Origin of the sequence: Methylosinus sp. LW4 (assembly GCF_000379125.1) — a bacterium.
Lineage (GTDB): Bacteria > Pseudomonadota > Alphaproteobacteria > Rhizobiales > Beijerinckiaceae > Methylosinus.
Genome location: NZ_KB900626.1, coordinates 3,388,497 through 3,444,902, shown reverse-complemented (window position 1 = coordinate 3,444,902; position 56,406 = coordinate 3,388,497). Strand labels below are relative to the sequence as shown.

Genomic DNA, 56,406 nt, shown 5'->3' with positions numbered 1-56,406 from the left:
TGATGTTCTTGCGCGCCTGCTCCTTGTCGTCCGGCGCCACGGCGTCCTCGAGGTCGAGGAAGACCTGGTCGGACTTGGAGGTCGCGGCCTTCTCGAACATGCCGGGGGCGGAGCCCGGAACGGCCAGCTCGGAGCGATGGAGACGCGGCGTCGCCTGCTCGATCAAAGTGAAACTCATGATGACTCCCTTTCCCTGTGTAAGAGCTTATCCGGTGGCGCCGAGGCCGGCGGCGATGCAGCTGATCGACAGCAGCAGAGCCGACTTGTATTCCTCCTTCAGCGCTTCCTCTTCGGTGGTGCGGAACAGGCGCAGCAATTCCACCTGCTCGCGGTTGACCTCATTGATGGTGGCGAGGCGATGCGCGAGCCGCGCCTGATAGTCGGTGAAGCGCGCGCCGATCTCGCCGCCGCCGGTGATGCGCAGCACGCTCTCGCAAGTGAGGTGATATTCGGCCTCGATCGCCGAGAAGATCTTCTTGCGCACGGCATCGTCGGCGACCAGCGAGGCGTATTGCCGCGCAATGGAGAGATCGACCATCGCCAGCGTCTTCTCCACCTCGTCGAGAATGAGGCGGAAGAGGCGCGAATCCTCGAACATGCGATGCAGCAGCTGCAGGCCGCGCTCGCCGCGCACCTCGATGAAGCTGGTGAGGCCGGAGCCGACGCCATACCAGCCGGTGATGGCGTGGCGATTCTGCGCCCAGGCGAAGACCCAAGGAATGGCGCGCAGATCGGCGAGGCTGCGCGCGCCGAAACGCCGCGCCGGCCGCGAGCCGATATTGAGCAGCGAAATTTCCTCGAGCGGGCTCGCCGCCTGGAAATAGGCCACGAGATCGGGATCGGCGATGAACTTGCCATAGGCCGCGAGCGAGGCGCCGGAGAGCGCCTCCAGCGCATCGTCGAACTCCGCGCGCGGAACCAGCGCATCCTCGCGCTCGGACTTCAGCGCATGAGCGAAGACGCTGCTCGCCAGCAGCTCCAGCTGATAGGAGGCCGTGCCGCGATTGGCGTATTTGAAGGAGACGACCTCGCCCTGCTCCGTCACGCGGAAGCGGCCGCGAATGGAGCCCGCCGGCTGCGCGGCGATGGCGTGTCCCGTCGGCGCGCCGCCGCGGCTGACCGAACCGCCGCGGCCGTGGAAAAAGGCGATGGCGACGCCCAGCTCCTCGCCGAGGCGGGTGAGCTTGAATTGCGCTTTCGCGAGCTCCCAGTTGGACGACATGAAGCCGCCGTCCTTGTTGGAGTCGGAATAGCCGATCATCACCTCTTGCACATTGCCCTGCCAGCGCGTGCTGCGACGCACGACCGGCACGCGCAGCAGCTCGCGCATGATGATGGGCGCGGCGCGCAGATCGGGAATCGTCTCGAACAGAGGCACGATGGGCAATGTGCACAGCTCGAGGCCGGCGTCGTCGAGATAGAGCCCGCCATGCTTGGCCAGTACATAGGCGCCGAGGACATCGGCGACCGAATGCGTCATGGAGAGGATGAAGCTGCCGAAGGCTTCGCGATCCAGCCGCGAGCGCATGTCCGCGACCAGCGCGAACATGTCGAGCGTGTCCTGCGATTCCGGCGCGAGGCCGGTGAACGGAACGCCATTGCGCGGCTGCGCCAGCTCGGCGATGAGCCAGGCCTGCCACTCGGGCGAGTCGACCTCCGGCGCGTCCTTGCCGGTCTTGATGCGATGGATGTCCCGCAGCGCATTATTCGTGCGAGTCGTGTTCTCGCGCAGATCGAGACGCACGGTGCTGAAGCGGAAAATCTCCACCGCGCGCCGCACCGGCCGCACCAGATCATTGGCGAGCGAGGGGCTGCGGCTCTCGGTCAGCGCCTGCTCGAGAATGCGCAGATCGCGGATCAGCTCGTCGGCGTTGCCGTAGCGCGCCTTGCCGCGGCCTTCGCCCTTGGTGGCGAGGATCGTCTCGTCGAGCTTGCGCAGCACGCAGGTGAGATATTGGCGGAAGGCCTCGCCGTGATTGCGCGTCTTGATCCGGTCGGCGTCCTCGACCTGCGCCAGCTCCGCCTCGAGCGCGGCGCGGAACTCCGCCGGGATCGTCACCGAGCCTTCGCTGATCGACAATACGCGGGCGAGATCCAGAATGCGCTGGCGATAATAATCGAGGCTGGCGAGCGCGTTGACGATCATCGTCTCGCGCGTCACCGCATTGGTGACGAAAGGATTGCCGTCGCGGTCGCCGCCGATCCAGGAACCGAATTGGAAGAAGGGCGTGATGTCGAAGCGCTCATTGGGATAATGAGCGGCGAGCGCGCTCTCGAAGGAGGCGAGCATCTCCGGGGCGAGATCGAAGAGATTCTCGGCGAAGAAATGCAGGCCCCAGGCGACCTCGTGCTCGACGGTCGGCTTCTCGAGATGCAATTCGCCGGTGAGCCACAAAAGCTCGATCTGATCGCCGACCGCGCCGATGCGGCTGGCGCGCTCGCGATCGGTCCAGCGCGAGGATTCGAGATCCTTCAGCAGCAGATAGATCTTGCGGTTCTTCTCGAGGACGGTGACGCGCTTGGCCTCGGTCGGATGGGCGGTGATGACCGGGCGAATGCGCAGCGATTTGAGCTGCGCGCGAATCTCGTCGGCGGTGACGCCGGCCTTTGCCGCATCCGCCAGAACATGCGCGAAGGAGCCGAGCAATTCGTCGCGGCCCTTGGCGCGCTCTATGGTGCGGCGCCGGCGCATGGCCGAGGCCTGCTCGGCGATGGAGAGCAGCTGAAACCATATGCCCTGCGCCTGCAGCGCGCGCGCCATCAGCGCCGGAGGCAGGCCGGAGGAAGAGCCGAAGCCGCTCAGAACCGGGGCGATCTCCGGCTGGTGGCGCTTCACCACGCCCACGAGCTGGTCGAGCAGAAAGGCCGCCGCCTCTTTGACCGATCGCGTCGCCAGCGCCGAAGGGGCGGCGGACGAGGTCGATTCGGACAAGACCTTCTGGTCGGCGGTCATGCAGTCTCCCTGGCTATGGTGAGGCGGATGGGCGCCTCCCCCCGCGACGCGGGGAGAGGCGAGTGTCGTGTCACGCGCGCTTCAGCACGGCGGCGACGGCGGAGCCGAACTCGGCCGGGCTCGGCGCCACGGCGAGGCCGTAGGACTTCATGATCTCGGTCTTCTCCGCGGCGCTGTCGCCGGTCGCCGAGATGATGGCGCCGGCATGGCCCATGCGGCGGCCCTTGGGCGCGGTGAGGCCGGCGACGAAGCCGACCACGGGCTTGGAGAAATTCTCCTTGATCCAGGCCGCGGCCTCGGCCTCCTGCGGACCGCCGATCTCGCCGATGATGAGCACGGCTTCCGTCTCCGGGTCCTGATCGAACAGCACGAGATGATCGAGGAAGGACGAGCCGTTGATCGGATCGCCGCCGATGCCGACCGAGGTCGAGATGCCGAGACCGAGCTCCTTCAGCTGTGAGGCCGCCTCATAGCCGAGCGTGCCGGAGCGCGAGATGAGGCCGACATTGCCCTGCTTGTAGATATGGCCGGGCATGATGCCGAGCATGGCCTTGCCGGGGCTGATGATGCCGGCGCAATTCGGCCCGACCATGGTCGGACGCTTCTCGCGCGGATAGCGCAGGAAATAGCGCTTCACGCGCATCATGTCCTGCGCAGGAATGCCGTCGGTGATGGAGCAGATGAGGCGAATGCCGGCGTCCGCAGCCTCCATGATCGCGTCCGCCGCATAAGGCGGCGCCACGAAGGTGATGCTGGTGGTCGCGCCGGTCTGCTTCACCGCCTCGCGCACCGTGTCGAAGATCGGCACGCCATGCACGGTCTTGCCGCCCTTGCCCGGAGTGACGCCGGCGACGACATTGGTGCCGTAGTCGATCATCTCCTTGGCGTGGAAGCTGCCCTTGTCGCCGGTGATGCCCTGGACGAGGATGGGCGTTTTTTCGTCGATGAGAATGCTCATGGTTTCCTCCCGGCCTCGCCGCTCACTTCACGGAGCGCCAAGCGGCGACGGCCTTTTGGGCGGCGTCGGCCAGCGAATCGGCGGTGATGACATTGATGCCGCTCTCGTCGAGCAGCTTGCGGCCGGCCTCGACATTGGTGCCGGCGAGACGCACGACCAGCGGCGCCGTGATGTTGGTCGCCTTCACCGCGTCGATGACGCCCTGCGCGACCCAGTCGCAGCGATTGATGCCGGCGAAGATGTTGACGAGCACCACCTTCACATTGGCGTCGGAGAGCACGAGACGGAAGGCCGTCGCGACGCGCTCGGCCGAGGCGCCGCCGCCGACATCGAGGAAGTTGGCCGGATTGCCGCCGGCGTGCTTGATCATGTCCATCGTCGCCATCGCGAGGCCAGCGCCATTGACGATGCAGCCGATCTCGCCATCGAGGCCGATGTAGTTGAGCGAATGCTCGAGCGCCTGCGCCTCGCGCGGGTCGGACTGCGAGGGATCGTTCATGTCGACGATGTTGCGGCGACGGAAGAGAGCGTTGTCGTCGAAGGACATTTTCGCGTCGAGCGCGAGAACCTTGTCGTCCTTGGTGACGACCAGCGGATTGATCTCCAGCATGGTCGCGTCATTGTCGCGGAAGGCGCGATAGGCGCCGAGGATCGACTGAACCGCGCGCGACACCTGCTTGAGATTGAGGCCGAGCTGAAAGGCCAGCTCGCGCGCCTGGAAGGGCAGCAGGCCGACGGCCGGCTCGACGATGACCTGGAGAATAGCGTCGGGATCGGTCTTGGCGATCTCCTCGATCTCCATGCCGCCATGCTTGGAGGCGATGACGCGCACGCGCTCGAGCTTGCGGTCGAGAACGAAGCCGAGATAGAGCTCGCGCTCATAGGGGTCGGCGAGCTCGACATAAACGCGCTGCACCGGCTTGCCTTCCGGCCCGGTCTGCTTGGTGACGAGACGCTTGCCGAGCAATTCGCGCGCGGCCTGCTGAACCTCGTGATAGGTGCGGCACAGCTTGATGCCGCCCGCCTTGCCGCGCGCGCCGGCGTGAATCTGCGCCTTCACCACCCAATGCGAGCCGCCGAGCTCGGTGGCGGCGTAAACGGCCTGGTCGGGGCTGAAAGCGACGGTGCCGGGGGGCACCGCGACGCCGCAGCTCGCCAATAATTCCTTGGCTTGATACTCATGGACGTCCATGTTTCCTCTCCCCTTGCAGTTTTTGTCGCCGCCGCGAGCGGCGAAATTTTACGAGCCGAAACTCACGAGCCGATCTTGCCTCTCACGACCTTGTAGACGGCTTCGGTCTTGTCGGCGGCCGCGGCCAGCAGGGCCTCGACCTCGGCGATCTGCTTCTCGGCGAATTCGCGATCCTTGATCGCCTTCGCATTGATGTAGACGTTGAGCGCGGCGCTCCGCAATCCGGCATTGGCCGCGAGAACGGCGACGCCGGCGTCGCTGATAACGTTGAGATTGCCCTTGTCGGCGGCGGCCTCGGACAGGACGATCACCTCGAAGCAGGCCTTCACGGCGCGCAGCGGCGCGAGCGTGGCGTCCTTCAACGCCGCCTGAATGGCGGCCGATCGCGCGGCTTTCTCGTCATCGGTGGCGCGCGGCAGGCCATAGGCGCCCATCACCGAATTGAAGGCAACGACATCCTCGTCGATCGCCGCGGTCAGCTCGGCGCGGACGCGCTCCGCCTCGGCCCGCGCGGCTTTGAGGTCTTCCTCGACGGCTTCGTAATTCTTCTTGCCGATGGTGAGATTGGCGACCATCGACACCAGCGCCGCGCCGATCGCGCCCATCACCGCGGCGGCGCCGCCGCCGCCCGGAGTCGGCCGCTCGCTGGCGAGATCGTCGAGAAATTTGCCGATCGTTTCGTCCTTGGTCATTCTCGTCGATCCTCGGGTCAGGCGTTGGCCTTGGCTTGCGCGTAGATTTCCTCGGCGTCGAGCACCTTGTCGGACGCCTCGAACAGCTGGCCGATGCAGGCGCGATGCAGCTTCAGCTTCAAGCCGCCGACGCCGAGCGCGCCGATGACGATCTTGCCGTGACGCTCCTTGGCCTTGTCGGTCGCCTCGACGCCGCCGATGCCGAGCGGCGGCTGCGCATTGACGTCCGCGAGCAGCTCGATCGTCGGATCGTTCTGCCAATCCTTCTCTTCCAGCAGCTGCACGCCGATGGCGCCGGCTGCGAAGACGATATTGGTTCCCTTCACCGCCGCGGCGCGGGCGGCGTTATCGACGGCCTCGATCGCCGTGGGCGTGAAGCCGAAACGCTCCTGCAGCGCGGCGGCCGCAGCGTCGGCGCGCGACTTCTGGCGCGAGGTGATGGCGACCTCGGCGCCCTCCGAATGCAGGAAGGCCGCGGCGCGCAGGCCCACCGGGCCGGTGCCGGCGAGCACGATGGCCTTTTTGCCGGCGAGCGGCTTGGCCTTGGCGAGCAGCGCCACGCCGGCGGCGGCCGTCGTGTTGGAGCCGTTGGAGTCGAGCATCACGGAGACGCGGAAATTGGAGAAGAAGCGCTTGCGCACGGCTTTGAACAGCGTCTCGCCCGCGACCATATCGCCGCCGCCCACGAAGAGCGCGGTGAACTGCTTCTCCTTCGGGCCGCGCGTGTAGATCGCGCCGTCGACCAGCGCGCCGACATTGGCGGGCGTCACATTGGCGTAGCCGATGACATGATCCGCGCCGCCGTCATAAGCGACGACCGTGTCGAACACGCTGGGGACCGGATCGGTGTCGAGAAGGAAGAGGAGCTTCTGAGTCATTCGTTGTCATCCATTGACTGCGCGAGCGTCATTGCGAGCGAAGCGAAGCAATCCAGCAACGCGCCGGCGGCCCTAGATTGCTTCGTCGCTCCGCTTCTCGCAATGACGGCTCGACATTGTCTTGGTCCGGCGAAACGCCGTCACGCGGTCACGATGTTGCGCGGCGCGCCGGCGACGAAAGCGTCGACATTGTCGATCAGCTGATCGGCCAGCACCTGCATCGCCTCCTTGGAGGCCCAGGCGACATGCGGCGTGACGATGAGATTGGGAATCGTCGGATCGAGCAGAATATTGCCCTGCTTGGGCGGCTCGACGGTCAGCACGTCGAAGCCGGCGCCGGCGATGACGCCATTGCGCAGCGCATCGGCGAGCGCCTGCTCGTCGACGATGCCGCCGCGCGCGGTGTTGATGATGATCGAGGTCTTCTTCATCGAGGCGAGCTCTTTCGCGCCGATGAGATTCTTCGTCTGCGGCGTCAGCGGCAGATTGAGCGTCACGACATCGGCCTCGCGCAGAATCGTCGGAATGTCGACGATGCCGGGGCCGGGAACGACGTCATTGATGAGCAGCTTCATGCCCAGCGCCTCGGCGCGCGTCGCGATCGACTTGCCGAGCGCGCCATAGCCGATGATGCCGAGCGTCGAGCCGGCGATGTCGTAGATCGGATAGTCGAAATAGCAGAACTGGTTCGACTCCTGCCAACGGCCGCGGCGCACCGAATCCACATAGTTCACGAGATTGCGGCGCAGCGCGAAGATCAGCGCGATCACATGCTCGGGAAGCGTGTTGTAGGCGTAATTGCGGATATTGGAGACGGTGATTCCATTGGCCGTCGTATAGGCCTTGTCGATCACGTCGGTGCCGGTGGCGGCGACGGCGATCAGCTTCAAATCTGGAAGCTGCTTCAGCGCTTCCTCGCGCAGCGGCACCTTATTGGTGATGGCGATGGTCGCGCCTTTGAGGCGCTCGACCACATCGGCCGGAGAGGTCTGCGCATATTCCGTATAATCATGCGGGAAATTCGGCTTGCGCAAATCGGCGTCGAGCGTCTCGCGATCGAGAAAGACGATTTTGTGCGACATGTTTGCTGCTTCCCCCGAAGTCGCTCGGCCGTTTCGGCTCGACATTTTGCGACGTAATTCGTCGCGTCTCGTTTTGAAGAAGCGGCCTCGCCCGCAATGGGACGAGGCCGCGAATCATCAGGCCTGGAGGATCGGATTGGCGCGATAGACGGCCTGGGCCGCCGCGACGCCGCTGCCGGCCGTGACCGGAATGCCGACGTCGAGCATCGCCATTTCCGCGCCCGCGATGGCGCCGAGCAGCATCAGCTCGTTGAGGTCGCCGAGATGGCCGATGCGGAACACCTTGCCGGCGACCTTGTTGAGGCCGGCGCCGAGCGCGAGATTGTAGCGCTTATAGGCGATCTCGATGACCTTGGCGGCGTCGAAGCCTTCCGGCACCACGATGGCGGTCACCGTGTCGGAGTTCCACTTGGCTTCCTTGGCGCAGGGCTTGAGGCCCCAGGCCGCGACCGCGGCGCGCACGCCCTCGGCGAGATGGTGATGACGCGCATAGACCTGATCGAGGCCTTCCTCGAACAGAACATTGAGCGACTCGCGCAGGCCGTAGAGCAGCGGCAGCGCCGGCGTGTAGGGGAAATAGCCGGTGGCGTTCGCCTTCACATGATCCTGGAAGTCGAAATAGGCGCGATGCAGCTTGGCGGTCTCGCCGGCCTTCAGCGCCTTCTGGCTGACGCTGAGGAGGGCGAGGCCCGCCGGCAGCATGAAGCCCTTCTGCGAGCCGGAGACCGCGACGTCGACGCCCCACTCGTCCTGCTTGAAGTCGAGCGAGCCGACCGAGGACACGCCGTCGACGAACAGCAGCGCCGGATGCTTGGCGTTGTCGATCGCCTTGCGCACCGCGCCGATGTCCGAGGTCACGCCCGTGGCGGTCTCGTTATGCGTGGCGAAGACGGCCTTGATCTCGTGATTCTTGTCGGCCTTCAGCGTCTCTTCGATGCGGTCGGGATTGTTGCCGACGCCCCACTCCTCGTCCTGCTCGATCACATCGAGGCCGATGCGCTTGGCGAGGTCGATCCACAGATGGGTGAACTGGCCGAAACGCTGCGCGATGACCTTGTCGCCGGGCGACAGAGTGTTGGTGATCGCCGCTTCCCAGCCGCCGGTGCCCGAAGCCGGGAAGATGAAGGCCTGGCCGCTCTCGGTCTTGAAGACCTTCTTGAGCTGGGTGAACAGCGGCAGCGTCAGCTCGGGGAACTTCGGCGAACGATGGTCCTCGGAGACGACGTTCATCGCGCGCAGAATACGATCGGGAATATTGGTCGGGCCCGGAACGAACAGAAAATTGCGGCCCGGAATTCTGGAATTCGACATGTCTTGGGCTCCCTTCGAGCTCATCGGTTCGAGTTTGTTGTCGTTGGACGCTGGCGACGAGGCCCGGCGTCCGTTGCTTCTTCCCGCGGCGGCCGCGCTCAGAGCCGGCTCGTATCGCCCGAGCGAGAACGCTCGGGCGAGGAGCGCCCTAGAACAGGCCGGCGATCCGCCCGTCCGCGCCGACCTCGATATTATTGGCGGCGGGAACCTTGGGCAGGCCCGGCATGGTCATGATGTCGCCGCAGACGACGACGACGAATTCCGCGCCCGCCGACAGCCGCAGCTCGCGCACCGGAATCACGTGACCCGAGGGCGCGCCCTTGGCGTTGGCGTCGGTCGAGAAGCTGTATTGCGTCTTGGCGATGCAGACCGGCAGATGGCCGAAGCCCTCTTTCTCCAGCTCCGCGAAGCGCGTCTTCACCGACGGATCGAGCGAGATGTCCGAAGCGCCATAGAGCTCGCGGGCGATGGTGCGCACCTTCTCGACGAGCGGCAGATCGTCCGCGTAGAGCGGCTTGAACTGCGACGGCTTGGCCTCGATCGTCGAGACGACCTTATGGGCGAGTTCCGCCGCGCCGGGACCGCCGGAACCCCAATGATCGGCGAGCACGCAATCGACGCCCTCGGCCTCGGACAGCTTCTGCAGCAGCTCGATCTCCGCCTGCGTGTCGGTGCTGAAGCGGTTGACGGAGACGATCACCGGCACGCCGAACTTCTGCACATTGGCGATATGGCGCTTCAGATTGGCGAAGCCCTTCTCCAGCGCCGCGACATTCTCGACCTTCAGATCGTCCTTGGCGACGCCGCCATGCATCTTCAGCGCGCGAATTGTCGCGACGATGACAGTGACGTCCGGCTTGATGCCCGCCTTGCGGCATTTGATGTCGAAGAACTTCTCCGCGCCGAGATCGGCGCCGAAGCCGGCTTCCGTCACCACATAATCGGCGAGCTTCAGCGCCGCCTTGGTGGCGATCACCGAATTGCAGCCATGGGCGATATTGGCGAAAGGCCCGCCATGGATGAAGGCCGGGTTGTTCTCGAGCGTCTGCACCAGATTGGGCGCGATGGCGTCCTTCAGCAGCGCGGCCATGGAGCCCTGCGCCTTCAGCTCGGAGGCGCGAATGTTCTTCTTGTCGCGCGTCTGCGCGACGATGATGTCGCCGAGCCGGCGCTGAAGGTCCTCTAGGCTGGTGGCGAGGCAGAAGATCGCCATCACCTCGGAGGCGACGGTGATGTCGAAGCCGTCCTCGCGCGGGAAGCCATTGGCCACGCCGCCGAGCGAGGAGACGATCGAGCGCAGCGAGCGGTCGTTCATGTCCACGGCGCGGCGCCAGGAGATGCGGCGCGGATCGACGCCGAGCGAATTGCCCCAATAGACATGATTGTCGATGAGCGCGGAGAGCAGATTATTGGCCGCGCCGATGGCGTGGAAGTCGCCGGTGAAATGGAGGTTGATGTCCTCCATAGGCACGACTTGTGCATATCCGCCGCCGGCGGCGCCGCCCTTCACGCCGAAGCAGGGGCCGAGGCTCGGCTCGCGAAGGCACATGATGGCCTTCTTGCCGATGTGATTGAGCGCGTCGCCGAGGCCGACCGTGGTGGTCGTCTTGCCTTCGCCGGCGGGCGTCGGCGTGATGGCGGTGACGAGGATCAGCTTGCCGTCCGGGCGGTCCTGCAGGGAATTGAGATAATCGAGGGAGATTTTCGCCTTGTAATGTCCGTAAGGCAACACATGTTCGGCGGGGATGCCGAGCTTCTCGCGGGCGACGTCGACGATCGGACGCATGGACGCCGCTTGAGAGATCTCGATATCGGATTTGGGAGAAAGATGCTGGTTGCCTTTCCCGCTGGCCGGGATGGACGTATCGGACATTACAATTTCTCTCCCCTCGCAGAAAGCGTTTCGTCCGCCCTCGAAGATTTATCCGGGCCGAATGGCCATGCCTCGCGCAGTGGAAATCCCTGCGCGCGCCGCCAACGGCCGTCGGGCCAAGACCGAGAACCCCGGTCTTCGCCGTCATTGTTCCGCGAAACTAGAACCTTCCGATAGTTTCATCAAGAACCACGGCTGGCGGACATTCGGCCCTGCGACATCGTCTCCTGCCTGCAAGACGCCGATCGATATCCGCGGCCCCGTGGCTATGGAGAGATCGAAATTCCTCGTCAAGCGAAATTATCAGGCGATATCGCCCAGAGTTTCCGCGGAAAACGCGCGATTGCGGCGCTCTCCTCTTCGTTCGGAGACGCGCCCGGCGCGCTTCGCATATTCGAATAGCCGGGACCGATCGCCCACCCTTTACCTATCCGATCGGAGCGGATGATATCGATCTTCACGACGCGCATGACGTCGGCGGCTCTTCATTTCTACGGTTAAAAAGCAAGGGCTCGAGCGTGAAATCGTGCCGACCGCGCCGGCGGCCCCGATCGAAAGGAGCGTGGGAGCCTGCATTGGAGCGTCGCCACGGCCCACCCGTACCCCTTCGAGCGGGGGAGGGGAGGGTCGCAAGACGAATGGGATAGCGCCTACCCGCCCGTCACTCGGGAAAAAAAGTCAGGGCGAGGCCATTGATGCAATAGCGCAGGCCGGTGGGCGGCGGGCCGTCGGGAAAGACATGGCCGAGATGCGAGCCGCAGCGGCTGCAATGCACCTCGGTGCGGGTCATGCCGTGAGAGTGATCCACCGAAGTGGCGATGGCGCCGTCGAGCGGATCGAAGAAGCTGGGCCAGCCCGAGCCGCTCGAGAATTTCTGCCGCGTGGCGAAGAGCGGCTGATCGCAGCCGGCGCAGGAGAACACGCCAGGGCGCTTCTCATGCTCGAGCGCGCAGCTGCCCGGCGGCTCCGTGCCATGACGGCGCATGATGACATATTGATCGGGAGTGAGGCGCGCGCGCCACTCCTCCTCGGTGCGGGTGACGGGGAATTGATCTCCGCTGGTCATGGCGTCCTCCTCGAGAGCGTTCGGTTCGCCGCCGGCGACATGACGAAGCTTATCGGGACCGGGCGTCACGGAGAAGATCGTTTGCGCGCCAGTGGGGCGATTCCATGCGGAAAAGCGCGGCGCCCCGCGTGGACGCCCCGCCTTCTGCGCGCGGCTCGATCTATGATGTTTCCGCGCGGGGCGAGACAGAGACGCGCACGCCGCGACGTCTATCCCGCTTCGGCTTTCGGCGGCGAACATCGCCTCGATAGCGCCATGCGCTCGGCCTTCGATCTCGTCGAGCGGCGCGCGTCTTCAGTAGAAGGGCGAGTAGATCGCCTTGCTGGCCTCGGCGACGACATCGCCATTGTAGAGCCGCACCGTCAGCGAGCCGCCGAGCTGCTGCGCCGCCTCGGCGAGATAGCCCGTGGCGTAGGCCTTGGCGTTCTCGAGCGAATCGAACTCGTAGAATCCGCCGATTGTGTTGGTGTTGATCCCGCTGAGCCAAGTCTTGCTTTTTATGCCGGGATTTTTCTTCATCGCGACATCGATCTCCTTCCATGGGATTTGCTCGAAAGGAATCGACACCTGAATTTCCGCGTAGAGAAATATCTTCTCGCCCATGCCGGCCTCCGGGAGCCTCTCGCGCTCACGCGCATTCGGCGGCAATTAAAATCATAATCCTACTAGTCTAACAATGCTAATTTTCGTCACAGCGTCAGCATAGCAATATGACAGTTTTGTTTTATATGCGACAATTCGCCTGCCCAATTTTTATATCTTGATCTTTTCGATATGTTTTAGCAGCCTCTGCGCGACCCGATGCGGAGGCAGGCGTGACCGAGGCTTACTACTCGCAGAAAATCCACGGCCCTTTCGAGAAACAGGCGCTCGGCGATTTCGATCTGGTGAGCGGAGAGAAAATTCGCGACCTCGAGATCGCCTACGCCACTTTCGGAACGCTCTCGCCGTCGCGCGACAACGCCGTGCTGTTTCCCAGCTGGTATTCCGGCTCGTCGAAAATTCTCGAGCTCGCCTATGTCGGCCCCGGCCGCGCGCTCGATCCAGAAAAATATTTCATCATCCTGGTCAATCAGATCGGCGCCGGCCTCTCCAGCTCGCCGAGCGGCACGCGCGCGCCCTTCGGCGCCGCGCGCTTTCCCCAGGCGGAGATCGCCGACGACGTGCGCGCGCAGCATCGTCTGGTGACGGAGATTTTCGGAATCGAGCGTCTCGCCCTCGTGCTCGGCGGCTCCATGGGCGCGCAGCAGACCTATGAATGGGCCGTGCGTTTTCCCGAGGCCGTGCGGCGCGCCGCGCCCATCGCCGGCCTCGCGCGCGGCACGCCGCACAATCGTCTGCTGGTGCAGACATTCATCGATGCGATCGTCTCCGATCCCGCCTTCGAGGAGGGCTGGTACGAGCGCGCCTCTCGCGTCCATCGCGGCTTGCGCCGACACGCCCGCCTCTTCGCGGCCTCCGGCTTCTCGCCGGCGCTCTACAACACGCGCGGCTTTGCAGAGCTGGGCTTCACGACGACCGATGATTTCGTCACCGGCTTCGTCGAAAATCACTTCCTGCCGCAGGACCCCAACAATCTTCTTCTGCTGCTCCGCAAGTGGCGCGACGCCGACGTCTCGCGAAACGCCGATGGCGATCTTTCGGCCGCGCTCGGCCGAATTCGCGCCGACACATCGGTCATCGCCATCGACGAAGACGGCTTCTTCCCGCTCGCCGACATAGAGGCCGAGCAGAAGCTCATTCCCAATAGCCGATTGCGCCGCGTGTCGTCGCCCTGGGGCCATCTCGCCCTCTTCGGAGCGGACGGCGCCTACAATGCGGCGATCGATCGTCATCTCGCCGAGCTGCTCGCCGCCTGACGGCGCGCGAATTCCCTGTGCGAGCTAATGGAGGAGCATGCAATGTCGAACGTCACCGCAGAGGCCGTCGTCGTTCCCGCCGACCGTCCGCCGATCGATCCCTATCCGCTCAGCCCCTATGTCGCCTGGGCGGGAAATCGCAATCGCGACCCGATCCTCGACGTGTTCAAGGAGATTTTTCCAAAGAGCGGCAATGTGCTCGAGCTGGCCAGCGGCGCGGGCAATCACATCAATTATTTCGCGCCGCACTTCAAGGAGCTGTTCCTGCAGCCCTCCGATTACGACTCGGATGTCTTCGAGACGATCAAGGCCAAGCGCGCGGAAGCGGGAAACGCAAATGTCGCCGATCCGCTGAAGATCGATCTCACCAAATCCGAGACCTGGCCCGATCCGAAAGATCGGCTCTATGACGTGATCTTCGTCGTCAATCTGTTCCAGGTCGCGCCCGTCTCCATAGCGGACGGCATTGCGCAGCTCGCGGCGAAGCTGCTGACCAAGGACGGATTCGTCGCCATTTATGGCCCGTTCAAGGTGGAGGGCGGATATACGACCGCCTCCAATGAAGCCTTCGACAAGGAAATCCTCGCCGCCCAGGTCTCCGAATGGGGGCTGAAGGACGTGCGGGACCTCGAGAAGGCGGCGGCGCCGCATGGAATCGCGCTGAAGAAGATCCTCGATCTTCCGGCCAATAATTTCATCCTGATCTTCGGCCGCGCCTGACGGTTTCGAGCCTTCTCCCCGCCGCAAAACGCGCGGGGAGAAGCGCCTGCCACTCAGCTGGAATAGGTCTCCACCCGCGCAAAGAAATCGCGGATGCGCGGAACGATCTCGCGGCGGAAACGCGAGCCGTTGAAGACGCCATAATGGCCGACGCCCTCCTGCAGATAATGCTGCTTGCGGACGTCTGGAATATTGGCGCACAGCTCTTGCGCGGCATAGGTCTGGCCGACGCCGGAGATGTCGTCCTTCTCGCCTTCGACCGTCAGCAGAGCGGTGCGCTGTATGGCCGAAAGATCGATGATCTCGCCGCGATGACGCAGCAGGCCCTGCGGAATCTCGTGGCGGATGAACACTTTCTCGACCGTCTCGAGATAGAACTCGGCGGCGAGATCCATGACTGCGAGATATTCGTCGTAGAAGTCGCGATGCTTCTCGGCGGAATCGCCGTCGCCCTCGACGAGATGGTTGAACATATCGAAATGCGCGGCGACATGGCGCTCGAGATTCATCGCCATGAAGCCCGAGAGCTGCAGAAAGCCCGGATAGACCTTGCGCCCGAGCCCGGCATGAGGAAAGGGCACGGTATGGATGCAATTGCGGTGGAACCAATCGACGCCGCGCTCCACGGCGAGACGATTGACCGCGGTAGGGCTGCGGCGCGGATCGATCGGCCCGCCCATCAGCACCATGGATTCGGGGGCGTCGACGCCGCCCTCGCCATCCAGCGCCGCAATGGCGCAGACGAGCGGCACGGACGCCTGGCAGACGCCGAGCGTATGCAAGGGAACGCCGTCGTCGCGCTTCGACAGGAAGCGCAGCGCGTCGATGAGATAATCGACATAATCGTCGAGGCCGAAGACGCCTTTCTCGGTCGGCACGGAACGCGCGTCGGACCAATCGGTGATGTAGACGTCATGGCTCGGCAGAAAGGCCTCCACCGTGCCGCGCAGCAGAGTGGCGTAATGGCCGGACATCGGCGCGACGATCAGCAGCTTGGATTGGCGCGGCGCCTCGCCCTGGAAGACGCGCTGGAAATGCAGCAGCCGACAGAAAGGCCGCTCCCACACCACCTCCTCGACGATGGGCGTCGCCACGCCGTCGATCAGCGTCTCGGGAAGGTCGAAGATCGGCTTGCCGTAGCGGCGCGTCATGCGCTCGAACAATTCGGCCGCCGCCGCGACGCTGCGCCCTACCGACGTATGCGAGAAGGGATTGAACGGATTTTTGAAGGTCGTGAGAGTAGCGTCCGACATCGCCCGCGCCGGGGCGAAAGCCAAGTGCATCATCTCATAGAACTGGTACGATATCCGGTCCATCTCTCCACGCTCCCTTCATGCGCGGCCGCCGCTCATTCGAGCTGTGCTGCGACGCACAAAAAAGAAATTATAGCATAGTCAATGTCTCCTGAAATGAAATCTGGTGATGTTTTGCGCTTGGCGCCAAAAATTTTTCACAGCGCCCGCCTAAGCATCAGCTAATCTGCTCAATTACTAAGCATCGTCAGAGCGGCGCCTGCAAAAGCGCAGATCGCTGTCGCCGCGGCGCAGCTGAAAATCCGCAAGGCGCGGCGAATATCCGCCGGCGTCGCCTCGCTGCGCCCGGAACCGAGCCAGGCGCCCTTCACCTCATGCGCGCCATAGGCGCGCGGGCCGCCGAGCCGCAAATCCAGCGCGCCGGCCATCGCCGCCTCCGGCCAGCCGGCGTTGGGCGAGGCGTGCGCGCCCGCGTCGCGCAGAGAGGTCGAAATCGCGGCCCGGAGAGAGCCTCCCGTCATTGCTGCGCCTGTGGCGATGAGCGCCGCCGAGAGGCGCGCGGCCGGGAGATTGAGGAGATCGTCCAATCGGGCGCTCGCCCAACCGAACGCTTCGTGTCGCATCGTCCTATGGCCTATCATGCTGTCGGCCGTATTGACGCTTTTGTATATGAGCGCGCCGGGCAGTCCGAACAAGACGGTGGCGAGCGCCGGGCCGATGACTCCGTCCGAGAAATTCTCGGCGAGGCTTTCGATCGCCGCCCGGCTCACGCCCGCCTCGTCCAGCCGCGAGACGTCGCGGCCGACGATTTTTCCGACGCTGGCGCGGCCGCGCTCGAGCGAATGATCGAGCTCCTCGGCCACATCCTTCACATGCGAATAGAGGCTGCGCTGGGCGTAGAGGCTCGAGGTCAGCACGGCGAGCGGGACAATCCCGAAAGGCAGAGCGAGGCAGGCCGCCTGCAGCAGAAGTCCGATCGCGAAAGCGATGGCGACGATGATGAGAATCGCGAGGACGCCGGCGAGACGGCGCAGCGGCGGCGGCGCGCCATCGCGATTGAGCGAGCGATCCAGCGTCGCGATCAGCGCGCCGATCCAAGTGACCGGATGGCCGATCGCCGCGAAGAGCCATTGCGGATAGCCGATCGCCGCCTCGATCGACAGACCGAGCGCGGCGAGCGCCAGATTATCCGCGAGAGCAGCGAGCAAGGCTCAGCGGCCGTAAAGGCCGGTGAGGCTCGCCTTGGCGAGGACGTTCTGATTGACGATGAAGCCGACGAGCGAGGCCGTCGCGCCCTCCGGCGCCTCCACTTTCTCGACACTCAGCGCATAGACAGTGAAGACATAGCGATGCGGCGGATCGCCGACCGGCGGGCAAGGACCGCCCCAATGCGAGAAGCCGTAATCATTGCGAATGGGCTTCGCGCCCGCGGGCAGGCCGGCGCCGCCCGCCGCTCCGGCGCCTTGCGCCAGCGCGCGCGCCGAGGCGGGAATATCGACGACGAGCCAATGCCAGAAGCCGGCGCCGCCGGTCGGCGCGTCCGGGTCGTGGCAGAAGAGCGCGAAGCTCTTGGTTCCGGCCGGCGGCTCGCTCCAATTCAGCTGCGGCGAGACATTGTCGCCTGTCCCGCCGAAATCGTCGAAAACGAATTTGCGATCGATGGTCGCGCCCTCGGCGATATCCGGGCTGGACAGCGAGAAGCCGCCGCCCGCGGCCTCCGCCGGCGCGAGGAGAATGTGGAAATCGAGGAGATTGCGCGTCATTTCGGCCCCCTGTCTCGCTGCTCGGTATGGGAGGCTTCTTCTAGTCCAAAGCGCGCGCAGTGTCGCGCGGAGAGAATGCGGTTTATGTGTCGCCCATGACAGACGCGGATTCGACGACCCCCCCGCTGCGCCGCGGCTGGACCACCGGCGCCTGCGCCACGGCGGCGGCGCGGGCGGCCTTTGCCGCGCTCGTCTCCGGGCGCGAGCCGCCAGATCCGGTGGAGATCGGCCTGCCGGGGGGAAGGCGCGTCGCCTTCGCGCTCGCGCAATTCATCCGCGGCGAGGACTATGCCGAGGCCGGCGTGGTGAAGGATGCGGGCGACGATCCCGACGTCACCCATGGCGCGCTGATCCGCGCAAAGGTCCGCCGCGCGCCGGCGGGCGCAGGGGTGAGCTTTGCCGCCGGCCCCGGCGTCGGCGTGGTGACGCGCCCCGGCCTGCCGCTGCCGCCGGGCGAGCCGGCCATAAACCCCGTTCCTCGCGCCATGATGCGGCAGGCGATAGCGGAAGCCGCCGCCGAGCTCGGCGCGGCGCCGGACGCCCAAATCGAGATTTCCGTCGAGAATGGCGAAGAGCTCGCGCGCTCGACGCTCAACGGACGGCTCGGCATTATCGGCGGGCTCTCCATTCTCGGCACCACGGGAATCGTCGTGCCCTATTCCTGCTCCGCCTGGATCGACAGCATCCACCGCGGCGTCGACGTCGCGCTCGCCTGCGGCCTCGACCATATCGCCGCGACTACCGGCTCCACCTCGGAGGACGCCGTGCGCGAGCTCTACGGCCTGCCGGAGGAGGCGCTGATCGAGATGGGCGACTTCGCCGGCGGCCTGCTGAAATATTTGCGCAAGCATACGGTCCCGCGCGTGACCATCGCCGGCGGCTTCGCCAAGCTGACCAAGCTGGCGCAGGGGCGACTCGACCTTCACTCCAGCCGCTCCTCGATCGATCTTCCCGATCTCGCGGCGACCGCCCGCGCGGCCGGCGCCGGCGAGGCGCTCTGCGCGGCGATCGAAAAAGCCAATAGCGCGCTGGAGGCGCAGGCGACCGCCCGCGCGGCGGGCGTGGACCTCGCCGCCCCGATCGCGCAACGGGCATGGGACACGGCCGCCGCCGCGCTCGCCAATCCGGCGACCGCGCTCGAGATCATCGTCGTCGGCCGCGACGGCGCCATACTCGCAAGCTCAGGCTTCCGCCCAGCGATTCGCAGAGAGGACCCTCAAAAGTGAACAAGCCCGCCGCCGGCTTCTCGCGCGCCGACCTGACCAGAGGCGAGATGCTGCAGATCATGATCGGGCTCGGCCTCGCCATGCTGCTCTCGGCGCTGGACCAGACCATCGTCGCCACCGCTCTGCCGACGATCGGCCAGGATCTCGGCGATTTCGAGCATCTGCCCTGGATCGTCACCGCCTATCTCGTCGCCGCCACCGCGCTGACGCCGCTCTACGGCAAGCTCGCCGACATCCATGGCGTGCGCGTGATGCTGCTGATCGGCATTTTCACCTTCGTGCTCGGCTCGGTCGCCTGCGCCGTCTCGCCCAATCTCACTTGGCTCGCCATTGCGCGCGCGGCGCAGGGCGCGGGCGGCGGCGCGCTCATCGCGCTGGCGCAGACGATCATCGCCGATCTCGTCAGCCTGCGCGAGCGCGGCCGGGCGCTCGCCTATTTCTCGATCGTCTTCGCCGGCGCCAGCGTCGGCGGCCCGATCCTCGGCGGCGTCTTCGCCGAATATCTGCATTGGTCGCTGATCTTCTGGATCAATCTGCCGCTCGGCCTCGCGGCTTTCTTCATGACCTATTTCAAGCTGGCGCGGCTGCCGCTGCGCCGCCATCCGCATCGCGTCGATATCGGCGGCGCGACGCTGCTCATCATCGCCTCCGTCGCCTCGCTGCTCGCGCTCTCCTGGGGCGGCGTGCGCTATCCCTGGGGCTCGCCCCCCATTCTCGCGCTGATCGCCACGGCGCTCGCCGGCTGGGCGATCTTCGCCTGGCGCACCAAGACGGCCGAGGAGCCTTTGATCCCGCTCGCCGTGCTGGCCGATGACGTCATTCGCAACGCCATTCTCGCGGGCGGCTTCGGCCTCGGAACCTTCGTCGCGCTGACGATGTACATGCCCCTATATTTCGAGGGCGCGCTGCGCCTCTCCGCCGACCAGTCCGGCCTCGCGCTGATCCCGCTCACCGTGGCGACAGTGACCGGCGCCGCCACCTCGGGACGGCTGCTCAGCCGTCTGCGCCATTACAAGGCGCCGCCGCTGGCGGCTCTCGCGCTCGCTTTCGTCGCCCTGCTCATTGCCCGGCAATTTCTCGCCGATCTGCCGCTCGCCGCGCTGGATGCGCTGCTGGCGATCGTCGGCTTCGGCGTCGGAGCCATGCTGCCGGTGACGACCGTCTGCGTGCAGAGCGCGGCGCCGGGGCATAATCTCGGCACGGCGACGGCGGTGATGCAATTCTCGCGTCAGCTGGGGTCGGCGCTGATCGTGGCGATGATCGGCGCCATCGTCATCGGCGCCGGCCATGGCGCGCTCATCGCCGAAGCCGGCGCCGGCGTGGAAGCGCTGCGCGAGACCTTCCGCACGGCGTTTCTGGTGGGCGCGATATTCATCGCTCTGTGCTTCTTCTTCCTGGCGCGAATGGAAGAGAGAGATTTGCACCGGGAGAGGTAGCGGAGCCCACCGGCCGAGGGGCGCCTTCCGCCCCTCGGCCGGCGATCGACGTCAGCTGTTCCGGCGCGCGGCCGTGTGGATGATCGTGCCCACATGTTCGCCGCGCAGAGCGGCGGTGAGGCGGCCGGGGACGAGGCCGTTGACGATCTGCACATGATCGATATGGCGCGCGGTCGCCATCACCTCGAGCATGGCGCGGTCGAAGGGCAGCGTGCCCTTGTGATCGGCGAGCTCGGAGAAGCTCGTCTCGCGGATGAGCTGCGCCTTCTCGCCGTCCGGTCCGTTGGGATCGCTCGTGTAGAGGCCGTCCACATCCTCGACGATGGTGAGGCCGGCGGCGCCATAGGCGTCGGCGAGCAGAAAGGCGCCGGTGTCGGCCCGATGCGGCGGAATGCGCGAGCCCGGGAACTCGTGATGGTGATAGGGCGGAAAGGCGCTGCCCACCACGGCGCGGGTCGCGCTCAGGTGAATCGCCAGCTGATTGGCGATGGTCGGATGCTCGATATAGGAGACGCCCTCCGGCGCGAGCAGCGAGGCGAGGATATGGCCGTTCTGCCCGGCCTCGCTCGCGGCGAGCGGGGCCAGCGAGCCGACCGGCAGGCCGAGATCGAGCCCGACGCCATAAAGGTGGCGCGCGCGCACGCCGGCGCCGGTGAGGAAGAGCAGCCGATGCTCGGGCATCAGCTTTCGGATCTCCTCCACCAGCGGCAGGATCGCCTCGGCGCCGCGATCCATGATGGCGCGGCCGCCGATCTTCACCACCTGCAGCCAGGGCAACACGCGGATCGGACGCTTGCCGGCGACGGGCCGCGTCAGCTCGGAGTCGAGAAGGGTCTGCCGCGCGAGCGGAGAGGCGACATGCTTGATGTTGTAGGTATGGGTCATGATCCGTCTCAGCTCGCGGTGATGATGGTGCCGACATGCTCTCCAGAAAGAGCGCGGGTCAGATTGCCGGGGACGAGGCCGTTGACGATCTGCACCTCGCGGATGTGACGCGCGGATTTCAGCAGATCGAGCAGCGGGAACTCGAGGATCGAATCCTGCAGGCCCTGATCCTTCATCTCGTCGACTGTGATCTTGGGGATGAATTTCGCATTCTTGTCGGTCTTGGGATTGGCGGTGAAGAGGCCCTGCTCGTCCTTGACGAAGATCATCGCCTTGCAGCCGAATTGCTCGGCGATGAGGAAGCAGCCCGCATCGGTGCGATAGGGCGGAATGACGCCTTCGGCCGCCGGACGCATCCACAGATTATAAGGCGGCATGCCGCTGAACACGACGGCGTTGACCTCCTGCAGATAGAGCGGCACTGCCGAGAGGCCGGCGCCGTCCACGGCGGAAATGCCGTGCTTGGCGAGCAGCTGTCCGAGCATCGCCGCATTCTGATCGGCGACAGAGGCGCCGAGCTGCGAGAGCACGCCCGCCGGCAGGCCGACGCCCGCCGCTATGGAATAGAGATGGCGCGCGCGCGTGCCGGCGCCCGTGCCGATCAGCATCTGATGCGCCTTGCGCGCGGTGACGATCTCATCGACCAGCGGATAAACCGCCGAGCGACCGCGATCGATGATGCTCTGGCCACCGATCTTGATCACCGACGCGTCCGGCAGGATGCGAAAATCCTCGGCCTTGTCCGCCGCCGCGAGAAGTTCCACGTCGGTGAGCGAGCGCTGCATGAGGATCGCCTCTAGCTCCGCTGTCGTATGTGCCATCAGTGACGCCTTTCGTCGTTGTTTCTGCTGTCGTCGACCACATGCGTGTAGGTAGAACGCGTCGAAGAGACCCGCAATATGTGAAAAACATGCGCTATTGCCGGGACAGCCGCAATTTTCGACGCTCTTCTGCTCTGCCGGAAAAAACGACGAAAAACGCATATTTCGAGACAGTCAGCTAGTCGCGGCGCAGAGCGCGTCAAGCATGCGGCAAAGTCGCACGGCGCGCCGCGGAGCTGGCCCGGCGCGAAAGCCGTGGCAGTCACGAGAGCTTCATTGCGCCGCCATCGCGCTGAGATCGGGCTTCGCTAGCTTTGCCTGCCGCGACGCTCACGGCGAGCGCCGGCCTCGAGATTGGAAAAGTGCTTTTTCTTGGGAAACGCGAGGGCCACATGAACATACGCCTGCTTTTGAAGAGCGCCTGTCTCGCGACGACAGCGCTCACCGCGACGTCGATCGTGATCGCCGCCAAGGCCGAGTCCACACGGACGCCGATCAAGCATGTCATCATCGTCGTCGGCGAGAACCGCACCTTCGACAATCTCTTCGGCGGCTATCGTCCCGCCGCCGGCCAGAGCGTCGACAATCTGCTGAGCAAGGGCATCATCAAGGCCGACGGAACGCCCGGTCCGAATTTCTCCAAGGCGGCGCAGAACATCGGCTCCGATCTCTATCATTATGAGGTCGTGACGCCGTCGACCGGCGCCTACGCCACCCTGCCGCAGCCCTACACCACTTACGCCGCCGGCGTTCCGCAGGGCGTGCCGGATGCGCGCTTCCCCGCCGATCTGCCCAATGGTCCTTATCAGATCAGCAAATATGTCTCTTACGCCTCCTATACTGGCGACCCCGTGCATCGCTTCTTCCAGATGTGGCAGGAGTGGGACGGCGGCAAGCTCGACAAATTCGTCTGGGTCGAGAAGACCATCGGCACCGGCTCCAACGGCAATTCGCCGGCCGGCTTCGATCCCAAGGAGGGCGCGATCTCCATGGGCTTCTTCAACATGAACGCCTATACGGATGCGAATGGCGCCGCGCAGACCGGCGACGCGCCCTATTTCAAATCGCTCGCCGATTCTTACGCGATCAGCGACAATTACCATCAGGCGGTGATGGGCGGCACGGGCGCCAATTTCCAGGCGATCGTCACCGGCCATGCGGCTTTCTACACCGATCCCGCGCGTCTCGACGGCTCGCCCGCGACGCCGCCCGTCAATCAGATCGAAAATCCCGATCCGGTCAGCGGCACGAATAATTACTACACGCAGGACGGCTACAGCGGCGGCTCCTATGTGAACTGCCATGATCTGTCGCAGCCGGGCGTCGCCGCCGTCGATCAGCAGCTGCGCAGCCACGGAACCTATGAGCGCAAATGCGCGCCGGGGCATTACTACCTCGTCAACAACTACAACATGTATTGGAACCAGACGCCTTCCGCGACGCGCACGCTCGGCGCGACGAACTTCACCCTGCCGCCGCAGAAGGCCTCGACCATCGTCGATGTGCTGAACGCGCATAATGTGTCGTGGAAATATTACAGCGCCGATCGCGGCGACGACGCCACCGTCTTCGCCAATTCGGTCGATGGCGTGAATTTCCCCGTCACTGGCGGCGCGCCCTTCCACTCCTATTGCGGCATTTGCGATCCGCTCACCGGCTATCTGCAGGTGATGACGACGAGCGAATACGCCAAGCTGCAGAACTATGGCGCCTTCCTGAAGGATTTGACCGACAGCACGCTGCCGGCCGTCTCCTTCGTGCGTCCCTTCGAGGCCTTCGCCGCGCATCCGGCCGATTCGACCAGCAATCTCTATGAGCAATTCCTGAAGACGCTGATCGCGCGCGTGCAGAACTCCTCCGCCTGGGATTCGACGGCGATCTTCATCACCACGGATGAAGGCGGCGGCTATTACGACTCGGGCTATATTCAGCCGGTGGACTTCTTCGGCGACGGCACGCGCATACCGCTCATCGTGGTCTCGCCCTACGCCAAGAAGGGCTATGTCGACCACACCTATTACGACCATGTCTCGCTGCTGAAATTCATCGAGCGGAACTGGAAGCTGCCGACGGTCTCGCATCTCAGCCGCGACAATCTGCCGAACCCGATTCCCTCGCGCGAGAATCCCTATATTCCCGCCAATCGGCCGGCGATCGGCGATCTCGTCGATCTCTTCGTCTTCGCCGATCGCGATCACGACGACGATCACGATCATGATCACGGCCATCACGGCCGCGATCGCTGAGCGTCGCGCCGAGGCCGCGTCCGATGCGACGCGGTCTTTTCAACTCCCGCCTCGGAACTGAAACGAAAAAGGCCGCGCCTATCCGGGCGCGGCCGCGTCATTCGGCGAGGTCGCTTCGCTTCAGAAGCCGACGCCGACGAGCACGAAGCGGGGGCAGGCGATGCTCTCGCAACGTCGCGGGGCGGGACGCAGCGCCTCCGCCACGGGCGTCGGAAGCAGCGGCGCGCGCGCCTCCATGCGGCGGCGCGGCGGCGCCGGACGATGCGCGAGCGCGCCGGGCCGCCGAGCGATATGATGCAGCTTGCGATGCGCCGCAGCGGGCGCCGGCTGCGCGACGCGCTCGATCACCGGCGGAAGAGGCGCGATCTCGGCGACAGGCGCCGTCTCGGGTCCGCGAACGTCGAGCTGAGCCACAGCGGCGGGGGCCGTATCCGCAGAGGATTCGACGGGCGTCTCCAGCGCCAGCGCGGAAAAAGATACGCAGGTGGCGAAGATCGCCGCAGCAAGCCGCATGGCCCCATCCTTTCGTCTATGAAACGTCGCCTCGGACGTTCCCCGCCCGGACCTTTGGAAATTACGTTGAACGGCGCACACGCTCGAAACCGCGTCGATATTACGACGCCGAGAACCCTTCAAAAGCGTTCACGCTCTCGTATGAGCGGCCACACTAGACGATTTCGTCCGCCTTGGCCAGCGATCGGGCGAGGGGCGGCGGGCATGTCGAATTTCGCCGATGCGGCGATGGGCGACGGTCTCGGTAACGGAAATCAGCGCCACCGTAGCTTGAAAATGATCACGCCGGAGGCGTAGAAATTTTCATAGTTCGCCGCGAACGATCTGGCGAGACTGCCGTAAGGGTTTTTCTTTTGACGCCTCATTTTTTGCGCGTTTCGTTCGTCGCGACAGAGCTGCTGATTTCAGGCGCGACAGCCCGAGCCATGGACTGCGCCAAGGCGACGACGCTCGTCGAAAAAACCATCTGCGCCGATCCGCCGATCAAATGGCAGGACGATGTCATCTCGCGCAACTACTTCGCCGCGCTGAAATCCCTGCGAGAAAAGGGCGACAAGCCTGTGCACGACCAGATGCAGGAGGCGCAGCGAAGATGGCTCGCGGTACGTAATGCCTGCGGCTCGAAAGCGGCAGGAGGGCTCGACTACTGTATCGAGGAGACCACGAGTAAGCGACTGGGGCGTCTGCCGGCCCCGACCGCCGAAGCCGGAGCGGTTCCGCCGGCTGGCCTCAGAATCGGGACGGAAATCCTTGCCTGGGGCAAACCGAAAGACGGTCTGCGCACGCTCGACCATCGCGGACGTATCGTTCTGCAAGAGCCTCGCAACTCACTCGTCGACTCGCCATTCACAATTCACGACCGCTGGAAGGACGGCCAGACAGACGCAGTCTTGGTGGAGGAGGGCGCCGCCGATTACAATAATTGCTCGACATTCTATGTCGTTGAAAGCAGGAAGCCCGGCGCCGTCGCGCGTCACGAGCTTGGAAAGATCTGCGGCGAGCGTTCGAGCGACGACTACTCGGACAATGATCCAGACCCCTGGTCGACGCGCAATGCGGATGGTTTCGCCTTCATCTCGCCCGCGCGTCCATTCTCTAACGGCGAGGTCAGGCAGTGGCGCTCGAAAACGGGAGATTTGACCATGAGCGTCATCCAGTTTCTTCCGACGCCCGGCTCGACGATGCAGAGCCTTGCGGCGAGCCCGGAGCCGAAGGTCATAGAGCCGCTGCGTAACGCGGAATTTTTCGCCGCCGTGTCTCGCCTCGTGGCGCTCGACAGAAGACGCGTGGCCAACGCCTTGTGGGAACTGACAAACGGCGGTTATCGAAATCGGAGCCCCGATATGCCGCAACCGGAACTCTATGGTCTGGCGATGGACCAGAATACGGTCGCGTATTCGGGGTGCGGCGCGGTGTGGCGCGGAGGCGCCCACTTCGGTTGCGAGGAAGGCGACGCGCTCGCTGTGTGGGATCGCGCCGGAGGCGGATTCTACTTCGCGCTGAACAAGTTCGGCGATAACGGCCGCGACAGAGAAAGGGCGCAGGTCGAGCCCCCGCTCGCCTCTTGGCCGCCACCTGCCCGCGCCCGCTTCGAGAATTGGCGTAACGGCGGTCGCTGGACAGACGAGCGGCGGTGATCCTTATTGGGATTTCTTTTTCAGCTCCCGCCGCGCTCAACGCCCGCCGCGCGGCCGCGAATAGACGCCGGTGCGGCCGCCTTCGAAGCGTCGCGACAGGCCGCCGCGCGGCGTGACGGCGAGCTCGAGCCGATCGAATTTCATCGGATCGTCCATGCTCGCTTCGAACTTCGAGACGGCGAGCGTCACCACATCGCCCCGGCGCGACCAGCAGCCGGAGGCGATCTCGTCCAGCGCGCCATAGGCGAGCATATAGTCGAAGCGGCCGTCCGGGCGCAGCAGCAGCTCGGAGCCGGTCTCCATCACGCCGCTGAGATAATAATGGCCGACGAGCGACGGATCGCCGGCCTCGCAGCCCGCCGCCGCGGAGACAAACGGCGTCGCCGCGAGGGCGAGCCGAAGGGCCGCGCGCGCCGGGCGCAGGATCACTGCGCGTTCTTCATCGCGGAGGGCAGCATCGCCGGGTCTTCCTCGATCAGCTTCTCTATGCCGCGATCGTCGATCGGCTTGGCCGCCGCCGTGGCGACCGGCTGCGCCTTCAGCCCGGTCTGATCGGCGAGCCATTCCCGCCATTGCGCATGGCTGCCGTTGAACGTGTTCTGATCCACGGCGACGGAGATTCCGGGGACATGGCCGTCGGAGCGATATTGCCAGAAGGTCCATTTGCGGTCGCCGTAGCGCACGGCCGGATGATATTTGGTCGAGCGCACCCAGATCGGATATTCCGCCAGCGCGCCGGAATGCAGGATCGCCTGATAGAAATCCACCGAGCTGTAGATGATCGGCTTCTTGCCGTAGTGGCGCTCGAGATCTTCGAGCATGACGCGCATGTCGCGCAGCACTTCCTCGCGATAGAGCGTGCGCTTGCAAGTGCGGGAAGTGGGCGTCGCCTCCACGTCCAGCACGGGCGGCAGCGCGTCCGGCTCCGCCGGCACGACGGATTTGAAGAAGCCGGTCTCCTCATGCGGGGGGCGGCACCAATAGACGAAATGATAGGCGCCGCGCGGCACGCCGGCCGCCTTGGCCGCCGCCCAATTGCGCTGGAACTTGGAGTCGAGCGCGTCGCCGCCCTCGGTCGCCTTGATGAAAGCGAAGCCGACGCCGGATTCCTTCACCGCCTGCCAGTCGATATCGCCCTGATATTTGGAGACATCGACGCCATGCACGGAGAATTCGGCGCTGCGCGTCGCCGGATAGGCGTGCAGCTGCGACTCCGGCACCGCATAGGCGAGATAGGTCGGGTCCTTGCGCGTGTTGACCAGCGGCGCGCTGGTCGCAAAGCGCGGGCGCGCGCTATAGGACGGATCCACGGCGCTGCCGCAGCCGGAGAGGGCCGTGGAGAGGAGGACGGCGGCCGCGGCCGCGAAAATCTCGTTCGATCGCATTGCGCGAAAATATCCCGCAAGCCGGTAACGAAGCGTTAATTCCCCAAGGCCGGCGCGATTCGCCGCAGGCTCGGCCGCGCGACTCATCGAAGGCGGAACCATAACGTGGCTATGCTCAGAAAGGAACCATAGCCGACGACATCGGTGACGGTGGTGACGAAGGCGCTGGAGGCGACGGCCGGATCGACCTTCCAGCGCTCGAGCAGCATGGGCACCAGAATGCCGCCCAGCGCGCCGGCGGCGAGATTGGTGAACATGGCCAGCGCCATCACCGGGCCGAGGCCGATCGTCTGGAACCAATTGGCGGCGACGAGCCCGGTGATGAGGCCGAAAGCCGCGCCATTGAAGGCTCCTGTCGCGAGCTCGCGCATTATGATGCGCATGGCGTTGGAGCGCGAGAGCTCGCGCGTCGCCAGCGCGCGCACCGTCACCGTCATCGTCTGCGTCGCCGAATTGCCGCCCTGGCTGGCGACGATGGGCGCCAGCACGGCGAGCGCCACCATCTGCTGCAATTCCGTCTCGAAGGCCTTCAGAACGCTGGAGGCGATGAAGGCGGTGCAGAGATTGACGAGCAGCCAGACGAAGCGGCTCTTGACCACCCACCAGAAGCTGTCGGTCAGCTCCTCGTCGCGGCCGACGCCGCCGAGCGCCTTGATCTCGTCGGAGGCGGCCTCCTGAATGACGTCCACGACGTCGTCGATGGTGATGACGCCGACGAGCCGCTCCGCCTCGTCCACCACGGGAACCGACACGAGATTATAGCGCTCGAAGAGGCGCGCGACTTCCTCTGTGTCCTCGTCGAACTGCACGCGGCGGCGATCCGCCTGCATGATCTCCTCGACGCGCGTCTTGGGATGGGCGCGCACCAGCGCGTCGAGAAAAACCGTGCCGAGCAGCCGATAGGCGGGATCGACGACGAAGACCTCGAAGAAATTGTCCGGCAGCTCGTCCGGCTCGGTGGCGCGGAAGAAATCCAGCACCTCGCCCGCCGACCAGAAGGGCGGCACGGCGATCAGCGTCGTCTGCATCAGGCGCCCGGCCGTGCCCTCGGCGGCCTCCAGCGAGCGGCGCAGCACGATGCGCTCCTGCGCCGGCAACGCCTCGAGGACCTCCGCCTGCTCCTTGGGCTCCAGCGTTTCCAGAATGGCGACGGCGTCGTCGCTCTCGAGCTCGCGCATCGCCTCGGCGAGCGTCGCGACGGGCAGCTCCTCGAGGATGTCTTCTCTCGTCGACTCCCCGACCTCGGTCAGAGCGGCGAAATCGAACTCGTCGCCCATCAGCTCGACGAGGCGCGGGCGCTCCTCATGATCGAGCAATTCGATCAGCGCGCCGACATCCGCCTCATGGAGCGGGGAGACCAGCTCCTTCACATGGCCGGAATCGCCTTCGGCGATGGCTTCTTCCACCGCGGCGACGAAATCGGCGCGCGGCTCGCCGGTTTCCTCGTCGCGAAAATTTCCTTCCGCAGGCGCCGATTTTTCATGGTCTTGCGACATATGGGGGCCTGATCGATGCGCGAGGGAGGCGAGCGGCCGGCGAGACCGGGACAAGGGCTCCCATAACGCGCCACGCCGGGAAAGCAAACCGCCTATGCATGTACTTTCGACTCTTCGTCTCGCCGCGGCTCTGCTCGCGCTCACGCCCGCCGCCTTCTCGCCCGCAGCCGCCCAAGCGGCCGAATGCGGCGCGCAGGCGCTGGGCGTTTCGCGGACGATCGCGATCGACGGAAGCGAGGGATTGGCGCTCGGCCTGCAGACCTATCCGCGCACGCTGGCGCTGGCCGATCACGAGGTCGTCCTGACCTTCGACGACGGCCCCGCCCATGGCGCGACCGAGCGCGTGCTGGATGCGCTGAAAGAGGAATGTGCGCGGGCGACCTTCTTCCTCGTCGGCTCCCATGCGGCGGAATCGCCGGCGTTGGTCCGGCGCATCGTCGCCGAGGGCCACAACGCCGGACATCATTCCTACAGCCATCCCGCCCGCACGCTGCGGCTGATGAGCGAGGACGCCGCGCAGGCCGACATTGAAAAAGGCTTCCACGCCGTCGACGCCGCTGCGGGCTTTCCTGCCGGCGCGCCTTCGCCGCATTTCCCTTTCTTCCGCTTTCCCGGCTTCGCCGACACGCCGGAGCTGGTGCGCTGGCTCGGCGAGCGAAATATCACCGTCTTCGGCGCCGATCTCTGGGCCTCGGACTGGCAGGAGATGACCCCACGCGCCGAGCTGGATCTGGTGATGTCGCGGCTGCAGGCGGCCGGCAAGGGCGTCATCCTGTTCCACGATCCGCGGCCTTCCACCGCGGCGATGATGCCGGATTTTCTCCGCGAGCTGAAAGCGCGCGGCTTTCGCCTCGTTCACATCGTCCCCGGCGAAGGGCCGACGCCGATCGTCCACGCCAAGCCCGGCTGGACCTCGGCGACCGAAGGGATCATCGCCAAGACGCTCGGCCCCAAGGGCCTGCGCAGCGAGCCGCAGGAGGAAGGCCGGGGGGTGAAATCGCGGTAGCGATCAAATCCGCCCGCGGTCGCAGGCGTAGAAGCCCTTCGCGCCCCAGCAGGGGCCGGTCTGGTAGACGGCGCCGAGATCGCGATCCTTGAGCCGCGCGGTCCAGACGCGGCCCTGCCGCAGCTTGATCGTCAGCGGGCCTTCGTCGATCTCGAAGATGACCTCCTTCGGCTCACGCAGGATGCGGCACGATTTGGCGATCACGACGCGGCCCTGGAGCTTGACGAAGCAGCGCGCCTCATATTCCTCGAGCGCGCCCGTAGAAGGAGCGGAGCCCGTCTCGGAGGGCGGCGTCTCCGCCGGCTCCTCGGCCTCCGCGACCGGCGCCGGCGCTGCGGCCGGGCGCGGCGCGGGAGCTCGGACGGGAGCTCGGACAGGCGCTTGGGCAGGAACTTGGGCCGGCGCTTGGACAGGAGCCGGGACAGGAGCTTGGGCGGGAGCCGTGGTCCCCGTCTGCTCCGGGTCCGCGGACGGGACGAAAGGCGCGGCGAGCGGCGGCGCATTGTCGAAGGCGCTGCGCGGCTTGCCCGAAAATTCGCCGAGCGCGGAGGCCGGATAGCCGAGATCGCCCGCTACGCCCGGGGCGGCGGCGACGAGGCCAGCCGCCAGAAGGGCCCCGGGCAGCGCATGTCTCACGCTCATGCCCCTGTCTCCTCGCCTCATGTCCCACATTGCCGCGTCTCATTTTCTATCATGCTGGCGCCGAAGAGATTTTCTACGTGAGCGTGGCGGCGAAAAAGGGCGCGAGTTCGGCGCCGGAAGGGCCGCCCCGTGTCTGCGACGCGCAAGCTCGCGCGCGATGGAGCCCAAGACCGCCCGCAGACCGCCCGAGGACCGCATCCTCGCCGCATTGGCGAGAGAGGATGCGGCCGAACGGCGCCATGCGAGCCGGGCCCGCAGAAGCCGCGACGGATGAGCGGGTTCGATCATGGCCGACTGGAATGCGCTTCTCTATTCGACTTTCGAGACAGAACGCACGCGGCCCGCGCGCGAGCTGCTGGCTCGCATTCCGCTCGAGGCGCCGGGATTCATCATCGATCTCGGCTGCGGGCCGGGCAATAGCGCAGAACTGCTGGCCGGGCGTTTTCCCACAGCCCGTCTGCTCGGCGTCGATTCTTCGCCGGACATGATCGCCGCCGCCCGCGCGCGCCTCCCCGCCGCCGATTTCGCGCTGGCGGACATCGCCGATTTTCGTCCCGACGCGGCGCCCGATCTCCTCTTCGCCAACGCCTCGCTGCAATGGCTCCCCGATCATCGCGCGCTGCTTCCGCGCCTCGTCGCCACGCTCGCGCCCGGCGGCGTTCTCGCCATGCAAATGCCCGACAATCAGGACGAGCCGAGCCATCGGCTGATGCGGGAGGCCGCCGCCGCCGGCCCCTGGGCGCAGAAGATCGGCGACGCCTCGGCGGTTCGGACGAAAATCTTCTCCGCCGAGGCCTATTACGATCTTCTGCACGAAACCGGCTGCGAGACGGATGTTTGGCGCACGACCTACGCCCATCCGCTGGCGGGGGCGGACGCGATCGTGGAATGGGTGAGGGCGACGGGGCTGCGCCCATTTCTCGCGCCGCTGACGGAGGAGGAGGCGCGCGGCTTCGTCGCCGCCTATCGAGCGGCGCTCGCCGACGCCTATCCGCGCCGGGCGGATGGAAAGATTCTGCTGCTCTTTCCGCGGCTGTTCATCGTGGCGCGCCGCAAATGAGCCGCCGCGCGCGCGCCGCGGCTCAGGCGGAGGCTGCGGGCTTGGCCAGTTGCGCGGCGCGGGTCGCCTGCTCGCGGCTCGGCACCATGACCCAGGCCTCGCCGTCCAGCACCACCTTGCCGTCCACCAGGCACTCGCAGTGCAGGCGGGCGCGGCGGCCCTTCTCGATCAGCTCGACGATCTCGACGACGACGTGAATCACGTCGCCGATCTTGACCGGGGCGCGGAAATTCAGCGTCTGCGACAAATAGACCGCGCCCGGCCCCGGCAGATACATGCCGATGACGGTGGAGATCAGCGAGGCCGTGTAGAGCCCATGCACGATGCGCTCGCCGAAGCGCGTCTTGCTGGCGAAATGGTCCGACAAATGGATCGGATTGCGGTCGCCGGAGAGATCGGCGAAGGCGATCACGTCGTCGTCCATGACGGCCTTCATCAAGGTCTCGCGCATTCCGACGGCGAGGTCTTCGAAATAATAGGTCTTGAAGGGCGTCGACATGGATGCGGTCACCGGCCTTTGTCGCCCGGGCGGAAGAGGCCGCCGGGCCGTTTCTCCATCTACCACACCAGAAACGGCGCAAATGCAACCGGTTTGACTCCGGCCCCGGCCAGAAGCGCCCCCATTGCGGCCGCGTCCAGCCGGCGGTCCGGCGGCGGGTAGAGCTCGTCGCGATGCACGCCCTCGGTCAGGAACAGCGAGTCGAGGCCGGCGCGGGAAGCTCCCAGCAAATCCGTGGCCACGCCGTCGCCGATGGCGAGAACGCGGGCGGGAGCCTCGCCGGCGAGAGCGGCGATGCGGCCGATAGCGGCGGCGTAGATCGGCGGATAGGGCTTGCCGGCCATCACCACCTCGCCGCCGAGCGCGGCGTAGCGCTCGGCCAGAGCGCCGGCGCAATAGACCAGCTCGCCGGCGATGCCGACCACAATGTCGGGATTGGCGCAGAGCATGGGCAGGCCGCGCGCGCGCATGCGCTCCAGCGTTCCCGCATAATCGTCCGGCGTCTCGCGGCGCTCGTCGATGAGCCCGGTGCAGACGACATAATCGGCGGCCTCGAGCGGGACGCGGCGGAATTTTCCGCCGAGCAGCCGATCGGCGGCCTCGAAAAGCCCATTGTCGCGCGGCGGACCGAGGTGATGGCACGCCTCGCCGTCGCGCGCGACCATCTGCTCCAGCGTCAATTGCCCGGCGCTGACGAGATCGTCATAGGCGGCGCGCGGCAGGCCGAGGCCGTCGAGCTGCCGGCGGACCTCCTCGCTCGGCCGCGAGGCGTTGGTGACGAGCGCCACCTTGCCGCCGCGGGCGCGGAATTTTTCCAGCGCCTCGGCGGCGACGGGAAAATGCGAGCGCCCGTCGATGAGCACGCCCCAGACGTCGCAGAGGATCGCATCATAGCGATCGGCGAGCTGCGACAGGCCGGAAATCTGCGGAATCGTCATATCAGAACCGCGGCTGCGCGAAGGCGGCGGCATGGGCCTGCGGCGCGACCTGCGAGAACTGGCCCGTGGCCTCGTCCAACGCCAGCAGCCTGCCGTCCATCACGCCGAAATAGGCGCCGTGCAGCGAGAGATAATGGCGCTGCTCCAGCGTCGCGATCCAGGGGAAGCTGCGCAGATTGGCGACGCCCTGCTTGATCGATTCGAAGGCGAGCCGCTCGACATAATCCGGCGTGACGGGGTCTGGAATGGCGCCGGCGCGCTCGGCGGCCGGGGCCAGCAGCTTGATCCAGCTGCCGATGAAATCGCCGGCCGAGAGCGGCCGCGTATAGGGATCGGCCTGGCTCTCCGCATAGGCGCGCACGCCGCCGCATTGGGCGTGGCCGAGAATGACGAGATGCTGCACCTTCAGCGCCATCACCGCATATTCCAGCGCGGCGGAGGTGCCGTGATACTGATTGTCCGGCGCATAGGGCGGCACGAGATTGCCGACATTGCGAATGACGAACAGCTCGCCCGGCCCGGCGTCGAAGATCGCCTCCGGCGCGACGCGCGAATCGCAGCAGCCGATCACCATCGTCCGCGGCTTCTGGCCTTCCGCCGCCAGCTCGTGGAATCTCTGCTGCTCGCTGCGAAACCGCCCGGCGAGAAAGGTCTCGTAACCCTTCTCGAGATGGGCGGGGAGAATGTCGCCGGGCTGCTCTGTCGGGCCGGCTTCGGTCATATTCGCTCCCTGGACACGGCCGGGCGATGGCGCGCCGGCGGCGGCTCCTTTATTGTGGAGCGCGACCGACGAGGCAAGGGGAGAAAAAGAGAGCCATGATTTCGCGACCGCGACGCAGCGTGCTGGCCATGCCGGGCTCCAACGCCAGAGCGCTGGAGAAGGGCAAGACGCTCGCAGCCGATGTGCTGATGTTCGAGCTCGAGGATGGGGTCGCCGAGGCCGCCAAGGAGACGGCGCGCGAGCAGGTCGTCGCCGCGGTGAAGGGCGGCGGCTATGGCACCCGCGAGATCATCGTGCGCGTCAATGTCTTCGATTCGCCCTGGTACGCCGCCGATATCGCCGCCGTCGCCGCGGCGGGGCCCAACGCCATCGTCGTCCCCAAGGCCAATAGCCGCGAGGATATTCTGCGCGCCGCGCGCGATATGAAAGCCGCCGGCGCCCCCGCCCACACCACGCTCTGGGCGATGATCGAGACGCCGCGCGCGCTCTTCGACATTGAGAAAATCGCCAGCGCAGCCGAGGAGGCGCCGCTCTCGGCCATGATGCTGGGGCCGAACGACATCGCCAAATCGACGCGGGCGCGGCTGACGCCGGGCCGTCCGGCGCTGGTCGCCTGGCTCTCCGCCTCGGTGCTGGCGGCGCGTCTGCACAATGTCGATATCATCGACGGCATCTACAATGATTTCAATGATCTCGACGGGCTGCGCCGCGAGGCCGAGCAGGGCCGCGACCTCGGCATGGACGGCAAAATGCTGATCCATCCGGGCCAGATCGCCACGGTGAACGAGGTCTTCGCGCCCTCGCCGGCCGAGATCGAATTCGCGCGCAGAATCGTCGAGCTGTTCGACGCGCCGGAGAATGCGGCGATCGGCGTCGCCCATATCGACGGCCGCATGGTCGAGCGCCTGCATCTCGACGGCGCGCGGCGCACGCTGGCGCTCTACGCCGCGGCCTGAGCGGCGGCCTATCGGAGAGGCGGGGGCGACGCGCCCTCGCCTTCTCCTGTTTCGCTCGCCCGCGTTTTTCCGTCCAGCAGGCAGCTCACCGTCACATCGCCCATCACATTGATCGCCGTGCGGCAGCGATCCAAGAGCCAGTCGACCGTCAGCAGCAGCGCGATATAATCCGTCGGCAGCGCGACGGCGCGGAACACCATGGTCATGGTCACGAGACCGGCCTCTGGAATGCCGGCCGCGCCGACAGAGGCGACGATGGAGGTCAGCACCACCAGAAATTGCTGGCCGAGCGTCAAATGCAGCCCCAGCAATTGCGCGACGAAAAGCGCCGCCATCGCCTCATAGAGCGCCGTGCCGTCATTGTTGAAATTGGAGCCGACCAGCGCGCCCATGCTCGCCGATTGCTCGCGCAATCCGACGCGCTCGCGCAAGAGCTCATAGGTGAGCGGCATGGTCGCCGTGGAGCTGCCGGTCGAAAAAGCCATCAGCAGCGCATCGCGCATGCCGGCGACCACATGCAGCGGGCGCGCCCATGAGCCGAGCCTGATGCGCAGCAGATAATAGAGGAATTGCAGCGCCAGCGCGGTGACGACGGCGATGAAGAATCCGCCGAGCGCGAAAAAATCGCGAAAGCCCTTCACCCCGACGATGCTGGCGATGAGGCCGAAGACGGCGAGCGGCACGACATCGATGATCCAATGCAGAATGGCGATGAGGCTCGTCAGCGCCACATGCACCAGATCCTCCACCGTGCGTACCTCATGCGTGCGCAGCCCGCGCAGCGCGACGCCGAAAGCGACGGCGATGAAGATGACGCCCATCACCGCGCCATTGTCGCCGAAAGGTCCGAGAAGACTCTTGGGCACGCTGTCGAGAAATTGCGTCAGCGGATCGGCGCCGACAGCCGCGGCTTTCTCCGCGGGCGCGGCGGGCGCCGCCGTCGTCCAGGCGCCGGGCTGCAGCACATTCGCAACGGCGAGGCCGATGAGAATCGCGACGAGCGTATTGGTGAACAGCAGAGCGACGAGGCGCAGCGCCTGCCCGCCGCCGAGATGCGCGCGCATGAGCGCCTGCACGATGGCGAGCAGGATGAGCGGCGGCGCCAGCGCGCCGAGCAGACGCAGAACGAGCTTGGCCGGCGTCTCGAGAATATGCGCCGAATCGCCGAGCGCGAGGCCGGCGCCGACGCCGAGCGCCACCGCGACGATGATGCGAGAATAGAGCGGAATGGCGCGCCAATGCGCGATGAGGCCGGTCTCAATCGATCGCAATCTTTCGTCCTCCAATGATCGCCGACATGAAAATGACGCGAATTGTCAACCTTATAGGCCTAGTCCCGGCGTCTCGGGAGTCCCATGCTCGGCGCGTCCTACGCTCTCATCGTCAATGTCATGATCGCGGCGCTGTTCGCCGCGAGCTTTGTCTTCGTCGCGCTGGCCAATCCGGCCGACCGCCGGGCGCTGTGGTTCGCCGCGAGCTATATGCTCGGACTGTCGGCCCCGCTGAGCCTTTTCGTCATTCGTTTCGACGTCTGGCCCGATTTCTTCGGCGCGCTGAACTATGTGGGCTTTTGCGCGGGCCTATTCTTGATGGCGGCCTCGCTCGCCCGCTTCTACGGTCGCGGCCCGCGCTGGAGCGCCATCGCCATTCTCTATTGCGCCGCGCTGCTCAGCGGCGCGGCGATCGGCGAATGGCCGCAGGACAGTCTCGCCTTCAACCTCGTCTATCAGACGCCTTATGCTCTGGCGACCGCCTGCTGCGGCTGGATCATCCTGCTCGCGAGCCGACGCGGGGCGCTCGAAGTGGCGCTCGCCGGCCTCTATGGGCTGATCGCAGCGCATTTCATCGCAAAGCCATTTTTCGCGACCGCCTTCGGCGTCGGCCGCACGCCGAGCGAATATGTCGCCAGCTCCTATGCGATCGCCTCGCAATCGGCGACCGGCGTTCTGCTGATCGCAGCCGGGCTGCTCACCTTGCTCATTGTCGCGCAGGAGGCGATCGCCGAGGCGCGCCGGGCGGCGGAGACCGATCAGCTGACGGGGCTCCTGAACCGGCGCGGATTCGACCTCGCTTGCACGCCACGGCTCGCGAGCGCTCGAGCCAGGCGCGATCCGACGACCGTCGTTCTTCTCGACCTCGATCACTTCAAGCGGGTCAATGATCGATTCGGCCATGCGGTCGGCGACGAGGTCTTGCAATATTTCGCCGCCCTGCTGCGGCTGACGGCGCCGAAAGGCGCGCTCGCCGGCCGGATGGGAGGAGAGGAGTTCGTCGTTTTCCTGGCAGACGCGCCGCTCGCTCGAGGACGGCGCATCGCCGAGACGATCCGACAGGCGGCGGCGCTGAACGCCACGCCGCGCCTGCCACAGATCACCGTCAGCATAGGCGTCGCCGAAATCGCCGCGGACGAAACCTTCTCCCAAGCGATGAGCCGCGCGGATGAAGCGCTCTATCGCGCCAAGACGCTGGGCCGTGATCGCGTCTGTCTCGCCAGTCGGGCGGGCGTGACGGAGAGCCATAGCTAGACGAGAGCCGATCGTCGCGCCGCCCTTCGTCGCTCGCTATATTGTCGCCGCCCCATGTCGCATCGAAAGGCCGAGCCGGAATGATCCGCGAAATAGCCCTTTCCCTTCTCGCTCTCGCCGCTCTCGCCTCGCGCGTCTGCGCCGCCCCCGCCGCGGAGCCGAAGTCGCAATACAGCTCTCTCCAGAATTGCCCCGCGGTCGATCGGCTGAAGCTCGCGAGCCGCACGCTGGCGAGGGGCGACAGGACCGCGATTTTCCGCTGCGCCGGCGTCGGCGGCTTTTCCGTCTATGTCGTGGACGATGATCCGCGCAGCTTCCTCGTGCTCGAGCGCGGCAAGACGCTCTATTCGCTGGAGCGGCCCATGGCCTCGGCCTTCTCGCTCGGCAATTTTCCCAATGTCACGGGCGCGAAGCAGGCCGAGTGGCGGCTCGATCCCGCCGGCGCGCCAGCCGGGCTGATCGTGCGCGTCGCCTATCAGCGCGCCGACGGCGCCGCGGCCTCCACGCTCATGGTCTTCGATCTGCGCGGCGAGCCCGTTGTCATCGGCGCAGCGAAGACGAATGAGGAGGCGCGCGACCTGATCGACGGCATGCTCGTCGCCAGAACGCTGGAGGAAAAGCTGTCGCGCGAATGCACCGCCATCTATGTCTCGCTCTGCAAGGGATTTGCGCCCGGCCCGGAAATGCTCGGCGACTGCTTCGACGCGCGGCCCGAGATCGCCGACGAGATTCCGCAAAAATGCGTCGCCGACTTCCAGACCAATGTGGAGAATTATCACCAGGCCAAGGGCGGCCACTGACCGAGGCTGTCGGGCTCGTCGCGCATGAGCGCGACGAGATCACGCCGCCTTCTTCTTCTCCGCGATCGACACCAGCGTGCGCAATATGCGACGCGCGCCCTCGAGACGGCTCTTCATATCGGCGAAATCGCGGATGAAGACGATTCGCATGTCCGGCCGCACCTTGGCCTGCGTGCTCGGCTCCATCACATAGCGCGCGAGGCCGGCGGGATCGGCGAAATTGCCCTCGCGGAAGGCGACGATGACGCCCTTCGGCCCCGCCTCCAGCTTCTCCACATGCGCCCTGCGGCACAGCGCCTTGATGGCGACGATCTTGAGCAGCAGCTCCACTTCCGGCGGCGTCGGGCCGAAACGATCGATGAGCTCCGCCGCGAAGGATTCGATGTCCTGATCCGTCTCCAATGTCGAGAGACGCCGATAGAGCTGCAGGCGCAGAGTGAGGTCCTGAACGTAATCTTCCGGTATCGTCACCGGCGCGCCTATGGCGATGGTCGGCGACCACGCCTCCTCCTCCGGCTCCTCTATGCCGGCCTTCAGCAGAGTGATGGCGTCGCCCAACATCTGCTGATAGAGCTCATAGCCGACCTCCTTGATATGGCCGGACTGCTCCTCGCCCAAGAGATTGCCGGCGCCGCGAATGTCGAGATCGTGACTCGCGAGCTGGAAACCGGCGCCGAGCGTGTCGAGGCTCTGCAGCACTTCGAGACGCTTCTGCGCTTGCGGCGTGATGGTCTTATTGGCGGGCGTGGTGAACAGCGCATAGGCGCGCGTCTTGGAGCGGCCGACGCGACCGCGCAGCTGATAGAGCTGCGCGAGGCCGAACATATCGGCGCGCCAGACGATGAGCGTGTTGGCGGTCGGAATGTCGAGGCCGGATTCGACGATCGTTGTCGAAAGGAGAATATCGAATTTCCCCTCGTAGAAAGCTGTCATGCGCTCTTCGAGATCGCCGGCCGCCATTTGCCCATGCGCGGTGACGAATTTCGCCTCCGGCACGGCCTCGCGCAAAAAGGCGGCGGCGTCTTCCAGATCTTCGATGCGCGGGCAGACGAAAAAGGCCTGGCCGCCGCGATAGCGCTCGCGCAGCAGCGCCTCGCGCACGATCAGCGGATCGAAGGGAGAAACGAAGCTGCGCACGGCGAGGCGATCGACCGGCGCTGTGGCGATGAGCGACAATTCGCGCACGCCGGTCATGGCGAGCTGCAATGTGCGCGGAATGGGCGTCGCCGAGAGCGTCAGCACATGCACCTCGGCGCGCAGCTCCTTCAAGCGCTCCTTATGGCCGACGCCGAAATGCTGCTCCTCGTCGATGATGACGAGGCCCAAGTCTTTAAAGGAGATCGCCTTGCCGAGCACGGCATGGGTGCCGACGACGATATCGACCGTGCCATCCGCAATGCCCGCCTTCGCGAGGCGCGTGTCGGCGCTATTGGTCATGCGCGACAATTGCGCGATGCGAATCGGCAGGCCGGAGAAACGCGTCGAGAAGGTTCGGTAATGCTGGCGCGCGAGCAAGGTGGTCGGCACGACGACCGCCACTTGCCGGCCATTGATCGCCGCGCAAAAGGCGGCGCGCAGCGCCACTTCCGTCTTGCCGAAGCCGACGTCGCCGCAGACGAGGCGATCCATCGGCCGGCCCGAGGCGAGATCGTCCAGCACGGCCTCGATCGCCGCGGCCTGATCCTCCGTCTCGTCGTAAGGGAAGCGCGCGCAAAATTCGTCGTAGAGACCTTCCGGCGGGACGAGCTTATTCGCCTGCCGCAGGCTGCGCTGCGCCGCGATCGCGATGAGGCCCTTGGCCATCTCGCGAATGCGGTTCTTCATCCGCGCCTTGCGCGTCTGCCAGCCGACGCCGCCGAGCTTGTCGAGAACCGCCTCCGTATCCTCGGAGCCGTAGCGCGTCAAAAGCTCGATATTCTCGACCGGCAGATAGAGCTTGTCGCCGCCGGCATAGTGAATCTCGAGGCAGTCGTGCGGCGCGCCGGCGGCGGTGATCGTCTCGAGGCCGATGAAGCGGCCGATGCCGTGATCGACATGCACGACGAGATCGCCGGCCGAGAGCGCCGCGACTTCGCCGAGCAGATTTTCCGTATGCTTGGTCTTGCGCCGACGCCGCACGAGGCGGTCGCCGAGAATGTCCTGCTCGCCGAGAATGGCGAGGCCTTGCGTCTCGAAGCCATGCTCGACGCCGAGCACGGCCAGCGCCGCCGCGCCCTTGCCGAGCGCCAGAGCGGCGGGCAGAGAGGACACCGTCTTCAGATCGCGCAGCCCATGCTCGGCGAGCACGCTGCCGAGACGCTCGCAGGAGCCGTCGGACCAGCCGGCGACGACGACGGTTCTGCCGGCGCCGCGCAGCGATTTCACATGGGCGACGGCGGCCTCGAAGACATTGGCGTTCTCGTCATTGCGCTCGGGCGCGAAATCACGGCCGGCGCGCGCGGCGCAATCCACCGTCTCCTTGCCGGCGCCGTCCGGCGCGGCGAAGGGCGAGAAGGTCGCGAGGCTGCGCCCCTCGAGCTTGCCGCGCCATTCTTCTATGGTGAGATAGAGCTGGTCCGGCGGCAACGGCTTGTAATTGGAATCGGCCGGCGCGGCGTCATAGGCGAATTTGCGGGCGTCGTAATAATCGGCGATCTGCGTCAGCCGCTCGCCGGCGGCCTCCTCCACCAGCGGATCGAGCAGCAGCGGCGCCTCGCCCACATAATCGAAGACGCTGCCCATGCGCGCATAGAACAGCGGCAGCCAATGTTCTGCGCCCTGATGGCGGCGGCCCTCGCTGATCGCCTCATAGAGAGCGTCGCCGCGCGTCTGGCCGCCGAAGCGCGTCGTGTAGGCTTGGCGAAAGCGCCGCATCGTGTCGCTGGTGAGCCGCAATTCGCTCATCGGCACGAGATCGAGCGAGCGCAATTGCCCGGTGGTGCGCTGGCTCTCGGGATCGAAGCTGCGAATCGATTCGAGCGTGTCGCCGAAGAAATCGAGGCGGATCGGCCCCGGCATTCCCGGCGCGTAGAGATCGACGATGCCGCCGCGCTGGGCGTATTCGCCGGTCTCGCGCACGGTGGAGGAGCGCAGAAAGCCGTTGGTCTCCAGCCACAGCGCCAGCTCGTCGAGACGCACCACATTGCCGGGCGCGGCGGAAAAAGTGTCGGCGGCGACATTTTCCAGCGGCGGCACGCGCTGCAGCAGGCAATCCACCGTGGTCATGACGACGCGGGGCCGCTCTGCCGAGGATTTGGAGCGGGCGAGGCGCGCCAGCGCCGTCATGCGGCGGGCGGATATAGCGGCGTTGGGCGAGACGCGATCATAGGGCTGGCAATCCCAGCCGGGAAAATCCAGCGCCTCCACTTCCGGCGCGGCGAATCGGAGCGCCTCGCGAAAGGCCGCCGAGCGCTGCGCGTCGCGCGCCACATGGACGAAGACGGCCGGCCGCCCTTCCGCGACGCGGGCCAGCGCGCGGGTGAGATCGGCGGCGACGAAAGCGTCGAAACCGTCCGGGACATTCACGAAGCGGAGCTTGTCGCCTTTTTCCAGGCGGGCGACCGCGGATTTGAGATCGGTCATCGGAAGGTCGGACTTTTTATGTCTGTTCGAATTCGCATGTTCTCGCGGAGCATGCTCTCAAAGATCGATCGGCTTCTCATGCGTGTGGAAAGCCGCGATCCGGCGGAAGAGGGGCGTGTCATAGCGCGGGGGAACCGGCTCGGCGCGCGACAGCCAGCGGAAGACCACGTCATCCTCGGCGTCCAGCAGCGCTTCGAGATCGTCGAGCTCGGCCTCGGGCAGAGAATCGACCGTGGCGTCGACGAAACGGCCCATCAATATGTCCATCTCGCGCATGCCGCGGCGCCAGGCGCGAATTTTTATGCGCTTGCGGCGAATGTCGGGATCGTCTGGCGTCGAGTGGCTCAAGGGCGGAAATCCGCGGGCGGACAGGGGCTGAGTACAAGAATGCGCGCGCCGGGCCGCCATTTCGGGCGCCGGCGCGAGACCGCAGGAATTAGCGCAGCCGGCGCGGAAAAGATAGATCATCCACAGCCTGTGCGAAGCCGTGCGAGACTGTCGTCGAGACAGTTGCAATCACGCTTCGATTACGGCATAAGGACCCCCGTCGCGTCGCCGCGACACGGATGCGGGTGTAGCTCAGGGGTAGAGCACAACCTTGCCAAGGTTGGGGTCGAGGGTTCGAATCCCTTCGCCCGCTCCAAAAATCATCGCTTCAGATGATAGGCGAAGCCCTCTGGGGCCTTTCCCGCTGTCCGCCTCGAGGCCGACAGCGTCCTTCTCCCGACGTATCGAAACTTCCGCCTCTAGGCCGCCTTCTGCTGCGCGGAACGCTCGGCCGCGCGCGTCTCGAGGGGCGCGAGCCGGAAAGACCGGGGCCTCTCGAACAAAAAGCGGAATCGGCCCCGCTCGGTCACGCGATGCAGCAGCAGCGGGAAGACGACGCCGGCCATTGTGACGATGAGCGAGGCCAGGCCCACGCTGTCCACGAGATCATGATCGACGATGAGCTTGCGGGCAGCCGCCATCGGCAGGAAGAAGCCGAGATAAATGGCCAGCGAATTGGCGCCGCAATATCGCAGCCATTCCATCGAGGGAAGATCGGCGAGCAAAGCGGCGCCGGCGACGACCGCCGCCGCGCCGGCGAAGCCCGTGACGAGGCTCATCAGCGGCAGCGAGGCGAGCGTCTGATAATCGGCGAAGGGCGTGGACGAGAAAGCGAGAGCCGCATCGGCCATCGCCCAGCCGAGCAGCCAGCACAGCGCCGCGCGGGGATAACGCCGCGCCGATTCGGCCAGAGCGAAGACCCGCGGCGCGAAAAGATAGCCGGACAGAAAATAGACATAGCGCGCGGCGAATTCGTCGGGAACGGCCCAGCCGGTCTCGATCGGCGCCGCCTCCAGCGCAGCGGCCGCCAGCAGCATGAGCGGCGGCGGAACGAAGCGCAGGAGCTTGGTCGCGACGAAAAAGATCGGCAGCAGATAGATGAACCACAGGGTTCCGAAGGGCTCGACCAAAGCGAGCGCCAATTGTCCGAGCACGGTCAGCGGATCGGCGCCCGGCCGCAGCGCGCTCTTGAACAGCCATTGGATGAAAAGCCACAGACAATAGAAATAGGCGAAATGCGCGACCTTTTTGTCGAGATAGCTCCGCCAGTCCTGATCGATGGCGCGCGACAGAAACAGCCCGGCGATGAAGAAGAAGCCGGGAATGCGAAACGGCTTGGCGAAAGCCACCAGCCAATGCGGCAGCCCCTCGCCCCCCATGGCCTCCCCGACGCCGAGCGCGGAGTGCATCATGACGACGAGGATGACGCTGATCCCTTTCGCATTATCGATCCACGCGATCCGAGCTTCTCTCATCGGCGCCCACCTCCACGCCGCTGGCGGACGCAGCAGAAATGCGCGCGCTTCGCGGAGCGAATTCGCTGAATAGCCGAGGAAAGTTACGGAAGTCTCCGCATAAGATGCAGCTCGCCCGCGGGCGTCGCGCTCATTCGGCGAAGGGCGATCAGGGGCGGTGGGCGCTGGCGGAGGGGGCGGGATTCGAACCCGCGATACGGTTTCCCGTATACACACTTTCCAGGCGTGCGCCTTCAACCACTCGGCCACCCCTCCAACGACCCTGGCCGGCTCGGAATCGGCCCTGGATCGGCGCGCACTATATTCACAAGCCGCCAGAGTGCAAATCTTTCCGTAGGGAAATCCACGCCGAAGCGACATTCTCTCGCCTCGTGGCGGCCCGGCGTGGACAGACGGCCCGGCGCATTCTATTCAGAAGCCTTCCCTCGGGGCTCGAAAGCGCCATGCTGCGATTGATCGTCCGATTTCTCGGTCTCCTCCTTTTGGCCGGCGGATTCGCGGCCCTCATCGTCGACGGCACGCGCTCGCTGGCCGGGGACGGGCTGCATGTCACTCCGCTCAGCGAAGGCGCGGCCGATCTTTTTCCGGCGCAGATGAAGGCCTTTCGCATCGCGCTGGAGCAGAAAGCCCCGCAAATCTGGGGCTCCGTCGTCTTCGCTCTGCTGCTCGCGCCTTTGAGCCTCACGCTCACCGGCCTCGGCGGCCTGCTCATTGCATTGAGCCGCAAGCGCCGCCGGCCGATCGACTATCCGCTCCGCTGAACGCCCTTTCGCCGCCGGCGCCGCGGGGCCATATCGGGGTCTCGGCCCATCTCGAGCGAAAGGTCGACAAAAATGACCGATCACTTCGTCAATCATCATCCGATCGAAGGCCCGTTTCCGCCGGGATTGGAACAGGCCGTCTTCGGCCTCGGCTGTTTCTGGGGCGCGGAGCGTCGCTTCTGGAAGCTCGGCGAGAGCGTCTACACGACCGCGGTCGGCTACGCCGGCGGGACCACGGAGAACCCCACATATAAAGACGTGTGCACGGGCCGCACCTTCCATGCGGAAGTGGTGCTCGTCGTCTTCGACCCCGCGAGAATCTCCTATGAGGAGCTGCTGCGCGTCTTTTGGGAGAGCCACGACCCGACGCAGGGCAATCGGCAGGGCAATGACATAGGCACGCAATATCGCTCGGCGATCTTCTGCTATTCCGACGAGCAGCTGCGGATCGCCGAGGCGTCCAAGCGCGCCTATGGCGAGGCGCTGGCGGGCCGAGGCTTCGGGCCGATCACGACGCAGATCGCCCCGGCCCCGCACTTTTATTACGCCGAGGAGTATCACCAGCAATATTTGGCGAAGAACCCCGACGGCTATTGCGGCCTGGGCGGCACGGGCGTCGCCTGCCCCGTGGGGCTCGGCGTCGATCCGGGCTGAATTCAGCTCATCTATCGCGCCTTCAACACCTCACGGCATTCGCCGGGCAGCTTGGCCATGGTCATGGGCGGCCATGTCTTGGTGGATTTCTTGGGGTGCAGCGCCTCATCGGTGAACCACCAGGCCAGGGATGAATCGCAGCCGTCGCCCGCCGGCACGGGGTCCTGGTCCTTGCAGCTCTCGGCGTCCTTTGGGCAATAGAGCCTGATGTGGAAGTGGTAATTGTGCCCGAACATGGGGCGCACCTTGGCGAGCCAGGAGCGGTCGCCCGTCGCCTGCCGGCACAGCGCCCTTTTGATGGCGGCGTTGACGAAGATGCGCTGCACCTCCGGCGCGCGCGCCGCCGTGCGCAGAACGGCGAGATGGCCCTCGGTCCACACCTTGGAATCGATATCGAGCCGATCTTCGCGCACCATATCGGTGGCGGACAGCTCCTCCCGCTCGGCGCGGGACAATTCCCGCTGCGGCATGGGGGTGAGCCAAATATCGGCGTCGAGGCCGATCTGATGCGAGGCGTGGCCGGTGAGCATAGGCCCGCCGCGCGGCTGCGAAATATCGCCGATGAGCAGGCCCGGCCAGCCGGAGGCCTGCGACGCCGCCGGGGCGAGGCGCTGCAGAAAGCCGATGAGCGCCGGATGGCCCCAGAAGCGATTGCGCGACAGGCGCATGATCTGCCAATTCGGGCCGTTCACGGGCAGCGCCTCGGCGCCGGCGAGGCAGCCGTGCGAATAAAAGCCGATCGGATCGGGATCGAGCGGGGCGGGGCTGGTGGCGCGGCCGAAGAGCTCCTTGGCGGGCGTCGCGGGATCGTCTGGATGGGCGAGCGGCGGCAAGGGCTTCGGGTCCAGCGTGCCCTTGTCCTGCGCGAAGGCCGGCGCGATCGCGGCGAGCCAGAGAACCAATGCGGCCGATCTTTGCAGGATCATTTCTGCGGCTTTCATGGCGAAGTGAGGGACGGGAAGCGAGAATCGGACAGATTCTGGGCGCTTTTCGGTCTTTTCGCCAGTCCGCGCAGCATCGGAAAGAGAAGGCGAATCGATTCGCCTCGTTTTTTGGCTTTCGCGTCAACCTTACCGTCGGATATAGATTGCCCCTAGGTAGGAGGCGCCATTTTATGCCGCCCTAACTGTGCGGCGTGTGTCTCGTGTTTGTCGGGGAGTGTTGTGATGCGTTGTTTCAAAGCCCTCGGGCTCGTTCTCGTTGCGATGTTCGCATCGATCGGCGCGGCGCAGGCGACCGTGCAAATCCATATCGATCTTTCCACCCAGAGAATGCAGGTCGAGTCCTCCAAGGGCTCCTATAGCTGGCCGGTCTCGACCGCTCGCGCGGGCTATGTGACGCCGCGCGGCACCTATGCGCCCACCGGCCTGCAGAAAATGCATTATTCGCGCAAATATCACATGTCGCCCATGCCGCATTCGATCTTCTTCAGCGGCGGCTATGCGATCCACGGCACCTATGCGACCGGCGCGCTCGGCCGTCCCGCCTCGCATGGCTGCGTGCGCGTCTCCCCGGCCAACGCCGCGACGCTCTACAAGCTGGTGCAGGAGGAGGGCGCGCAGATTTCCATCACCGGCTCCTCGCCGGCGACGCGCTACGCCGCCCATAAGCCGCATCGGACCAATGTCGCGAGCCTGCATCGGCCGCATCGCTCCCATGCGCTCGCCTATGGTCCGGGACAGCGCTATCGCTCCGTCACCAGCGTGAAGAGCTGGCAGTCGGCGCCGATGACGAGCCCCTTCGGCAACTGACGCTTCGCGGCTGATGTTCAGCCGCGCGACAGGCTGGACGGCTCGGCGGCGAATTCGGCGACGACCCAATCCTTCAGCGCGGCGACCGCCGGCCGGTCCTCCGCGCCGAGGGGATGGACGAAGTCATATTGCAGGCCGTCGAGCACGGGGCCGAAGGGCTGCACCAGCGCGCCGGAGGCGAGCTCGGCGGCGACCAGCGGCAGGCTGGCCAGCGCCACGCCTTGACCGGCGACGGCGGCGCGTATGGCGCTCTCCTCGTCGGCGACGACGGTTCCGACCTCCGGGTCGAAGCTCTTCGCGCCGCGCTCATCGGCCCAACGACGCCAGCTCGCCAGGCGCGGGCCATTGGCGCGCGGCCCCCATTCGCGGTGAATGAGCGTCGCGCCGGCGAGATGCTTGGGGCGGCGAATGTCGAGTCGCGGGCTGCATACGGGCGCATAGCGATCGGTGAACAGCGGCGTCGCCACCTGGCCGGAATATTGGCCGACGCCGCAGCGGATCGCGGCGTCCGCCTCGCCGGCGCGCAAATTGGCCGGACGGTCGGAGGCGTGCAGCCGCAAATCCCAGCCCGGATTCTGGCCGCGGAAGGATTCGGCGCGCGGCGCCAGCGCGCGTGAGGTGAAGGCGACCGTGGCGGAGAGGGTCGCGGCCTGCTTGCGCTCGGTCGGGCGCCGCGCGCGATCTATGGCCTCGGCCATGGAATCGAAGGCGATGCGCAGATCGAGATAGAGCGCCAGACCTTGCGGCGTCAGCGCGACCTCGCGCGCCTTGCGCGTGAAGAGACGCAGGCCGAGGTCGGTTTCGAGACCTTTGATCTGATGGCTGATCGCCGTCGGCGTGACGCCGAGCTCGGCGGCGGCGAGCTTGAAGCTCTCCCGCCGCGCGGCCGCCTCGAAAGCGCGCAAGGACACAAGCGAGGGCAGAGCCCGCATCGCCGCCTCTCATGGATGAGATTTATTCATCTCATGGAGGCGAATGCGCTGCTTGTCAAAAGCTTTGCTGTAAGATGATGAATGAATTCAACTCATCCATCAGGAAGGGCGCTCTTCCTTCTCCCGCGAGGCGGGAGAAGGCAGCCCGGCGAAGCGGGGTCGGATGAGGGGTCGTGCAAACGAGCCGTTTCGAATTCAATCAAAAAGCGGCGAGCGACTCGCCCTGCGGCAGGGACCCTCATCCGACCCCGCTTCGCGGGGCCACCTTCTCCCACGAGTGGGAGAAGGAGAAAGCCCGCCCTTCGTCAGTCGGCGAGCTGGCGGAGCACGTAGGGCAGGATGCCGCCATTCTTGAAATATTCGAGCTCGTCCAGCGTATCGATGCGCGCCAGCAGCGGCACGCTCGCCTGCTTGCCGTCGGGATAGACGATCTCGGCCGTCAGCGTCTGGCGCGGGGCCAGCGTGTCGCCGGCGAGGCCGCGGATCGTCACCTTCTCCGCGCCGGTGAGGCCGAGCGAGGCCCAGCTCGTTCCCGTCTCGAAAGTCAGAGGCAGAATGCCCATGCCGACGAGATTGGAGCGATGGATACGCTCGAAGCTCTGCGCGATCACCGCGCGTACGCCGAGCAGCATTGTGCCCTTTGCCGCCCAGTCGCGCGAGGAGCCATTGCCATATTCGGCGCCGGCGAAGACGACCAGCGGCGCGCCCTCCTCGGCGTATTTCGCGGCGGCGTCATAGATGGAGAGCGTCTCGCCATCGGGGAAATGCTTGGTGCTCCCGCCTTCCGGCACATTGCCGGCGTCGTCGCGCAGAATATGGTTCTTGATGCGGATATTGGCGAAAGTGCCGCGCATCATCACCTCGTGATTGCCGCGGCGCGTGCCATATTGGTTGAAATCCGCCGGCGAAACCTGGCGCTCGGTGAGCCAGCGCCCCGCGGGCGAAGCGGCCTTGATGGAGCCCGCCGGCGAGATGTGGTCGGTGGTGATCTTGTCGCCGAAGAGCGCGAGAATGCGCGCCTCGACGATATCCGTGACGGGCTTGGGCTCTTTGGTCAGCCCCTCGAAATAGGGCGGGTTGCGCACATAGGTGGAGCCGCCCGACCATTTATAGGTCTCGCCCGAGGGGGCGTCGACCTTGCGCCAATGCTTGTCGCCCTCGAAGACATCCGCATAAGTGTCGCGGAACAGCGAGCGGGTGACATTCTTGCGGATATATTTCTGAATGTCGGCGTTGCTCGGCCAGATGTCGCGCAGGAACACCGGCTCGCCATGCTTGTCGGTTCCGAGCGGCTCCTTGGTCAGATCCTTGGCGACCGAGCCGGCCAGCGCGAAGGCGACGACCAGCGGCGGCGAGGCGAGATAATTCGCCTGCACGTCCGGGTTGACGCGCCCTTCAAAATTGCGATTGCCCGACAGCACAGCCGCCGCGACAATGTCATGATCGTTGATCGTCTTGGAGACGGGCGCAGGCAGCGGGCCGGAATTGCCGATGCAGGTGGTGCAGCCGAAGCCGACGAGATTGAAGCCGAGCTTGTCGAGATCCTTCTGCAGGCCGGCCTTGTCGAGATATTCGGCGACGACGCGGCTTCCCGGCGCGAGCGAGGTCTTTACCCAGGGCTTCACCTTCAGCCCGCGCTCATGCGCGTTGGCGGCGAGCAGGCCGGCGCCGATCAGCACGCTGGGATTGGAGGTGTTGGTGCAGGAGGTGATCGCCGCGATGACGACATCGCCATGGCCGAGATCGTAATTCGTTCCCTCGACCGAGAAGCGCTGCGTCACATCGCCGGGCTTCTTATATTCAGTCGCGAGCGCGCTCGCGAAAGCGGTTCCGACATCCTCGAGCGCGACGCGGCCCTCCGGGCGCTTCGGCCCGGCGAGGGACGGAACCACGGTCGAAAGATCGAGCGAGATGGTGTCGGTAAATTCCGGGTCGGGCGTGTCGGCCTCGCGGAAGAGCCCTTGCGCCTTGGCGTAGGCCTCGACGAGATCGATGCGGGAATTGGAGCGGCCGGACATTTTCAAATAGTCCAGCGTCTCCTCGTCCACCGGGAAGAAGCCGCAGGTCGCGCCATATTCCGGCGCCATATTGGCGATGGTCGCGCGATCGGCGAGCGAGAGATGCGGCAACCCCTTGCCGAAGAACTCGACGAATTTGCCGACGACGCCCTTTTTGCGCAGCATTTGCGTGACGGTGAGCACGATGTCGGTGGCGGTGACGCCCTCTTTCGGCTCGCCCGTCAGCTCGAAGCCGACGACCTCGGGAATGAGCATGGACAGCGGCTGGCCCAGCATGGCGGCCTCCGCTTCGATGCCGCCGACGCCCCAGCCGAGCACGGCGAGGCCGTTCACCATGGTCGTATGCGAATCGGTGCCGACCAGAGTGTCGGGATAGGCGTATTCGATCGTCTCCTTCTTGCCGTCCGTCTTGATCTTCTCTTTCTTCGTCCAGACGGTCTGGGCGAGATATTCGAGATTGACCTGATGGCAGATGCCCGTGCCGGGCGGCACGACGCGGAAATTGTCGAAGGAGGACTGGCCCCATTTCAAAAAGCGATAGCGCTCGCCATTGCGCTCATATTCGAGCTCGACATTGGCGTCGAGCGCTTTCTTGGTGCCGAATTCGTCGACGATGACGGAATGGTCGATGACGAGATCGACCGGCACGAGCGGATTGATCTTCTGCGGATCGCCGCCCAATGCGACGAAAGCGTCGCGCATGGCGGCGAGATCGACGACGGCGGGAACGCCGGTGAAATCCTGCATCAGCACGCGCGCCGGACGGAAGGCGATCTCACGCTCGGCCTTGCCCTTCTCGGTCAGCCATTTGGAGAAGCCTTCGATATGCTCCTTGGTGACGGAGCGGCCGTCCTCGTTGCGCAGCAGATTCTCGAGCAGCACGCGCAGCGAATAGGGCAGGCGCGAGACGCCCTCGAGACCATTGGCCTCGGCCGCCTTCAGCGAGAAAAAGTGATAGGCGTCGTCTCCGACCTTTAGCGTCTCTAGGGCTTTGAAACTGTCGAGTGACGGCATTTCGCGCTTCCTTCGCTTGGAGTCGATGACAGGCGCGGACAGCCGTCATTGCGAACGAAGCGAAGCAATCCAGAACCGTGGGCCACGGCTCTGGATTGCTTCGTCGCTTCGCTCCTCGCAATGACGGGACGTCGCGCCATCCGCGAACCTTGTAGAGAATTTCGGGCCAGCCGGCAAAACGAAACGAGGGACGCGTCGCCGCGTCCCTCGAACAAGATGAATGCGCCGCCTTCAGCCCGCCTTCATCGCCTCGGGCTTGGTCATATTGCGCTTGGCCATCGGCTTGTTGAGCGCCGCCACGCAAGTGCGTGCGAAGGCGACCGGCAGCCGGCCGACCTCGGCTCATCTCAAAGCGAGACGCGTCGCGTCGAGAGACGCGTTCACATCGTCGAGATTTAGGGTCCAAAAATAATGTCCCGAAAATCCGCCGGCGCATAAGCTCTCGAGACGTGCGGCGAACCCCGTTTCCACCATTGAGAACCGTGGCCAGAACTTCGGACGAAAGATCCGACGGTATTTTACGATCCAGAATGTCGATCTTCCGAATATCCGAGTTCAGAATGTCTGGATACGAGACATAATTTCCATCGTCAGTATTCGCGAATTCGGCGCGCAATCCTTCTTGCAATTCATAAATCGTCAGCGCCTTCGAGAACGGAACGTCTCTACCGTAAAAAGTCGTGTCGGCAGAAATGCAGTCGATCGTCCTGACGATCTTGACGGCGAAATATCGGTCCGAGGCTTCTCGGCCGTCGTTGTGATGCATCGAAATAGGAGAAATCTGGAGATCGGAAGCCGGAATCGACGCACAGAGGAAGTCCTTCACACGATTTGCAACGACGAAAAATTCGCCATGATGGTAAAAGTTTTGAATAAGCTCGCCCATCCCGTCTGGAAGTCGGGGAAACACAAAAGTCAAATCTTGGAGGAAGCTCGGCAGAACGCTTCTCACGCACTCGAGATGACTTCCGCCCGCGATTTCGATGTCTGGCCTCCCTCCGAGCTTTCCGATCACGCCGAGGGAGAGACTATAATAACAGGGGCAGAGAAGTTCGAAACGCCAACGGGAGCTCATTTTCGGCCACTCGGAAAAAAGACGATGAAAAGTCTGCGTTGGGACTCTGGGAAAAAGGGCGGCTCCGCTCTGCCTTGCAAAGACAGGGGAGCCGCACGAACGGCGAAATAAGCCTCAGCCCGCCTTCATCGCCTCGGGCTTGGTCTTGGCGCGCTTGACGATCAGCTTGTTGAGCGCAGCGACATAAGCGCGCGCCGAGGCGACCAGCGTATCGGGATCGGCGCCGCGGCCCGTCACCGATTTTCCGTCCTCCGAAAGACGCACGGAGACTTCCGCTTGGGCATCGGTGCCTTCCGTTACGGCATGCACCTGGAACAATTCGAGCGCGGCCTCATGCGGCGCCAGCGCCTTTATGGCGTTGAAGATGGCGTCGACGGGTCCGTTGCCGGTCGCCTGATGCGTCTTCTTCTCGCCGTCTATGTCCAAGGTCAGCGCCGCCGTCTGCGGCCCGGCCGTGCCGGCGATGACGGTGAGCGCCGCGACCTTTATGTGATCATTGGCGGTCACGATCTCGTCGTCGACCAGAGCGACGATATCCTCGTCGTAAACGAGCTTCTTGCGATCGGCCAAATCCTTGAAACGCTTGAAGGCGTCCTCCAGCGCATTCTCGCCCAGCTCATAGCCCAGCTCTTTGAGCTTCTCCTTGAAGGCGTGGCGGCCGGAATGCTTGCCCATGACCAGCGAGGTCTTGGACACGCCGACGCTCTCCGGCGTCATGATCTCATACGTATGCGCGTTTTTGAGCATGCCGTCCTGATGGATGCCGCTCTCATGCGCGAAGGCGTTCCGGCCGACGATGGCCTTATTGTATTGCACCGGGAAGGACGTCACCGCCGAGACGAGCTTGGACGCGCGCGTCAGCAGCTTGGCGTCGATATTGGTGCGATAGGGCAACGCATCGGGGCGCGTGCGCATCGCCATCACCACTTCTTCCAGCGCGGCGTTGCCGGCGCGCTCGCCTATGCCGTTGATGGTGCATTCGATCTGCCGCGCGCCGCCGCGCACGCCGGCCAGCGAGTTGGAGACCGCGAGGCCGAGATCGTCATGGCAATGGACCGAGAAGATCGCCTTGTCGGCATTGGGCACGCGCTCGCGCACCATGCGGAACAGCGCCTCATATTCCTGCGGCGTGGCGTAGCCCACCGTGTCGGGAATGTTGATCGTCGTCGCGCCCGCATTGATCGCCGTCTCCACGCAGCGGCACAGGAAATCATGTTCCGTGCGCGTGCCATCCTCGGCCGACCATTCGACGTCCGCGACATGATTGCGCGCCCGCGAGACGGAAGACGCGATCATCTCCAATACTTTTTCCGGCTCCATCTGGAGCTTGTATTTCATATGGACCGGCGAGGTGGAGATGAAGGTATGGATGCGCGCGTTGCGGGCGTGACGCAGCGCCTCGGCGCAGCGGTCTATGTCCTTGGCGGCGGCCCGGGCGAGGCCCGCGATCGTCGCGTTCTTCACGCGCTTGGCGATCTCGGACACCGATTCGAAATCGCCCTGGCTGGCGATGGGGAAGCCGGCCTCGATAATGTCGACGCCCAGCTCGTCCAGAATATCGGCGACCTCGAGCTTCTCCTCGAAGGTCATGGAGGCGCCGGGCGATTGCTCGCCGTCGCGCAGAGTGGTGTCGAAAATGACGACGCGATCGGCGTCGCGGGGGGCGGAAGGATTATTGTCGGTCATGGCTTCGTCCTGAACTGCTCGGCCCGAGCTCGCGGGCGCTCTCGTTTCGTCTTAGCTCGGCTTCCCCTGAATGCCTGGGCCGGGCGGCCCTGGGGGCGTTCAGGGGCGACTAAGAAGCAGCAGGCTCGAAAGAAGACGCGCGGAGGCGAACGCCGAGGAGCGCGCCGCGTCTTTCGTGATGGTGGCCGTTGCCGCCAAAGCTCAGTTCCTCGGTCTCATCGGCGCTGCGCCGATCTGGGCATGAAAATACGCGCCTTCGGCTCGAGTTGCAAGGTCGGGCAGCGACGCCGATCACGCCGGCGCGTCGTCATCCGCCTTCTCACCTCTCGAATGGGTTTCGGCATAGATGACAATGGTCCCTGCGATTGGCCGAGCCGTCCAAGCGTTCAGAGCTTTGTCGAACTCGAGCGTCGCTTGCATCTCGAGCTCGCCGGTCATGTAGATTACAACACGAAGCCCGTCATGGAGTTGGTCCGCGATCGGCTCCATGTCCTTCAGCGACGCGTCGAGCCAAAGGCCGTAGCGATCATTCCCTACCGGCCCCTCGTTCGTGTCGAAGTAAATTCGATGCATTCTTATCCTTATCTTCCCGCCTCAGCCCGCCAGCTTCGCCAGCGCCTCGGCCAATATGCGGGTCTGCGTCCAGTCCAGAAAAATCTCCGGCCCGTCCGCCGCCTTCACCGTGACGCCATCGTCCTGGACTTGCGCCTCGAACTCGTGATCGCTGGCGATCGGGCTCATGAAGACGGTCTTTTCCGCGCTGGAGCCATTGGCCACCGCCGCCAGCGCGCGGGAGAGAATGCCGGCCTCGTTCGGGGTCAGCCGGCGCAGCGGCTGCTCGCCTACGCGAATCGTCACCAATGCGCCAAAATGCCGATGCTCGGCGGCTGCGACTTCGACAATTTGCGACATCGGTAGGCTCCTTTTGTTCGAGCCGTTCCCGAACCGACACGGCTGCATTTAACTATCAGACTGATTTTGCTGGCGCCGATCATTTTTTTGCGGCGCAGCGAACAAGGCACGATCCTTGAATCCCTCGAGGGCGCGTGTCGGGATCCGATCGAGTGGCCGACAATCAAAATCCATACCTTCCCCGTCTCTGCGGCGGGGAGCGGGAGCGCGTATGAGCTTCGAAGATCGTGACACCATGCCGACGGACATTCGCGGCTACCATCGGCGCACCAAGCATGCGCCGAACCGCTATGCGATGGGTCCGGGCTTTCTCGATTGGACGTCGCAGCCCTCGCCCTTCCGCCTCTTCGAGGGCGTGCGGCAGACGCCATTGCCCATCATCGAGGAGACGCCCGCCTTCCCCGGCCCTGCGCCGCAGCCGGCGGCGCTCGATCTTCGCGCGCTCGGCCTGTTCCTCGAGCTGTCCTTCGGCATAAGCGCCTGGAAGAGCTATGAAGGCTCGACCTGGGCGCTACGCAACAATCCCTCCTCCGGCAATCTGCATCCCACCGAATCCTATGTGCTGCTGGATGCGGTGGAGGGGCTCGGCGCCGGCGCCGCGCTCTATCATTACGCGCCGCTGCTGCATGCACTCGAGGAGCGCGCGGCCTATACGACGCCGCGCGTGCTGCCCAAGGGCGGCTTTCTTCTGGCGCTCTCCTCCATTCCCTGGCGCGAGGCGTGGAAATATGGCGAGCGCGCCTTTCGCTATTGCCAGCTCGACGCCGGCCATGCGATCGGCGCCGTGGCTCAGGCCGCCGCCGCGCTCGGCTGGCGGGCGCAGGCGCTGGCCGACCCCTCCGACGGCGAGATCGCCGCGCTCATCGGCCTCGATCGCGAGGACGCCTGGCACAGACGCGAGCCGGAGCATCCCGATCTGCTGATGTGGATCGCGACCGAGCCGGGGCCGGCGACGCCGCTCGATCTCTTCGCTCTCATCGATGCGCCGCGCGAGTTTCGCGGCCAGGCCAATCGGCTGAGCGAGGATCACGACGGCTGGCCGATCATTGATCTCGCCGGGCAATTCTGCCGCAAGCCGCGCCAGCCGAGGCCCCCGGCGCCGACGCGCGCGCAATGGCCGGCGCCCGGTTTCGATGGCGTCTCGATCGGCGCCGCCGTGCGCAAGCGCCGCAGCGCGCAGAAGATGGACGGAACCACCTCCATCTCGCGCGAGGCCTTCGCCGCGCTCATCGCCTCGACGCTGCCGAGCGAATCCACTCTGCTCTCCGCCTTTCCCTGGGGCGCGGCGATCACGCTCATTCTCTTCGTGCATCGCGTCGATGGTCTGGAGCCCGGCCTCTATGCGCTGCAACGCGACAGCGACGTCGCCGCGCGGCTGCGCGAAGCCTCGCGCAAGGATTTCGAATGGTCACTGGTCGAGCTGGAAGGCCTACCGCTCTATCGGCTCTATGCGGGCTCGGTGGAAAAAGAGGCGACCAAGCTCGCCTGCCTCCAGCCCATTTCCGGCAAGGGCTGCTTCAGCGTCGCGATGATCGCGGAATTCGACCGCGCACTGGCGGCGGACGGCGCCTTCGCCTATCGGCGCCTGCATTTCGAGGCCGGCCTCATCGGCCAGGCTCTCTATCTCTGGGCCACCGCGGCGGGGATCGCCGGCACCGGCATCGGCTGCTTCTTCGACGACACGGTCCATGAGCTTCTGGGCCTGACGCCGGGCGATATGCAGTTCCAGGACGTCTACCACTTCACCGTCGGAGGGCCTGTCGAAGACACGCGCATTCTGACGCTTCCCCCCTATCCCGATGACAGGCGAGAGCGGCGATGAATATTCAAATCGAACGCCAATATGTC

50 protein-coding genes, 2 tRNA genes and 1 pseudogene (2 of these 53 running past the window's edge) are annotated in these 56,406 nt (G+C 65.3%); 17 read left to right on the top strand and 36 right to left on the bottom strand.

Going from position 1 to position 56,406, the window contains the following annotated elements:
* From METLW4_RS0117150 to METLW4_RS0117095, 11 genes are all read right to left on the bottom strand, one after another.
* Window positions 1–178, bottom strand: the 5' end (the start) of a protein-coding gene (locus METLW4_RS0117150) for an HpcH/HpaI aldolase/citrate lyase family protein (RefSeq protein WP_018267464.1). 797 nt of this gene lie to the left of the window's left edge; only the first 178 of its 975 coding nucleotides appear in the window; the start codon lies at window positions 176–178; its stop codon lies off the left edge, out of view.
* A 27-nt stretch (window positions 179–205) separates the two neighbouring features.
* The gene (locus tag METLW4_RS0117145; RefSeq protein WP_018267463.1) at window positions 206–2,953 is read right to left on the bottom strand and encodes a phosphoenolpyruvate carboxylase; all 2,748 of its coding nucleotides are present in this window, start codon (window positions 2,951–2,953) and stop codon (window positions 206–208) included.
* A gap of 70 nt (window positions 2,954–3,023) precedes the next feature.
* Window positions 3,024–3,911, bottom strand: coding sequence for a succinate--CoA ligase subunit alpha (gene sucD / locus METLW4_RS0117140; protein WP_018267462.1), 888 nt, complete (start codon window positions 3,909–3,911; stop codon window positions 3,024–3,026).
* 22 nt (window positions 3,912–3,933) lie between these two features.
* The gene (locus METLW4_RS0117135; RefSeq protein WP_018267461.1) at window positions 3,934–5,103 is read right to left on the bottom strand and encodes a malate--CoA ligase subunit beta; all 1,170 of its coding nucleotides are present in this window, start codon (window positions 5,101–5,103) and stop codon (window positions 3,934–3,936) included.
* 62 nt (window positions 5,104–5,165) lie between these two features.
* Window positions 5,166–5,795, bottom strand: a complete 630-nt coding sequence (gene fchA / locus METLW4_RS0117130) for a methenyltetrahydrofolate cyclohydrolase (protein WP_018267460.1) — start codon at window positions 5,793–5,795, stop codon at window positions 5,166–5,168.
* A gap of 17 nt (window positions 5,796–5,812) precedes the next feature.
* The gene (locus METLW4_RS0117125) at window positions 5,813–6,673 is read right to left on the bottom strand and encodes an NADP-dependent methylenetetrahydromethanopterin/methylenetetrahydrofolate dehydrogenase (protein WP_018267459.1); all 861 of its coding nucleotides are present in this window, start codon (window positions 6,671–6,673) and stop codon (window positions 5,813–5,815) included.
* Window positions 6,674–6,813: 140 nt separating this feature from the next.
* Window positions 6,814–7,755 carry a D-2-hydroxyacid dehydrogenase gene (locus tag METLW4_RS0117120; RefSeq protein WP_018267458.1) on the bottom strand — a complete coding sequence of 314 codons (942 nt, stop codon included), beginning with the start codon at window positions 7,753–7,755 and terminating at the stop codon, window positions 6,814–6,816.
* Between the two features lie 117 nt (window positions 7,756–7,872).
* On the bottom strand, window positions 7,873–9,066 hold the full coding sequence (locus METLW4_RS0117115) for an aminotransferase class V-fold PLP-dependent enzyme (RefSeq protein WP_018267457.1): 1,194 nt from the start codon (window positions 9,064–9,066) through the stop codon (window positions 7,873–7,875).
* 148 nt (window positions 9,067–9,214) lie between these two features.
* Window positions 9,215–10,939: a formate--tetrahydrofolate ligase gene (locus tag METLW4_RS0117110; RefSeq protein ID WP_018267456.1), complete on the bottom strand. Its 1,725-nt coding sequence runs from the start codon at window positions 10,937–10,939 to the stop codon at window positions 9,215–9,217.
* Between the two features lie 661 nt (window positions 10,940–11,600).
* Window positions 11,601–12,005, bottom strand: coding sequence for a peptide-methionine (R)-S-oxide reductase MsrB (gene msrB / locus METLW4_RS0117100; protein ID WP_026191584.1), 405 nt, complete (start codon window positions 12,003–12,005; stop codon window positions 11,601–11,603).
* A 294-nt stretch (window positions 12,006–12,299) separates the two neighbouring features.
* Window positions 12,300–12,608: a YdhR family protein gene (locus METLW4_RS0117095; RefSeq protein WP_018267453.1), complete on the bottom strand. Its 309-nt coding sequence runs from the start codon at window positions 12,606–12,608 to the stop codon at window positions 12,300–12,302.
* 212 nt (window positions 12,609–12,820) lie between these two features.
* On the opposite strand from METLW4_RS0117095, the gene METLW4_RS0117090 reads away from it, so the two are divergent.
* Together METLW4_RS0117090 and METLW4_RS0117085 are read left to right on the top strand one after the other, a co-directional pair.
* On the top strand, window positions 12,821–13,864 hold the full coding sequence (locus tag METLW4_RS0117090) for an alpha/beta fold hydrolase (protein WP_018267452.1): 1,044 nt from the start codon (window positions 12,821–12,823) through the stop codon (window positions 13,862–13,864).
* A 42-nt stretch (window positions 13,865–13,906) separates the two neighbouring features.
* On the top strand, window positions 13,907–14,584 hold the full coding sequence (locus tag METLW4_RS0117085) for a DUF938 domain-containing protein (protein WP_026191583.1): 678 nt from the start codon (window positions 13,907–13,909) through the stop codon (window positions 14,582–14,584).
* Between the two features lie 53 nt (window positions 14,585–14,637).
* Here METLW4_RS0117085 and METLW4_RS0117080 read toward each other — a convergent pair whose 3' ends face one another.
* The 3 genes from METLW4_RS0117080 to METLW4_RS0117070 all read right to left on the bottom strand — a co-directional run bounded on the left by METLW4_RS0117080 (window position 14,638) and on the right by METLW4_RS0117070 (window position 17,600).
* On the bottom strand, window positions 14,638–15,900 hold the full coding sequence (locus METLW4_RS0117080; RefSeq protein WP_018267450.1) for a polyhydroxyalkanoate depolymerase: 1,263 nt from the start codon (window positions 15,898–15,900) through the stop codon (window positions 14,638–14,640).
* 167 nt (window positions 15,901–16,067) lie between these two features.
* On the bottom strand, window positions 16,068–17,045 hold the full coding sequence (gene cbiB / locus METLW4_RS0117075) for an adenosylcobinamide-phosphate synthase CbiB (protein WP_018267449.1): 978 nt from the start codon (window positions 17,043–17,045) through the stop codon (window positions 16,068–16,070).
* Between the two features lie 3 nt (window positions 17,046–17,048).
* Window positions 17,049–17,600 carry a YbhB/YbcL family Raf kinase inhibitor-like protein gene (locus METLW4_RS0117070; protein ID WP_018267448.1) on the bottom strand — a complete coding sequence of 184 codons (552 nt, stop codon included), beginning with the start codon at window positions 17,598–17,600 and terminating at the stop codon, window positions 17,049–17,051.
* 95 nt (window positions 17,601–17,695) lie between these two features.
* Between METLW4_RS0117070 and METLW4_RS0117065 the strand changes: the two genes are divergently transcribed.
* Both METLW4_RS0117065 and METLW4_RS0117060 read left to right on the top strand, forming a co-directional pair.
* Window positions 17,696–18,826, top strand: coding sequence for a cobalt-precorrin-5B (C(1))-methyltransferase (locus METLW4_RS0117065; protein ID WP_018267447.1), 1,131 nt, complete (start codon window positions 17,696–17,698; stop codon window positions 18,824–18,826).
* Window positions 18,823–20,262 carry an MFS transporter gene (locus tag METLW4_RS0117060; RefSeq protein WP_018267446.1) on the top strand — a complete coding sequence of 480 codons (1,440 nt, stop codon included), beginning with the start codon at window positions 18,823–18,825 and terminating at the stop codon, window positions 20,260–20,262. Before METLW4_RS0117065 ends, METLW4_RS0117060 begins: the two co-directional genes overlap by 4 nt.
* Window positions 20,263–20,313: 51 nt before the next feature.
* On the opposite strand, the gene METLW4_RS0117055 is transcribed toward METLW4_RS0117060, so the two are convergent.
* Together METLW4_RS0117055 and METLW4_RS0117050 are read right to left on the bottom strand one after the other, a co-directional pair.
* Window positions 20,314–21,147: an amino acid kinase family protein gene (locus tag METLW4_RS0117055; RefSeq protein ID WP_018267445.1), complete on the bottom strand. Its 834-nt coding sequence runs from the start codon at window positions 21,145–21,147 to the stop codon at window positions 20,314–20,316.
* A gap of 8 nt (window positions 21,148–21,155) precedes the next feature.
* Window positions 21,156–21,968, bottom strand: coding sequence for an amino acid kinase family protein (locus METLW4_RS0117050; protein WP_018267444.1), 813 nt, complete (start codon window positions 21,966–21,968; stop codon window positions 21,156–21,158).
* Window positions 21,969–22,360: 392 nt separating this feature from the next.
* Between METLW4_RS0117050 and METLW4_RS0117040 the strand changes: the two genes are divergently transcribed.
* Window positions 22,361–24,214, top strand: coding sequence for an alkaline phosphatase family protein (locus METLW4_RS0117040; protein ID WP_026191581.1), 1,854 nt, complete (start codon window positions 22,361–22,363; stop codon window positions 24,212–24,214).
* A gap of 120 nt (window positions 24,215–24,334) precedes the next feature.
* Here METLW4_RS0117040 and METLW4_RS0117035 read toward each other — a convergent pair whose 3' ends face one another.
* Window positions 24,335–24,727, bottom strand: coding sequence for a hypothetical protein (locus METLW4_RS0117035; RefSeq protein ID WP_018267441.1), 393 nt, complete (start codon window positions 24,725–24,727; stop codon window positions 24,335–24,337).
* A gap of 353 nt (window positions 24,728–25,080) precedes the next feature.
* On the opposite strand from METLW4_RS0117035, the gene METLW4_RS0117025 reads away from it, so the two are divergent.
* A complete protein-coding gene (locus METLW4_RS0117025) occupies window positions 25,081–26,364 on the top strand; it encodes a lysozyme inhibitor LprI family protein (protein WP_018267439.1) in 1,284 nt (427 codons plus the stop codon).
* A gap of 36 nt (window positions 26,365–26,400) precedes the next feature.
* Here METLW4_RS0117025 and METLW4_RS0117020 read toward each other — a convergent pair whose 3' ends face one another.
* The 3 genes from METLW4_RS0117020 to mgtE form a co-directional block, all read right to left on the bottom strand.
* The gene (locus tag METLW4_RS0117020; protein ID WP_018267438.1) at window positions 26,401–26,793 is read right to left on the bottom strand and encodes a hypothetical protein; all 393 of its coding nucleotides are present in this window, start codon (window positions 26,791–26,793) and stop codon (window positions 26,401–26,403) included.
* Window positions 26,790–27,749, bottom strand: a complete 960-nt coding sequence (locus tag METLW4_RS0117015) for a GH25 family lysozyme (RefSeq protein WP_018267437.1) — start codon at window positions 27,747–27,749, stop codon at window positions 26,790–26,792. The genes METLW4_RS0117020 and METLW4_RS0117015 overlap by 4 nt, the downstream gene beginning before the upstream one ends.
* 83 nt (window positions 27,750–27,832) lie before the next feature.
* A complete protein-coding gene (mgtE, locus tag METLW4_RS0117010; protein ID WP_018267436.1) occupies window positions 27,833–29,245 on the bottom strand; it encodes a magnesium transporter in 1,413 nt (470 codons plus the stop codon).
* Between the two features lie 94 nt (window positions 29,246–29,339).
* Here mgtE and METLW4_RS0117005 point away from each other — a divergent pair, with 94 nt between their 5' ends.
* A complete protein-coding gene (locus tag METLW4_RS0117005) occupies window positions 29,340–30,251 on the top strand; it encodes a polysaccharide deacetylase family protein (protein WP_018267435.1) in 912 nt (303 codons plus the stop codon).
* A 3-nt stretch (window positions 30,252–30,254) separates the two neighbouring features.
* Here METLW4_RS0117005 and METLW4_RS26610 read toward each other — a convergent pair whose 3' ends face one another.
* On the bottom strand, window positions 30,255–30,893 hold the full coding sequence (locus METLW4_RS26610) for a hypothetical protein (RefSeq protein WP_026191580.1): 639 nt from the start codon (window positions 30,891–30,893) through the stop codon (window positions 30,255–30,257).
* 286 nt (window positions 30,894–31,179) lie between these two features.
* Here METLW4_RS26610 and tam point away from each other — a divergent pair, with 286 nt between their 5' ends.
* On the top strand, window positions 31,180–31,953 hold the full coding sequence (tam, locus tag METLW4_RS0116990; protein WP_018267433.1) for a trans-aconitate 2-methyltransferase: 774 nt from the start codon (window positions 31,180–31,182) through the stop codon (window positions 31,951–31,953).
* Between the two features lie 22 nt (window positions 31,954–31,975).
* Here tam and METLW4_RS0116985 read toward each other — a convergent pair whose 3' ends face one another.
* The 3 genes from METLW4_RS0116985 to METLW4_RS0116975 are packed head-to-tail and all read right to left on the bottom strand — an operon-like array spanning window position 31,976 to window position 34,111.
* Window positions 31,976–32,452, bottom strand: a complete 477-nt coding sequence (locus tag METLW4_RS0116985) for a MaoC family dehydratase (RefSeq protein WP_018267432.1) — start codon at window positions 32,450–32,452, stop codon at window positions 31,976–31,978.
* 59 nt (window positions 32,453–32,511) lie between these two features.
* A complete protein-coding gene (locus tag METLW4_RS0116980) occupies window positions 32,512–33,390 on the bottom strand; it encodes a TIGR01459 family HAD-type hydrolase (RefSeq protein ID WP_026191579.1) in 879 nt (292 codons plus the stop codon).
* A 1-nt stretch (window position 33,391) separates the two neighbouring features.
* Window positions 33,392–34,111, bottom strand: coding sequence for a carbonic anhydrase (locus METLW4_RS0116975; protein ID WP_018267430.1), 720 nt, complete (start codon window positions 34,109–34,111; stop codon window positions 33,392–33,394).
* A 95-nt stretch (window positions 34,112–34,206) separates the two neighbouring features.
* On the opposite strand from METLW4_RS0116975, the gene METLW4_RS0116970 reads away from it, so the two are divergent.
* Complete coding sequence (locus METLW4_RS0116970; RefSeq protein WP_018267429.1) at window positions 34,207–35,067, top strand: HpcH/HpaI aldolase/citrate lyase family protein; 861 nt, start codon at window positions 34,207–34,209, stop codon at window positions 35,065–35,067.
* Between the two features lie 8 nt (window positions 35,068–35,075).
* On the opposite strand, the gene METLW4_RS0116965 is transcribed toward METLW4_RS0116970, so the two are convergent.
* Window positions 35,076–36,338 carry a dicarboxylate/amino acid:cation symporter gene (locus METLW4_RS0116965; protein ID WP_245258467.1) on the bottom strand — a complete coding sequence of 421 codons (1,263 nt, stop codon included), beginning with the start codon at window positions 36,336–36,338 and terminating at the stop codon, window positions 35,076–35,078.
* 84 nt (window positions 36,339–36,422) lie between these two features.
* Between METLW4_RS0116965 and METLW4_RS0116960 the strand changes: the two genes are divergently transcribed.
* Entirely contained in the window at window positions 36,423–37,592 is a 1,170-nt protein-coding gene (locus METLW4_RS0116960) for a GGDEF domain-containing protein (RefSeq protein ID WP_018267427.1), read from the top strand.
* A gap of 80 nt (window positions 37,593–37,672) precedes the next feature.
* Complete coding sequence (locus METLW4_RS0116955; protein ID WP_018267426.1) at window positions 37,673–38,392, top strand: hypothetical protein; 720 nt, start codon at window positions 37,673–37,675, stop codon at window positions 38,390–38,392.
* Between the two features lie 39 nt (window positions 38,393–38,431).
* Here the strand turns inward: METLW4_RS0116955 and mfd are convergent, their stop codons facing one another.
* Window positions 38,432–41,953, bottom strand: coding sequence for a transcription-repair coupling factor (gene mfd, locus METLW4_RS0116950; RefSeq protein ID WP_018267425.1), 3,522 nt, complete (start codon window positions 41,951–41,953; stop codon window positions 38,432–38,434).
* A 57-nt stretch (window positions 41,954–42,010) separates the two neighbouring features.
* Window positions 42,011–42,301: an FAD assembly factor SdhE gene (locus METLW4_RS28565; protein ID WP_026191578.1), complete on the bottom strand. Its 291-nt coding sequence runs from the start codon at window positions 42,299–42,301 to the stop codon at window positions 42,011–42,013.
* 220 nt (window positions 42,302–42,521) lie between these two features.
* Between METLW4_RS28565 and METLW4_RS0116940 the strand changes: the two genes are divergently transcribed.
* A tRNA-Gly gene (locus METLW4_RS0116940) sits at window positions 42,522–42,596 on the top strand.
* 103 nt (window positions 42,597–42,699) lie between these two features.
* On the opposite strand, the gene METLW4_RS0116935 is transcribed toward METLW4_RS0116940, so the two are convergent.
* The gene (locus METLW4_RS0116935; RefSeq protein WP_020493750.1) at window positions 42,700–43,755 is read right to left on the bottom strand and encodes an acyltransferase family protein; all 1,056 of its coding nucleotides are present in this window, start codon (window positions 43,753–43,755) and stop codon (window positions 42,700–42,702) included.
* Between the two features lie 165 nt (window positions 43,756–43,920).
* Window positions 43,921–44,010 (bottom strand) — tRNA-Ser (locus tag METLW4_RS0116930).
* Window positions 44,011–44,198: 188 nt separating this feature from the next.
* Here METLW4_RS0116930 and METLW4_RS0116925 point away from each other — a divergent pair.
* Both METLW4_RS0116925 and msrA read left to right on the top strand, forming a co-directional pair.
* On the top strand, window positions 44,199–44,516 hold the full coding sequence (locus METLW4_RS0116925; protein ID WP_018267422.1) for a hypothetical protein: 318 nt from the start codon (window positions 44,199–44,201) through the stop codon (window positions 44,514–44,516).
* Between the two features lie 72 nt (window positions 44,517–44,588).
* Entirely contained in the window at window positions 44,589–45,170 is a 582-nt protein-coding gene (msrA, locus tag METLW4_RS0116920) for a peptide-methionine (S)-S-oxide reductase MsrA (protein WP_018267421.1), read from the top strand.
* Window positions 45,171–45,181: 11 nt separating this feature from the next.
* Here the strand turns inward: msrA and mepA are convergent, their stop codons facing one another.
* Window positions 45,182–46,096: a penicillin-insensitive murein endopeptidase gene (mepA, locus tag METLW4_RS0116915; RefSeq protein WP_020493749.1), complete on the bottom strand. Its 915-nt coding sequence runs from the start codon at window positions 46,094–46,096 to the stop codon at window positions 45,182–45,184.
* A 240-nt stretch (window positions 46,097–46,336) separates the two neighbouring features.
* Here mepA and METLW4_RS0116910 point away from each other — a divergent pair, with 240 nt between their 5' ends.
* Window positions 46,337–46,921 carry a L,D-transpeptidase gene (locus METLW4_RS0116910; RefSeq protein ID WP_036293450.1) on the top strand — a complete coding sequence of 195 codons (585 nt, stop codon included), beginning with the start codon at window positions 46,337–46,339 and terminating at the stop codon, window positions 46,919–46,921.
* Window positions 46,922–46,938: 17 nt separating this feature from the next.
* On the opposite strand, the gene METLW4_RS0116905 is transcribed toward METLW4_RS0116910, so the two are convergent.
* The 6 genes and pseudogenes from METLW4_RS0116905 to METLW4_RS0116880 all read right to left on the bottom strand — a co-directional run bounded on the left by METLW4_RS0116905 (window position 46,939) and on the right by METLW4_RS0116880 (window position 54,558).
* Window positions 46,939–47,853 carry a LysR substrate-binding domain-containing protein gene (locus METLW4_RS0116905; RefSeq protein WP_026191576.1) on the bottom strand — a complete coding sequence of 305 codons (915 nt, stop codon included), beginning with the start codon at window positions 47,851–47,853 and terminating at the stop codon, window positions 46,939–46,941.
* Between the two features lie 305 nt (window positions 47,854–48,158).
* Window positions 48,159–50,885 (bottom strand): aconitate hydratase AcnA, encoded by a 2,727-nt coding sequence (gene acnA, locus METLW4_RS0116900; RefSeq protein WP_018267417.1) that lies wholly within the window; start codon window positions 50,883–50,885, stop codon window positions 48,159–48,161.
* Window positions 50,886–51,567: 682 nt separating this feature from the next.
* Window positions 51,568–51,771 (bottom strand): annotated as a pseudogene (locus METLW4_RS28890) (imm11 family protein); the annotation flags it as partial.
* A gap of 303 nt (window positions 51,772–52,074) precedes the next feature.
* Window positions 52,075–53,646 (bottom strand): 2-isopropylmalate synthase, encoded by a 1,572-nt coding sequence (locus METLW4_RS0116890; protein WP_018267415.1) that lies wholly within the window; start codon window positions 53,644–53,646, stop codon window positions 52,075–52,077.
* 291 nt (window positions 53,647–53,937) lie between these two features.
* Window positions 53,938–54,219 carry a hypothetical protein gene (locus METLW4_RS0116885; RefSeq protein WP_018267414.1) on the bottom strand — a complete coding sequence of 94 codons (282 nt, stop codon included), beginning with the start codon at window positions 54,217–54,219 and terminating at the stop codon, window positions 53,938–53,940.
* 21 nt (window positions 54,220–54,240) lie between these two features.
* Window positions 54,241–54,558, bottom strand: coding sequence for a hypothetical protein (locus METLW4_RS0116880; protein WP_018267413.1), 318 nt, complete (start codon window positions 54,556–54,558; stop codon window positions 54,241–54,243).
* 211 nt (window positions 54,559–54,769) lie between these two features.
* On the opposite strand from METLW4_RS0116880, the gene METLW4_RS0116875 reads away from it, so the two are divergent.
* Window positions 54,770–56,380, top strand: a complete 1,611-nt coding sequence (locus METLW4_RS0116875) for a SagB/ThcOx family dehydrogenase (protein WP_026191575.1) — start codon at window positions 54,770–54,772, stop codon at window positions 56,378–56,380.
* On the top strand, window positions 56,377–56,406 hold the 5' portion of the coding sequence (locus METLW4_RS0116870) for an AAA family ATPase (protein ID WP_018267411.1). Its footprint extends 1,689 nt past the window's final position; only the first 30 of its 1,719 coding nucleotides appear in the window; its start codon is at window positions 56,377–56,379; its stop codon lies off the right edge, out of view. Before METLW4_RS0116875 ends, METLW4_RS0116870 begins: the two co-directional genes overlap by 4 nt.

Bases quoted from the DNA above. Each gene is read 5' to 3' on its own strand.
- METLW4_RS0117145 (WP_018267463.1), bottom strand. From the start codon at position 2,953: ATGACCGCCGACCAGAAGGTCTTGTCCGAATCGACCTCGTCCGCCGCC.
- sucD (WP_018267462.1), bottom strand. From the start codon at position 3,911: ATGAGCATTCTCATCGACGAAAAAACGCCCATCCTCGTCCAGGGCATC.
- METLW4_RS0117135 (WP_018267461.1), bottom strand. From the start codon at position 5,103: ATGGACGTCCATGAGTATCAAGCCAAGGAATTATTGGCGAGCTGCGGC.
- fchA (WP_018267460.1), bottom strand. From the start codon at position 5,795: ATGACCAAGGACGAAACGATCGGCAAATTTCTCGACGATCTCGCCAGC.
- METLW4_RS0117125 (WP_018267459.1), bottom strand. From the start codon at position 6,673: ATGACTCAGAAGCTCCTCTTCCTTCTCGACACCGATCCGGTCCCCAGC.
- METLW4_RS0117120 (WP_018267458.1), bottom strand. From the start codon at position 7,755: ATGTCGCACAAAATCGTCTTTCTCGATCGCGAGACGCTCGACGCCGAT.
- METLW4_RS0117115 (WP_018267457.1), bottom strand. From the start codon at position 9,066: ATGTCGAATTCCAGAATTCCGGGCCGCAATTTTCTGTTCGTTCCGGGC.
- METLW4_RS0117110 (WP_018267456.1), bottom strand. From the start codon at position 10,939: ATGTCCGATACGTCCATCCCGGCCAGCGGGAAAGGCAACCAGCATCTT.
- msrB (WP_026191584.1), bottom strand. From the start codon at position 12,005: ATGACCAGCGGAGATCAATTCCCCGTCACCCGCACCGAGGAGGAGTGG.
- METLW4_RS0117095 (WP_018267453.1), bottom strand. From the start codon at position 12,608: ATGGGCGAGAAGATATTTCTCTACGCGGAAATTCAGGTGTCGATTCCT.
- METLW4_RS0117085 (WP_026191583.1), top strand. From the start codon at position 13,907: ATGTCGAACGTCACCGCAGAGGCCGTCGTCGTTCCCGCCGACCGTCCG.
- METLW4_RS0117080 (WP_018267450.1), bottom strand. From the start codon at position 15,900: ATGGACCGGATATCGTACCAGTTCTATGAGATGATGCACTTGGCTTTC.
- METLW4_RS0117070 (WP_018267448.1), bottom strand. From the start codon at position 17,600: ATGACGCGCAATCTCCTCGATTTCCACATTCTCCTCGCGCCGGCGGAG.
- METLW4_RS0117065 (WP_018267447.1), top strand. From the start codon at position 17,696: ATGACAGACGCGGATTCGACGACCCCCCCGCTGCGCCGCGGCTGGACC.
- METLW4_RS0117055 (WP_018267445.1), bottom strand. From the start codon at position 21,147: ATGACCCATACCTACAACATCAAGCATGTCGCCTCTCCGCTCGCGCGG.
- METLW4_RS0117050 (WP_018267444.1), bottom strand. From the start codon at position 21,968: ATGGCACATACGACAGCGGAGCTAGAGGCGATCCTCATGCAGCGCTCG.
- METLW4_RS0117040 (WP_026191581.1), top strand. From the start codon at position 22,361: ATGAACATACGCCTGCTTTTGAAGAGCGCCTGTCTCGCGACGACAGCG.
- METLW4_RS0117035 (WP_018267441.1), bottom strand. From the start codon at position 24,727: ATGCGGCTTGCTGCGGCGATCTTCGCCACCTGCGTATCTTTTTCCGCG.
- METLW4_RS0117015 (WP_018267437.1), bottom strand. From the start codon at position 27,749: ATGCGATCGAACGAGATTTTCGCGGCCGCGGCCGCCGTCCTCCTCTCC.
- mgtE (WP_018267436.1), bottom strand. From the start codon at position 29,245: ATGTCGCAAGACCATGAAAAATCGGCGCCTGCGGAAGGAAATTTTCGC.
- METLW4_RS0117005 (WP_018267435.1), top strand. From the start codon at position 29,340: ATGCATGTACTTTCGACTCTTCGTCTCGCCGCGGCTCTGCTCGCGCTC.
- METLW4_RS26610 (WP_026191580.1), bottom strand. From the start codon at position 30,893: ATGAGCGTGAGACATGCGCTGCCCGGGGCCCTTCTGGCGGCTGGCCTC.
- tam (WP_018267433.1), top strand. From the start codon at position 31,180: ATGGCCGACTGGAATGCGCTTCTCTATTCGACTTTCGAGACAGAACGC.
- METLW4_RS0116985 (WP_018267432.1), bottom strand. From the start codon at position 32,452: ATGTCGACGCCCTTCAAGACCTATTATTTCGAAGACCTCGCCGTCGGA.
- METLW4_RS0116980 (WP_026191579.1), bottom strand. From the start codon at position 33,390: ATGACGATTCCGCAGATTTCCGGCCTGTCGCAGCTCGCCGATCGCTAT.
- METLW4_RS0116975 (WP_018267430.1), bottom strand. From the start codon at position 34,111: ATGACCGAAGCCGGCCCGACAGAGCAGCCCGGCGACATTCTCCCCGCC.
- METLW4_RS0116970 (WP_018267429.1), top strand. From the start codon at position 34,207: ATGATTTCGCGACCGCGACGCAGCGTGCTGGCCATGCCGGGCTCCAAC.
- METLW4_RS0116960 (WP_018267427.1), top strand. From the start codon at position 36,423: ATGCTCGGCGCGTCCTACGCTCTCATCGTCAATGTCATGATCGCGGCG.
- METLW4_RS0116955 (WP_018267426.1), top strand. From the start codon at position 37,673: ATGATCCGCGAAATAGCCCTTTCCCTTCTCGCTCTCGCCGCTCTCGCC.
- mfd (WP_018267425.1), bottom strand. From the start codon at position 41,953: ATGACCGATCTCAAATCCGCGGTCGCCCGCCTGGAAAAAGGCGACAAG.
- METLW4_RS0116935 (WP_020493750.1), bottom strand. From the start codon at position 43,755: ATGAGAGAAGCTCGGATCGCGTGGATCGATAATGCGAAAGGGATCAGC.
- METLW4_RS0116925 (WP_018267422.1), top strand. From the start codon at position 44,199: ATGCTGCGATTGATCGTCCGATTTCTCGGTCTCCTCCTTTTGGCCGGC.
- msrA (WP_018267421.1), top strand. From the start codon at position 44,589: ATGACCGATCACTTCGTCAATCATCATCCGATCGAAGGCCCGTTTCCG.
- mepA (WP_020493749.1), bottom strand. From the start codon at position 46,096: ATGATCCTGCAAAGATCGGCCGCATTGGTTCTCTGGCTCGCCGCGATC.
- METLW4_RS0116910 (WP_036293450.1), top strand. From the start codon at position 46,337: ATGCGTTGTTTCAAAGCCCTCGGGCTCGTTCTCGTTGCGATGTTCGCA.
- METLW4_RS0116905 (WP_026191576.1), bottom strand. From the start codon at position 47,853: ATGCGGGCTCTGCCCTCGCTTGTGTCCTTGCGCGCTTTCGAGGCGGCC.
- acnA (WP_018267417.1), bottom strand. From the start codon at position 50,885: ATGCCGTCACTCGACAGTTTCAAAGCCCTAGAGACGCTAAAGGTCGGA.
- METLW4_RS0116890 (WP_018267415.1), bottom strand. From the start codon at position 53,646: ATGACCGACAATAATCCTTCCGCCCCCCGCGACGCCGATCGCGTCGTC.
- METLW4_RS0116885 (WP_018267414.1), bottom strand. From the start codon at position 54,219: ATGCATCGAATTTACTTCGACACGAACGAGGGGCCGGTAGGGAATGAT.
- METLW4_RS0116880 (WP_018267413.1), bottom strand. From the start codon at position 54,558: ATGTCGCAAATTGTCGAAGTCGCAGCCGCCGAGCATCGGCATTTTGGC.
- METLW4_RS0116875 (WP_026191575.1), top strand. From the start codon at position 54,770: ATGAGCTTCGAAGATCGTGACACCATGCCGACGGACATTCGCGGCTAC.